Genomic DNA, 49,163 nt, shown 5'->3' on the forward strand with positions numbered 1-49,163 from the left:
GCGTGCTGCTCACCCCGCCCGCGCGCCTCGGCCTCTTGCCCGGCGTGCTGCGCGAACACCTCATCACCGGGGGCCGTGCGCGCGAGGCGAATCTCACCCTCGATGATCTCGAACGCGGCTTCTGGCTTGGCAATGCCCTGCGCGGGATGATGCGGGCGGAGCTGATATGACCATCCCGATCCTCTACGAAGACGGCGAGGCGCTGGTGATCGACAAGCCTGCCGGCTTGCCGGTCGATCGCCCACGCAAGGGCGGGCCGTGCCTCGATGATCATCTCGATCGGCTGAAACTCGGCTTCCAGCGTCGTCCGGTGGCGGTCCACCGGCTCGATACCGACACAAGCGGCTGCCTGCTGCTGGCGCGCAATCCCAAGGCGCTGGCCCGCTTCAACAAGGCGTTCGAGGAGCGGCTCGTGAGCAAGACCTATCTGGCGATTCTGGCGGGCCGCCCTCCGGGGACCGGGGGCACGATCGAATTGGCGCTCTCGAAGATCAGCTCGGCGGACAAGGGCTGGCGGATGATCGCGGCGAAAAAGGGCAAGCCGGCGGTGTCGCATTGGGAACTGGTGCAGGAATTGGGGCCGCACAGCCTGATCCGCTTCCGCCCAGAAACCGGCCGCACCCACCAGCTGCGCGTCCATGCGCTCAAGGGGCTGGGCGCGCCGCTGCTGGGCGATCCGGTCTATGGCGCCGGGCCGGTGGCGGGGGCGAAGCGCACCATGCTCCACGCCGAAAGCCTCACTGTCACCCGTCCTGGCAAGACGCCGATCGAGGCCTGTGCGCCCCTGCCGGCGGACTTCCTCGCCCTTGGGGCGAAGGATGGATGAGGACGCGCCCGAACCTCTGGTGAGCCGCGCGCTTAGGCTCGCCAGCGAGAGCTTTCTCGCCGGTTCCGGTCCGGGCGGGCAGAACGCCAACAAGGTCGCCACCGAAGTCGAGCTTAGGGTCAATATCTACGCCCTGCGCCTGCCGGTGCCGGTGTTCGCGCGGCTCAAGGCGCTGGCGGGCGGAAGACTCGCGGGCAATGGCGATCTGATCCTTACCTCCAAGGCCCACCGGACACAGGACGCCAACCGCCAAGACGCGCGCGCCAAGCTGGCGGCGCTGCTGGAAGAGGCCCAGCGCGCGCCCAAGAAGCGCGCCAAGTCGCGGATCAACCTGGTGGGCAAGACCGCGCGGCTCAAGGTCAAGAAGGCGCGCGGCGCGGTCAAAGCCAATCGCGCCAAACCCCGCGCCGGGGACTGGTAGCGCCCCCGCGAGCCGCCTTGACTTTTTCCCCTGAATCGCCCAATGGCCCGCGCATGTGCGGTGTGCCGGGCCATCCGGGCGCGCCGCGTTTGTTTTTTGACGCCCGCTTCGATCCGTCTTGTGGGCCAATCGTTTGACAGGAAACCGCCATGGCGAAGCCCACCACCGTCAAGATCCGCCTCGTCTCGAGCGAAGGCACCGGCTTCTTCTATGTGACCAAGAAGAACCCGCGCAACATCACCGAGAAGATGAGCTTCCGCAAGTATGATCCCGTCGCGCGCAAGCACGTCGAGTTCAAGGAAGCCAAGATCAAGTAAGCGCGGTATTGCCCGCCCTCCCCGCGGGCGGGTGCGATAATTCATCGACAGTTCAAGCCTTCGGCCCTAGGCGCTTGGGGATGATCAAGCACCCTATGTTCGCCCGTGCGCTGCTGCTCGGCCTTGGTTCCGGCACGCTGGCGCTCGGCCTCGTTCCCGCGCTTCCCGCCGCCATCGCCCCGGCGCCGCTTGCAGAGCAATCGGGCGACCAGCTCGACGCGGTCGTCACCGCCCTGCGCGCGATTACCACGATGCGCGCCGATTTCACCCAGACCGACCGGCAGGGCAATGTCATGACCGGGGTGATGACCTTGAAGCGCCCGGGCAAGATCCGCTTCGATTACGGCAAGGATTCCGACTTCCTCGTGGTGTCCAACGGCAAGTCGCTGTTCGTGGTCGATTACGAAGTCAACCAGGTCGAACGCTGGCCGATTGGCAATTCGCCGCTGGGCGCGCTGTTCGATCCCGAGCGTGACGTGAAGCGTTACGGCAAGCTGGTGCAGACCGGGAATCCCGACGTCATCAGCGTCGAGGTGCGCGATCCCAAGAAGCCCGAGTTCGGGATGATCAATCTGATCTTCGTGCGCCAGCCCCTGGCCCCTGGCGGGTGGCAGCTCACGCACTGGGTCGCACTCGATGCCCAGAACAACCGCACGCGGGTGCAGCTGTCGAATCAGCGCTACGGCGTGCCGGTGGCCGACAGCACTTTCACCTTCCGCGATCCGCGCCGTTCGGCCCGTCGCCCAGGGTGAACGGAGCTTCGACGAACGGTTGTATGAAGGCGACAGAATCTTATCGCCGTTCATGTGACGGAAAGCCTCTTTCGGCTAATCATTCTCAACAAGGCGCGGCTGAAGGGCGGTTTCCCCCCTGTTGCCCACCCTTCGCAAGTAGCCGGCGCCTTGTGCATAGCGTGACGAACGCTCCATGGAACCCTCGACCCACCGCCCCCGGGTCGAGGGTTTTTTGTTTGGGTCTTGGCATTGCCGGCTGGCTCAGCGAGAACCGCGTTATCCGTTTGCGCCCGCAAGCGCCGGGCGCGGGCCGTTCGTCCCGCTTGGCCTGCGCGCCAGCAGGCGCCACGTCCAGTCGGTTTCGCGGCGTGGCTTCGCCCGCCGATTGGCCCTGCTTGTATGCCTCGCCTCGTGGGGGACGACGCCAGCGTCGGCGCGAAACCTAATCTTCCCAGCCCAGGGCCTTGCGGATGATGGAATAGACTAGGTTCTGCTCGATCACCCCGTGCGCGCGCTCGGCGCCGGGGCCGGTGGCGAACAGGGCGACATCCTCGCCGCCGTGGGTCTCGATGCCGGTCGGCACCAGCGATTGCTGGCGGGCGGCAAGGCCGGTCTGCGGCACGGGCCGCTCGCCGCTCACCGCGCCCGGGCCATTGGCATAGCCCAAGGTGGTGTAGGGCTTCCCGTCGGCGGCCAGCACCGGGGTGATGCCGTCGCCGCCGTCCTCGCCGCTGCCTTCGTGGGCCACCACCAGCCCAAGGATGTCGTTCCCGCGCCTGGGATAGCCGGCGATGGTGAAGACATGGCTGTGATCGGCGGTGACGAGGATCAGCGTCTCGGCCGGATCGGTGTGATCGATTGCCCATTGCACCGCGCGAGCAAACTCGACCGTCTCCTCCAGCGCGTAGCCGGCCTGGCCAGCGTGGTGCGCATGATCGATCCGCCCGCCTTCGACCATCAGGTAGAACCCATCGGGATCAGCCGCGAGCCGCGCGATCGCCTGCGCTGTCATGTCGGTCAGGGTCGGTTCGGGGGAATCGGGCCGACGCTCGGCCATGAAGCCCATGTGGCTTGGGTTGAACAGCCCGAGCACCGGCTTGTCCATGGGCGCGGCGGCGAGTTCGGCGGCGGTCTTTACCACCACGCCGCCGTTCTTCGCGGCCCATGCGGCGGCGAGGTCGGCGGCCGCATCGCCGCGCCGTCCGCCCGCCTTTTTGCCGTAGAACATTGCCGAACCGCCGCCGAGCGCCACGTCGAAGCGCGCCTCTGACAGCTGGAGCGCGATGTCCTTGCAGCCCTGCCCCTGCTGATCGGCCGGGATGTTGGTATCGCTCTCCCAGTCGCGATCGGCACTGCGCGCATAGACGCTTGCCGGCGTGGCGTGGGTGATACGCGTGGTGGTGACGATCCCGAGCGCGAGGCCGCGCGCCTTCACTTCCTCACCCAGCAAGGGCAGCGGGTGCTCCAGCGCGTCCTTGCATACGCCCTTGACCGCTTCCGGCCCGATCCCCAGCACGCCGATGCGGGTCTTGCGGCCCGAATGTATCGCGGTTGCCGTGCCCGCAGAATCGGGCACCTGCGCGTTGGTGTTATAGGTCTTGACCAGCGCGACATTGGGGAAGGTCTCGAAGCTGAGCCGGTTTTCCTCGCCGGGTTCCCCGCGCTTTTGGGCCTCGTAGATGCGCGCCGCGGTGATGGTGGAGATGCCCATGCCGTCGCCGATGAACAGGATGACATTCTTGGCCCGCGGTTCGGCGGGCGCTTGCTCGGCCCATGCGGGCACGCAGGCGCTGGCGAGCAGCAGGGCGGCGAAGATGGTGCGGGTCATGCATGTCTCCGGGAAATCTGCCCCCTCATATCGCTGCGGAATGCGACAATAAAGTGAAGGCTGGAGAGAAGTCCTTGCCGCCCTACCGCTTCGCTGTTTGAGGGCATGCTTGTTGCCCTACCGCTTCGCTGTTTGAGGGCGTGCTTGTTGCCCTATCGCCTCGCTGTTTGAGGGCGTGCTTGGTCCCCTGCCGGTTCAGCCTTTGGGCTGTCCTTCGCATCCGCTACTTGAGAGCGGGGGCTTCGTCCCCTAAGTCCGCCGCGATGCTGTCTGTTGCCACCTGGAACATCAACTCGGCCCGCCTGCGCGTCGGCCTGATCGAGAAGCTGCTCGTCGAAGCCGCGCCCGACATCCTCTGCCTGCAGGAAATCAAGTGCGAAAGCCACCTGTTCCCGGCCGCGGCGCTGGCGGCGCTCGGCTACACCTATCAGGCGGTGAGCGGGCAGAAAGGCTATCACGGCGTGGCCACGGTCGCCCGCGTGCCGATCCGCGAAGTCGCCCGCCACGACTGGCAGGACAATGGCGAGGCGCGGCACATCGGGGTCGAGGTGCCGGGCAAGGATCTCGTGATCGAGAACGTCTATATCCCCGCCGGCGGCGATATTCCCGATCGGGAGGTGAACCCCAAGTTCGGCCAGAAGCTCGATTTCCTCGAACGGATGACCCGCTGGGCCGATAAGCTCGATCGTCCTACGCTGATCGTCGGGGATTTCAACATCGCGCCCTTGGAAAGCGACGTGTGGAGCCACAAGCAGCTCTTGAAGGTCGTCAGCCACACGCCGATCGAGGTCGAGACGCTGGGCCGGTTCCAGGACGCGCATGGCTGGGTTGATATCGGGCGCCAGCACATCCCCGCGCCGCAGCGCTACTATTCCTGGTGGAGCTACCGCAATCCCGGCTGGCAGGAGAACGACAAAGGCCGGCGGCTCGATCATATGTGGGCCTCGCCAGAAGTCGCCATGCAGGCGCGCGCGCACCGCGTGCTGGAAGATGCGCGCGGGTGGGAGCAGCCTTCCGATCATGTGCCGCTGATCACGGAGTTCGAACTCTGACGCCCGGACCATCCCCGCAACGCCGCGCCGCGCAGGCGGTCGACGCGCTGCGCCACGGGTGGCCGCTGGCGTTCGCGGGCGGGCCGGTGCTGCTGCCGGTCGAGACCGCGATTGCGAGCGGGGCAAGCGCGCCGCAGATGCTCATCTCTGCCGCGCGCGCCGTCACGCTCAAGCTCGCCAACCAGCGCGAGGCGGCTGTCCCGCACGCCCCCGTGCTGATCGCCGCGGCTGAAGATTTCACCTTGCGCGAGGCGCTGCCGATTGCCGATCCTGCGCTCGATCTCGGCAATCCGCTGAAAGGCCCGTTCAAGGCGGTCAGCCTCGCCTGGGGCGAGACCGCTGCCGCGGCGCTCGAGCTGGCGCGGATTGCCGGAATCCTGCCCGCCTTCCTGGTCGATCCGGTGAACGCGGGCGAGGCGGCGCCGGTCGCCGCGAGTGACCTTGCCGCCTATGCCGATGCTGGCGCCCTGCAAATCGTCACCCGCGCGCGCCTGCCCGTCTCTGCCTGTGAGGAGGCCGAGATCATCGCCTTCCGCTCGGCCGCCGACCTGCGCGAGCACGTCGCGCTCGTCATCGGCAAGCAATCGGGCGATCGTCTGCCGCTGGTACGGCTCCATTCAGAATGCCTCACCGGCGACATCCTCGGCAGCCTCAAATGCGATTGCGGCCCGCAGCTCGACGCTGCGCTCCACGCCATGGCGCACGAGGCGCGGGATAGCGGCGGCTGGGGCGTGCTGCTCTATATGCGGCAGGAGGGGCGCGGCATCGGCCTCGTCAACAAGCTGCGCGCCTATCGCTTGCAGGATCAGGGCTTCGACACGGTCGAGGCCAACCAGCGCCTCGGCCTGCCCGACGAAGCGCGCGATTTTCCGGTGGCGGCGAGGATGCTCGAATTGCTGGGGGCAACCACCATCCGGCTGCTCACCAACAACCCGGCCAAGGTCGCGGCGCTATCCGCCGCCGGGATCACGGTCAGCGAACGCGTGCCCCACCAGCTGCCTGCAAATCCCCACAATGCCCGCTATCTGGCGACCAAACGGGATCGCTCAGGGCATCTTCTGCCCTAGCGCCGTTCGTATTGCTTGATCCCGCTCGCCAGGCGGTTGCCCTGCATCACCACGCGCTCGCCCGTCCAGTCGGCAAGGAACACGCTCTGGCGCGAGAGGCCGGGGACGAAGCGCGCTTCGTTGTTCTCGATCCTCAAGCCAGCCGAGGGGTGGAGGATGTCCTCTGCCCCCAGAGCGATGAAGGCCGAGTAGTTCTCCTTGTCGCGCCCCTGCACGAACCAGTTGTTGGCTATCCGGCCGCGCGTTCCGGCGGGCAAGTCGATCATGTAGTTGGTGGCGTGCCCGGCGGCGTCGTCGAAGCTGTTGCCCTCGATCACCACCTCGGCAGCGCGCGCCTTGAGGTAATGGCCGCCGGTGCCGCGCTCGAACCGGCTCTCGCGCACGGTGAGCGAACCGATGTCGCCGATATAGATCGAATGGGCGCAGCCCGCATCGTTCTCGCAGGTGCCCAGTCCCGAGAAGGTCGAGCGGGTGATGAACACCCGGATTGCCGGATCGGCGGCGGTGAGGATGCCCTGCTGGCTGTTCTCGAATCGGGCATAGGCGATGTTGAGCGCGCCCTTTTCGAGCCTGATCCCTGCGCCGTTGCCGTCGGCGACCTTGATGCCGCTAAAGCTCAGCCCGCGGATCTCCGCGCCGGTGCCGCGCAGCACCAGCGCCGCCTTGCCCTCGCAAGCGCGGCCCGAAAGGGTGGCGGTGCCGGGGGTGGCGGCTTCATAGACGATCACGCCCTGCTCCTGCACCGCGCACTGGCGCCAGGTGCCCGGAGCGATGCGGATGGTGGCCCGCGCATTGCCGATCGCGTTGATCGCGTCCTGCAGGCTGGCATAGCTGCGCCCTGTTTCGACCACGGTGAAGGGCGCTGTGGTGCTCTGGCCGGCCACGGCGGCGAGCGGCAGGTTGAGAGCGGCCAGCATCAGGGCCGGGCAGAGGCGCAGCGAGGGGCGGTGGTGGATCATGCCGTGCAGTGTAGCGCATAATCGTTAAGGCGCCATTTGGCGCTTGGCCTTGCCCCCCCGGCTTGGCTAAACCTGCGCGCGTTGCCGCCGGACGATGCGCCGGCGCCGTCACGGGAATTGAGGAGAGACAGTGATGAACACCCGCGCCACTTTTGGCACCCTCGCCTTGGCCGCGCTGATGCTGGCCGCTTGCGGCAGCTCGGACGACGCTTCGACCGAGGCCACCGCCGACACCGTCGAAATGCCGGCTGACGAGGCGCTCGAGGCGATCACCGACGAACCCGCGGCCGACCCCGAAGCCACCGCCACCGACGCCCCCGAAACCGAGGCTGCTACCGAGGCCACTGCGGAACAGGCTGCCGAGGCGGCCGCAGATGTTGCCGCACAGGCTGCTGCTGCTGCCGAAGAGAAGAGCGAATAGGCGTCAGGCGGTGCCCCGCGCTCCGGTGGTGCTGCTGGCTCTCGCGCTGCTCCCGGCGCTCGTCGCCTGCGGCCGCGCGGGAGCGGACGCGCCGGGCGGCGTCAGCCCGGGCGAGGCCGAGGCGCTCGATGATGCCGCCGAAATGCTCGACCAGCGCCGCCTGCCGCGCGAGGCCCTCCCGCCCGAATCGGCCCCTGCCGAAATGACAGGCGACACCGGCGGCCCGACCCGCCAGTGACCGCGCTGCCCCTTTAACGATCCGTCAGCTTGGCCGAGCGCCAGCGCGCCGACGCAAGGATAGTGTCTGCCATGAATGCCCCCAGCACCATGTCCAGCCCCCGCAATCCCGGCATGGACGAGGAAACCTTTGAACAATTCGCCGCGCAGCTGACCCGTTACGTGCGCGAGCGGCTGATCCCGGCCGAGCCGGAGGTGATTGCCAAGGATCGCATCCCCGACGAGATCCTCGCGGAAATGCGCGAAATGGGCCTGTTCGGCCTGACCGTGCCCGAGGAGTACGGCGGCGCGGGGCTCAACATGACGCAATATGCCCGCGTGGTGAATATTATGGCCTATGCCGCCCCGGCCTATCGCTCGATCTTCTCGATCAACGTCGGGATGTTCGCGAGCGCGCTCAAGAACGGTGCCACGCAAGCCCAAAAGGCCGAGTGGTATCCGAAGATTGCCGAAGGCAAGATCGCCTGCTTCGGCCTGACCGAGCCGGGTTCGGGCAGCGATTCGGCCGCGATGGCCACCACCGCCGTTCCTGACCCCGACGGCAACGGCTGGATATTGAACGGCACCAAGCGCTACATCACCAACGCCCCCCACGCCGATGTCGCGCTGATCATGGCGCGCACGAGCAAGGAGGCGTTGCCGAAAAACGCCCATGTGTCCGCCTTCATCGTGCCGATGGACACGCCGGGCATCACGCGCGGCAGTCCCGACAGGAAGATGGGGCAGGCAGGCTCGCACATTTCCGACATCATCCTCGATGACGTGCGCGTGCCGGGTGACGCGCTGCTCGGCGGGGAAACCGGCAAGGGCTTCGTCTTCGCGATGAAGAGCCTCGATAATGGCCGCATCAGCGTGGGTGCCGCGGCAACCGGCTATGCTCGCCGCGCGCTGGACAGCGCCATGCGCTATGCCAATGAGCGCAAAGCCTTCGGCGAACCGATCGCCAATTTCCAGCTGATCCAGCAGATGCTGGCCGACAGCGAGATCGAGATCTACGCGGCCGAATGCATGATGAAGGACGTCACCGCGCGCGCTGACGCGGGCGAGAACATCCTCGTCAAGGCCGCCGCCTTCAAGGTCTTTGCCTCCGAGATGTGCGGCCGGGTGGTCGACCGCGTGGTCCAGATCTACGGCGGTGCCGGGTATCTGGCCGAATACGACGCCGAACGCTTCTTCCGCGATGCGCGCATCTATCGCATCTACGAAGGCACGACGCAGATCCTGCAACTCCAGATCGCCAAGCATATGCTGCGCGAATGGAGAGATTCTTGATTTTCCGCACACCCTCCGGCGCGCGAATTCCTCGCTCATGCGACCAGAAGGTCGCATCGCTGCGGGCGCGCGTTCCCGCCTACGGCTCGCAAGCGCGCCGGTTGCTGCGGCAAGCATGATAGGTTTCCAATTGGATGTACAACCTTCTCAATGATCTGAGCATCATCGAAGTCTCGAGCTTCGTCGCCTCGCCCACCGCCGGCCTTTATTGCGCGCAGCTGGGGGCGGAGGTGATCCGGGTCGATCACAAGGCGGGCGGGCTCGATTACAAGCGCTACATGCTCACCCGCGAGGGGCGGAGCCTGTCGTGGGAAAATCTCAACCGCGCCAAGAAGTCGGTCGCGCTCGATCTGCAATCTCCCGAGGGGCGCGAGCTGCTGGTCGAACTGGCGAGCGCGGTTGGCCAGTGCATCACCAACCTGCCCGAACAAAGCTTCCTCAGCCATGCGGCGATGGCCGCAAGGCGCGCGGACATGATTTCCCTGCGGATCATGGGCTGGCATGACGGGCGCCAGGCGATGGACTTCACCGTCAACGCCGCGGTCGGCTACCCGTTGATGTGCGGGCCTGAGGAGTGGGATCCGGCCACGGCTCCGCCGGTCAACCAGGTGCTGCCTGCGTGGGACTTCATCACCGGAGCCTATGGCGCCTTCGCCATGCTCGCCGCGCTTCACCACCGCAGCCGCACCGGCGAGGGCAGCGAGGTGCGCCTGCCGCTCGGCGATGTCGCGATCGGCACGCTCGCCAATTCGGGGACGATGGCGGAGATGCTCTATCGCGGGGCCGACCGTGAGCGGCTCGGCAATGCGATCTGGGGAGCGTTCGGGCGCGATTTCCGCGCGAAGGACGGCAAGCGCTTCATGGTCGCCGCGCTCACGCCCAAGCAGTGGAGCGGGCTGGTGAAAGCCTTTGGGATCGCCGCGCCCATGGCCGCATTGGAAGCCGAACTCGGCGTGCGTTTCGCCGATGGCGACACCCCGCGCTTCCAGCACCGCGCGCGGCTGTTCGCGCTGTTCCAGAGCGCGGCGGAGACGATGGATTATGCCACGCTCGAAGCGCGCATGACCGCCGAGGGCTGCACCTTCGAGCGCTATCGCACCGCCCATGAGGCCGCAACCGACCCGGCGCTGGTGGCGGAGAACCCGCTGTTCGGCCCCTCGCCCGCCAACCCTTCCGGCTTCGCCTATCCCGCCACCCGCAGCTTCGCCAACTTCCCGGGCCGCGAAGTCGGCGACCCCCGACCAGCCCCCTATCTCGGCGAGCATTCCGAGGAAGTGCTGGCCGACAAGCTCGGCCTGTCTTCCGGTGCGATCGGCAAGCTGGTCGATGCCGGAACGGTGGCGCTCTCTGACAAGGACAGGACATGACCAGACGCTCAGAATCCCGCAGGGTCGCGATCTGCACCCCGCTTCGCACCCCGGTGGGCAAGTTTCTCGGCGGGCTTTCCAGCCTCAACGCCGGACAACTCGGCGCGGTTATCCTCAAGGCGCTGATCGCGCGCAGCGGGATCGATCCGGCGCGGGTCGATGATGTCGTCTTCTCCCAAGGCTACGGCAATGGCGAAGCGCCCGCGATCGGCCACTGGAGCTGGCTGGCGGCGGGGCTGCCGATCGAGGTGCCCGGCTTCCAGCTCGACCGGCGCTGCGGTTCGGGCGTGCAGGCGGTGGCGACTGCGGCGATGATGGTCGAAACCGGGATGGCCGATGTCGTGGTCGCGGGCGGGGTGGAATCCATGTCGAACGTCGAGCACTACACCCTCGCCGCGCGCGGTGGTGTGCGCATGGGGGACATGGTGCTGCATGACCGCCTGTCGCGCGGGCGGGTGATGAGCCAGCCGGTCGAACGCTTCGGGGTGATCACCGGCATGATCGAGACCGCCGAAAATCTCGCCAAGGATTACGGCATCACCCGCGAGGAGGCCGATGCCTACGCGGTGCGATCGCACCAGAATGCAGCGCGGGCCTGGGCGGAAGGCAAGTTCGCCGAGCAGCTCGTCCCCGTCACGATTCCGAGCCGCAAGGGCGATTCGCAAGTTTTCGACCATGACGAGGGCTACCGCGCCGACGCTTCGATGGAGACGCTCGGCAAGCTCGTGCCCATCGACCTCAAGCGCGATCCGCAAGCCATCGTCACCGCCGGCAATGCCAGCCAGCAGAACGACGCGGCGGCCGCGTGCCTGGTGGTGGCCGAGGACAAGCTGGAGGAACTGGGCCTTGAGCCGATGCTATGGTTTGGTGGCTGGGCGGCGGCGGGATGCGATCCTTCGCGCATGGGGATCGGCCCGGTGCCTGCGGTCGAACGCCTGTTCGAGCGGCGCGGATATTCGTGGGACGATATCGGCCTCGTCGAGCTCAACGAGGCCTTCGCCCCGCAGGTGCTCGCGGTGCTCAAGGGATGGGGCTGGAGCGCGGACGACAGCCGCCGCGCAATTCTCAATGTCAACGGCTCCGGCATCAGCCTTGGCCACCCCATCGGCGCGACCGGCGGGCGCATTCTCGCCGACATGGCTTACGAGATGCATCGGCGCGACGTGCGCTATGGCCTTGAAACAATGTGCATCGGCGGCGGCCAAGGCATCGCCGCAGTGTTCGAGCTGGCCAAGTGACGAACAGCGCCATGGTTTACCAGGCCTGGATTGGCCGCGAGGCCCGCGCAAAGGACCGGCTCGACGAGGGGCTGGCGACGCGCTGGCTCGCCACGTTCGACCTGCCCCGCCCGCACCCGGCGATCATGCCACAGGGCATCCACTTCGCGCTCTGCACCCCCGAAGCCCCGACCGCCGCGCTGGGCGAGGATGGTCACCCGGCGCGCGATGACAGCCCCGACAGCTTCCTGCCGCCCTTCCCGATGCCGCGCCGGATGTGGGCTTCCTCGAAGATCGCCTTTTACGCCCCGATCACCATCGGAGCGGCGGTGGAGCGCACCAGCCGGGTCGCCTCGGTCAGCGAGAAGGAAGGCGGATCGGGTCGCCTCGCCTTCGTCGATGTCGAGCACGTGACCCACGCCAACGGCAGCGTTGCGGTGATCGAGACCCAGACGCTGGTTTACCGCGAGGCGGCCGCGCCCGATGCGCCGCTCAGCCCGCCACCGCCGGGTGAGAGCCGGTTTTCGCCCCAAGGCTGGGACGCGCACCGTGCGATCACGCCGGATACGCGGCTGCTGTTCCGCTACTCGGCTTTGACCTTCAACACCCACCGCATCCACTACGATGCGCCCTATGCAGGCGAGGTGGAGCGTTATCGCGGGCTGGTGGTGCATGGCCCGCTCACCGCGAGCCTGCTCTTGCAACTGGCGGCAAGCGAACTGGGCGAGAACCGGCTGCGCACGTTCCAGTTCCGGGGCCTTTCCCCCGCTATCGCGGGCGAGCCGCTGCATCTGGTGATGCGCAAGGGCGGGGCGGGCTACGAACTTGCAGCTTTTGCCGATGATGGCCGACAAGTGACTGCGGCGAGCGCGAGCGTTTAGCTCTCGGTCCAATCGGGGATCGGCTTTAGCACCTTGTACCTTTCCTTTGCAGGCTTGCGGCCCAGATCGGGGAAATCGATCTTGTCCGGCTCGGCGTGGGTATCGGGAATGCGGCTGAGCAGATCGCGCACCAGCGTCAGTCGGCCGCGCCGCTGGTCGTTGAAATCGACGATGGTCCAGGGCGCGTGCTGGGTGTGCGTGGCCTTGAGCATCGCTTCGCGCGCCTTGGTGTAATCGTCATATTTCGCGCGTGCGGCAAGATCGATCGGGGAAAGTTTCCAGCGCTTGAGCGGATCCTCCAGCCGTTCGCGCAGGCGTGCTTCCTGCTGTGCCTGATCGGCGGCAAGCCAGTATTTGAACAGCAGGATGCCGTCATCCACCAGCAGCTTCTCGAAGGTCGGCACGGCCTTCAGGAAAGCCTCGACCTGGCGTTCGCTCGCATAGCCCATCACCTTCTCGACACCCGCGCGGTTGTACCATGATCGGTCGAACAGCACGATTTCCCCGGCGGTCGGCAGGTGGGCAACGTAGCGCTGGAAATACCATTGCCCCATCTCCGCCTCGGTCGGCTTGGAGAGCGCCACGGTGCGGCATTGGCGCGGGTTGAGCTTCTCGCGCACCGCGCTTATCGCGCCGCCCTTGCCCGCGGTGTCGCGCCCTTCGAACAGCACCACGATCCGTGCCCCCGTGGCCTTGACCCAGCGCGCCATGCTGACCAGCTCCAGCGTCAGCGGCTTCAGCGCCTCCTCGTATGCCTCGCGCTTCATTCCCACCGGCATCTCCTGCATTTGTGCTGGCGGCGCGAAAGTAGTATCATCTGCAACGACATGGTCACGCTCGCAGACCCCCAGCCCGACTTCACCACCCTGCCAGAGATGACGGCGGATGTCTTTACCGCACCGCTGGTGCGCCCGGCACACGTAGGCGAGGACTGGCTGGAGCCGAAGCAGGCCGACTATTCGGCCGAGGAACATGCCATCTGGAACGATCTGTTTGCGCGTCAGATGGAGGTGTTGCCCGGGCGGGCGTGCTCTGCCTTCATGGCCGGGCTGGACAAGCTCGATCTGGGGCGCGGGGGCATTCCCGAATTCGGTGCTTTGTCGGAGGAACTCGGCGCGCTGACCGGCTGGAGCGTGGTGCCGGTGCCGATGCTGATCCCTGATCACGTGTTCTTCTGGCACTTGGCCAACCGGCGCTTTCCCGCGGGGAACTTCATCCGCACGCGCGAGAGCTTCGACTATATCGAGGAGCCAGACGTGTTCCACGATGTCTTCGGCCATGTGCCGATGCTGACCGATCCGGTCTATGCCGACTACATGCAGGAATATGGCCGCGCCGGGTGGAAAGCGATGCGCTACAACCGGCTCAAGGCGCTCGGCGCGCTCTACTGGTACACGGTCGAATTCGGGCTGATTGAGGAAGCCGGGGGCATCCGTGCCTATGGCGCGGGGATCCTTTCAGGTCCGACCGAAGCGCGCTTCGCGGTCGAGGCGCAGAGCCCCAACCGCATCATGCTCAATGTCGACCGGGTGATGCGCACCGACTATGTGATCAGCGATCTGCAACCAACCTATTTCGTCATCGAGAGCTTCGCCGACCTTTACCGCCAGACGGTGGAGCGCGATTTCGACCGACTTTACCGCAGCCTGCCGGCCGGCTTCACCTATGCCAATTCGGCGGTGATCGACGTCGACAATGTGTTGCACCGCGGCACGCAGGAATATCACCTGCGCGGCGGTCGCGGCAGCGGAGCGGTTCCGGTTTAGCCCGTCGATCCCGCAGGCCCCGCAAGTCCGAAAGGCCGCCCGAGCTTTTGCGCGCAAAGCCAAGGCGCAAAGATGTCAGCCTTCCGGCGCTCGTGGGCGCAGCCAAGCAGGTCTAGGCCCGCGCCTTGCGCCGGATGATGGCGTGGTAGAGCACCAGCGCGACGAGGCAGGATACCAGCGCAACGCCGAGGCCAAGGAACGACAGGCTGCCGATCATCGTCCCGCCATTGGCCAGCCCACCGGCAACCACCGAGACCGCAAGGCCCAGCGCGATCTGGCGCAAGATCGCACCCGGCGCTTCGGTCCGGGCGAGGATCGAGGCCAGCCAGCCCATGGTCGCCCCCAACACGATCAGCACCAGCATCGCCATTGTCTCTGCAATCTCCACGAAATACCGGCGCGCTAGAATCGGGCCGGTCCGACTCTCAAACCGGCCAGCTGCCGGGTGGTTCCGGCAAAAGCGCGCTCCTATTGCAGCCAGAGCCAGGCCAGGCCGCCGGCACCGATCACGATGCGGTACCAGGCGAAGGGGGCAAAGCCGATGCGGGTGATGATCGTCACGAACAGTTTGACCACCACCAGCGCGGTGACGAAGCTGATCGCCGAGCCGATCGCGATCAGCTCGAAATCGCGCCCGGTCAGATCGGAACCATATTTGGCCAACTGATAGACGGTTGCGCCGCTGAGCGTCGGAACCGCAAGGAAGAAGCTGAATTCAGCGGCCGTCTTGCGATCCACCCCGAAGGCCATCGCGCCCAGGATCGTCGCACCCGAACGGCTGACGCCCGGGATCATCGCGAGGCACTGGACTGCGCCGATCAGCGCCGCAGTGCGCAGCGGCACGCCCGCCACGCCCGGACCTTCGGCGGGCGGATTGGCCCAGCGTTCGACGGCCAGAATCGCCACCCCGCCGACAATCAGCGACCAACACACCAGCACCGCATTGCCGAGCATCGTCTCGATGATGTCGCCGAAAGCAAGGCCCAGCAGCACCGCCGGAAAGAACGCCACCAACAGGTTGCGCAGGAAGGCGAGCGCGCCCGTCTCGAAGCCGAGCAGGCCCTTGGCCACACCCCAGAAGGTGCGCCAGTAGAGCACCACGATAGCGAGGATCGCGGCCGGCTGGATGGCGATGTTGAACACTTCCCACTCGGCCTGGTTGAAGCCGAGGAATTCGGTGGCGAGGATCAGGTGTCCGGTCGAGGATACGGGCAGGAACTCGGTCAGCCCCTCGAGGATGCCGAGCAGGATCGCGGCTAAAGTGTCGGTCATGGGGGGACCGCTTCGACGAGCAAAGACGGCAAGTCAAACCAAAAGGTCCGCCAGGAACGCCTGCGGGCTTGTGGGGCCTATGCTGCATGGCGCCTCAGCGGACCGATCGCGCCGCAGGATGCGCGCCGCCGGCGCGCTTGGCCAAGCCAGCGAAAAGCACCGAAGTGCTGCTCGCGGACTGCGGGCAAGGCCAGCAAGAAATCTCACCAGATGCGCACGCGCTTTTCCGGGGGCAGGTACAACGCATCGCCGGGCTTCACGCCGAAGGCCTCGTACCATTCGTCGAGGTTCCGCACGACGCCGTTGACCCGGTATTCCTCCGGGCTGTGGCTGTCGGTGCGCAGGCGGGTGCGGTAGTTCGCCTCACGCTGGGTCGAACGCCATACCTGCGCCCAGGCAAGGAAGAAGCGCTGATCGCCCGTCAGCCCGTCGATCACCGGCACCTGCTTGCCCTTGGTCGCGAGCTTGTAGGCGCGGTAGGCCATCGACAGCCCGCCGACATCGCCGATGTTCTCGCCCAGGGTAAGGCGCCCGTTGACGCAGGTCTTGCCCTCGTCGAGCGGGCAGAAGGCGTCGTACTGCGCCACCAGCGCATCACCCAGCGCGTCGAAGGCCGCACGGTCGGCATCGGTCCACCAGTTGCGCAAGCGCCCGGTGGCGTCGGACTTCGAGCCCTGATCGTCGAACCCGTGACCGATCTCGTGGCCGATCACCCCGCCGATCGCACCATAGTTTACCGCTATGTCGTTGGTCAGCGCGAAGAACGGCTGCTGAAGGATCCCGGCGGGGAAGACGATCTCGTTCTTCACCGCGTTGTAATAGGCGTTCACCGTCTGCGGCAGCATGCCCCATTCGGTGCGGTCGATCGGCTGGCCGAGCTTGGCGACATTGTCGGCCCGCTGCCAAGCCGCAGCCGCCATGCGGTTGGCAATCGGATCGCCGCGGGTAATCGCCAGGCCTTCGTAGGTTTCGAGATTGGGACGATAGCCGATCTTGGGATCGAAACTCGCCAGCTTGGCGCGGGCCTCGGCCTTGGTTTGCTCGCCCATCCATGTGATCTCGTTGATCGATTCGGCCAGCGCGAGCCGGAGGTTGGCGACCAGTTCGTCCATCGCCGCCTTGTTCTCGGGCGGGAAGTAGCGCGCGACATATTCCTTGCCGACCAGCTCGCCCAGCAGCGCCTCGACCTCGTCGATCGCGCGCTTCCAGCGCGGGCGCTGTTCGGGCGTGCCGCGCAGGGTCTTGCCGTAGAACGCGAAACTCGCCGCGTCGAACCGCTTGGGCAGCACCGCCGCGTTGCCCGAAAGGAACTCCTTGATCATCCACGCCTTGAGCGTTTCGACCGGGGTTTGCTCAAGCAGCGAGAACATTCCCGGCAGGCCGCTGCCGATCTTGGCGAGGGTCGCCGCGTCGAGCTTGAGCGCGGCGATCTCCTCGGCGGTCGGCGGCATCTGGCGCACGATATAGGTCGGGCTCTTGTCGAGACCGATGGCGCTCAGCATGGCCAGCGCCGGCACCCGCCCTGCGATGCGCGCCATCTCTTCAGCCGACACCTGATTATAGGTCAGATCGCGGTTGCGGCTGACCGCGCGGTCCCACGCCACCTCGCGGGCGATGCGCTCTTCAAAGGCATAGACCTGAGCGGCCTGTGTTTCCGGGTCTTCGTAGCCGGCTTCGGTCAGCAGAAAGACGAGATAGGCCTTGTAGGCGTCCCGAATCGCCGCGCCCTTCTCGCTGGTGTCGAGGTAGTAGTCGCGATCCGGCATCCCGAGGCCGCCGAAGCCGACATAGGCGACATAGCGATCAGGCTGCTTGGCATCGACGTTGACTGCCCCCCCGATCGGGCTGGCAAAGCCGGGCTCGGCCCACAGCTTGGCCAGATCATCAAGCGAGCGCGCGCGCTTGATCGCATCGAGATAGGGCTGGGCCGGGGCAAGCCCCATGGCCTCTATCGTATCGGTATCGAGGAAGGCGCGGTAAGTATCGAGAATCCGCCGCTCGTCTTCCGAGAGGCTGGCGGGGTCCTTCGCCCCGAGCTCGTCCATGATCGCCTTCACATCCGCGGTGCTCTTTTCATCGAGCAGGGTAAAGGCGCCGATGCGGCTGAATTCGGCCGGCAGCGGGTTGGCGTCGATCCATTTCTTGTTGGCATAGGCGTTGAAGTCGTCGCCCGGCTTGATGTCGGTGGCGAGCAGCGTCGGATCGAAGCCCCAGGTGCCGAAGCTCATGGTGGGCAGGGGGGAACCTTCGGTCTCGCCCTCGGCCAGCAGCATTTCGCTGCCGTCCTCACTGATGTGGGCATCGTCATCGGCGAAGGCAGGCGCGGCGAGGACAAGCAGGCTGGCGCCGAGCAGGGCGGCGGTTCTGGTGATCATATCTGGTGTCCCCGAAAAGCTGTTGCAGGTGGACTGCGCTGCGCCACCCTAGCGCAGGATGTGCGAAAGGGTTGCGGTTCGTCCGCCGGGCGCGGCCATTTGTCGAAAAAACCGGGAGGGATTACGCCGCATCGGCGGCAAACTGGAGCCTGGCCAGACGCGCGTAGAGACCGCCGGCCTTGATCAGCGCATCATGGGTGCCCTGTTCGACGATCCGGCCCTCGTCGAGCACCACGATCCGGTCGGCCGCGCGCACCGTGGCAAGGCGGTGGGCGATCACCAGCGTGGTGCGGTCTTTCATCAGGGCTTCCAATGCCTGCTGGACGAGCTGCTCGCTCTCGGCATCCAGCGCGCTGGTGGCTTCATCGAGCAGCAGAATCGGTGCATCACGCAGCAATGCGCGGGCGATCGCGACGCGCTGCTGCTGCCCGCCGGAAAGCTGGGTGCCGCCCTCGCCGAGATGAGTATCAAGGCCGTTGGGCAGCGCGCGCAGGAAGGCTTCGGCATTGGCGGCGCGGGCGGCCTGCCAGATCTCCTCGTCGGTGGCGTCCCACTTGCCGTAGCGCAGGTTGTCACGGGCATTGGCGCTGAACAGCACCCCGTCCTGCGGCACCAGTGCGAGGCGGGCGCGGATCTCGGCGGGATCGGCGCTGGTGAGCGGCACTCCGTCCAAGCGGATGGTGCCAACCTGCGGATCGTAGAACCGCTCGACCAGCTGGAAGATGGTGCTCTTGCCCGCGCCCGAAGGCCCGACGATGGCAACGGTCTCGCCCGGCTCGATCTCGAGCGTGAAGTCCTTGAGCGCGGCGACTTCGGGGCGGGCCGGATAGCGGAAGGTGACGTTGCGGAAGCTGAGGCTGCCGCGCGGCGGCTGGGGCAGACGCTCGGGCCGCGCCGGGGGGGCGATCTCGGGCTTTGCCTCAAGCAGTTCGGCCAGCCGGCTTGCCGCGCCCGCGCCGCGCAGCAGATCGCCATAGACTTCGGTGAGCGCGCCCAACGCCCCTGCCACGAGGCCACCGGTGAGGACAAAGGCGGCGATGGTGCCGCCACTGATCTCGCCCGCAGCCACTGCCAGCGCGCCGCGCCACATCACCAGCACCACCCCGCCGAACACCAGCAGGATCACCACTGTCGTCATGCTCGCGCGCAGCAGGATGCGGCGGCGCGCGGTCTCAAAGGTGTTCTCGACCACGCGTGCGAAACGCTCGGCCTCGCGGCGCTCCTGCCCAAAGCTCTGGACGATCTTCATCGCCGAGAGCACCTCGGTGATATAGGCGCCGACATCGGCGATGCGATCCTGGCTGGAGCGCGATACCGCGCGGATCTTGCGCCCGAAATAGACGATCGGGACGACCACCAGCGGAATCCCGATCAGCAGGCCCAGCGTCAGCGAGGGCGCGAGGTAGAGCAGAAAGCCGATTCCGCCGATGCCCGTCAGCGTGTTCCTGAGCGCGACCGAGACCGTGGTGCCCACCACATTCTCGATGATCGCGGTGTCGCTCGTCATCCGGCTGGAGATTTCCTTGGGGCTGTTGACCTCGTAGAAACCGGGCGAGAGGCGCAGCAGGTTGGCCTGCACTTTCAAGCGGATGTCGGCCACCACCCGCTCGCCAAGCCAGCTGACGAAATAGAACCGCATCGCCGTGCCGATGCCGAGGATCACCACGATCATCAGCAGGTACTCGAAGGCGTGGGCGATGCCCTGTTCGGTGGCGTTGCCGGTGAAGGCTTCGTCGATGATCACCTTGAAGCGATAGGGAATTGCCAGCGTCGCCGCAGAGGTGATGACCAGCGCGATCAGCGCCAGGGCAATCTGGCGCGGGTATTGTATCGCCGTGCCGAACACCATCCGCAAGGGCGCGAGCGAGCGCGATCGGGGCTTGGGTTCGGCCGTGTCATCGGCCGAAGCGATAGCCTCGATCGCGGGGCTCGCTGCATCGGAGCGATTGCCGAGGGGCAGCGCCGCGTGCGCATTGTCAGGGGCTTCAGCGTGCATCGTGCCGCCGCTCTAGCCGCGGCGAACGCGAATTTCACGTGCAAAAAGCAGCAGACAAGCGTCAGACCGGGGCGGGGCGCGATATTGTGCATTGCACAAAGCTGCATGAAAGCGCATCTGTGAAGGTAAGGCGCCCGCGCGATGAGGTGCCGGAACGTTCGTCGCTTGAGGTATCTTGATGCTCTACCACGCCTACGAGCTGCAGCGCAGCTGGATGAACAGCGCCAGCGCACTCGCTTCGATCAGCGCCAATGTGCTGTCCAACCCTGCCAACCCGCTCGCGGCGTTCGGCATGGGCCCGCTCGCCGCCAGTGCGCTCGATGTCTTCGCCCATGCAACCGCGCATTACGGCAAGCCCGAATTCGGCATCACCAGCGTCGAGATCGATGGCCAGACACACGCGGTGGTGCAGGCGACCGTGATGAAACGCCCCTTCGGCGATCTCGTCCGCTTCCGCGTCGAAGGCGCCCCGGCGGATCGCCCGCGCCTGCTGATCGTCGCCCCGATGAGCGGGCACTACGCCACCCTGCTGCGCGGCACGGTGGCACGGATGCTGGAAAGTGCGGAGGTGTTCATCACCGACTGGGCCGATGCCAAGATGGTTCCGCTCAGCGCGGGCAAGTTCGATCTCGACGATTATATCGACTACCTGATCGACTTTGCCGAGCACGTCCACGGCGAAGCGAACGGCCAGCGCATCCACATGATGGCGGTGTGCCAGCCGAGCGTTCCGGCCTTCGCCGCGACCGCGCTGATGAATCTCCACAAATCGCCCGCCACCCCGGCTACCTTGACCATGATGGGCGGCCCTATCGACACCCGCGAATGCCCCACGGTCGTCAACAACATGGCGATGCAGCGCCCGATCGAATGGTTTCGCCAGAGCGTGATCGCCACCGTGCCGGACAAATATCCGGGGGCCGGCCGCCGGGTCTATCCGGGCTTCATGCAGCTTTCGGCATTCATGAGCATGAACCTCTCGAGCCACATGATGAGTCATTACGAGATGTTCAAGCACCTCACCGTCGGCGACGAGGCGAGTGCGCAGGCGACCAAGGCCTTCTACGACGAATATCGCGCGGTGTGCGACATGACGGCGGAGTTCTATCTCCAGACGGTGGAGGAGGTGTTCCAGAAGCACTCGATCCCCAAGGGCGAGTTCCGTCACAAGGGCGAGATCGTCGATCTTGCCGCGATCACCGACACCGCGCTGCTGGCGATCGAGGGCGAGCGCGATGACATTTCCGGTCTCGGCCAGACCCGCGCGGCGCTGAAGCTGACCCCGAATCTCCCGGAGACGATGAAGCGCTACTACATGGCCGAAGGCGCCGGGCATTACGGCATCTTCAATGGCAGCCGCTGGCGCACCAAGGTTGCGCCGGTGGTCGAGCAATGGATCGCCACCCACCCGGGGTGAGACCTGCCGCTACGGCGCGCTTGGGCTGACGTAACGGCACCTTCGCGCGCCGGTAAATATGCTGCAGATTTCGCAAGCCGCGCGCCGCAGATTGCCCCTTGCCGCTTGGGCTTTTGTCGTGACAAGAGGCTCGCCAAGAGACGCGCCAGGTGAGGAGAGCACAGCCATGAACCTCGATTTTACCCCTGAAGAACAGGCATTCCGCGACGAGGTGCGCGCTTTCATCGCCGAAAACCACCCGAAGGAGCTTGCCGACTTCGGCATGCGCGAGGACATGACCCGCGAGCAAATGGTCGCGTGGCACAAGATCCTGGGCAAGAAGGGCTGGTCGGTTCCGGCATGGCCCGTGGAATACGGCGGCACTGGCTGGACCCCGACCCAGCGCTACATCTGGTCGGAAGAAAACGCCCGCGCCAACACCTTCATGCCTTTGCCCTTCGGCGTGTCGATGGTCGGGCCGGTCATCTACACCTTCGGCTCGGAAGAGCAGAAGGCCAGGCACCTGCCCGGCATCCGCAGCGGCGAGGTGTGGTGGTGCCAGGGCTATTCCGAGCCGGGCGCGGGTTCGGACCTTGCCAACCTCAAGACCACCGCGGTGCGTGATGGCGATCACTACATCATCAACGGCCAGAAGACCTGGACGACGCTCGCCCAGCACGCCGACTGGGGCTTTTTCCTGTGCCGCACCGATCCCACCGCCAAGCCGCAAGAAGGCATCAGCTTCATCCTCATCGACATGAAGACGCCGGGCGTGGAAGTGAAGCCGATCAAGCTGCTCGATGGCAGCTATGAGGTCAACGAGACCTGGCTGACCGATGTGCGCGTGCCGGTCGAGAACCTCGTGGGCGAGGAGAACAAGGGCTGGACCTACGCCAAGTTCCTGCTCGCCCACGAACGCACCGGGATTGCCGGTGTCGCCCGTTCCAAGCGCGGCATCGAGAAGCTCAGGGCCATCGCCGCCAAGGAGATCGCCAATGGCGAGCCGCTGATCACGGACTTCGATTTCGCCCGCAAGATAAGCCAGCTCGAGATCGATCTTGCCGCGCTCGAAATCACCGAACTGCGCACCCTGGCGGGCGAGCAGGCGGGCAAGGGGCCGGGTCCGGAAAGCTCGATCCTCAAGATCAAGGGCACCGAAATCCAGCAACGCCTGACCGAACTGACGCTGGAGGCGGTCGGCCATTACGGCGCGCCGTATATGGGCGGCGTGTCGAACGACAACGGCGCGAACGCGCACCCAGTGGGCCCCGACTATGCCACCCACGCCGCAGCGACCTATTTCAACATGCGCAAGACCAGCATTTATGGTGGATCGAACGAGATCCAGCGCAACATCATCGCCAAGATGATCCTCGGCCTGTAAACCGCCGGGACGGGAGAGAACACGTGGACTTCAACTTCACCGAAGAACAGGACATGGTGCGCGATGGCCTCTCGCGGCTGGTGCGCGAGCAGTATGACTGGGAAACCCGGCGCAAGGCGATCGCGTCACCAGCCGGCTGGCGGCCCGAGATCTGGGCGCAGCTGGCCGAACTGGGCATCCTCGGGATGCCCTTCAGCGAAGCCGACGGCGGCTTTGGCGGCGGCGCGGTCGACGCGATGGTGATCATGGAGGAGTTCGGCAAGGGCCTGGTGGTCGAGCCTTTTGTCCCCACCGTGGTTTGCGCCGGCGGCTTCCTCAAGCACGCCGGCACCGCCGCGCAGAAGGAGGAACATATCGGCGCGATCGTTTCGGGCAGCGCGGTCTTCGCTTTCGCCTATGCCGAGCCTAAGGGCCGGTTCGACTATGCCGATCTTGAAACCACCGCGAAGAAGGACGGGGCAGGCTATGTCATCAATGGCCACAAGGCAGTCGTCATCGGCGCGCCCTGGGCCGGCCACCTCATCGTCACCGCCCGCACCGGCGGCGCGCGGCGGGATCGCGGCGGCGTGTCGGTGTTCGTTCTTGCCAAGGACACGCCCGGCGTCACCACCCGTGACTATGTGACGGTCGATGGCCGCCGTGCTTCGGAAGTCTATTTCGAGAACGTCGCGGTCGGCGCGGACGCGCTGATCGGGGCGGAAGGCGAAGGCCTGGCGCTGATCGAGTTGGTCACCGACGAGGCTATTGCCGCGCTGTGCGCCGAGGCCTGCGGGGCGATGAAGGTCGCCCACGCGATGACGGTGGAATACAGCCGTCAGCGCAAGCAGTTCGGCGTGCCGATCGGCAGCTTCCAGGTGATCCAGCATCGCTTGGTCGACATGTATACTGCCTACGAAACCGCGGTTTCGCTGACTTACCTTGCGACCTTGCGGCTCGGCGCCGACGAGCGCGAGCGCAAGCGCGCGGTCTCGGCGGCCAAGGTCGGCGTCGGCCAGTCGGCGCGGCTGATCGGTCAGGAGGCGGTGCAGATCCACGGCGGCAACGGTGTCACCGACGAATATGCCGTCGGCCATTACTTCAAGCGCCTGACGATCTTCGATTCGGAATTCGGCAACGTCGATCACCACCTCAAGCGCCACGTCGCGCTGGCATAGCCGGACTTGGGGGCGGGAGCATGTCGTTCCAGCACGCCGCGCGCAGTCTGGTGGTGGTCCTGGTGGCGAGCGCCCTTGGGCTTGCCTTCGCCTGGTTCGCCGGCAGCGGCTCGGTGCCGCTGGCGGGCCTGCCGGCGGTGTTCGCCTGTGCCTTGATCGCCTTCGGGGTCAACTGGCTTGCCTTCATTCCGGCGGCTGCCTTCCAGTCGGACCGCTTCTATGACACTACCGGGGCGATCACCTATCTTTCGGTGATCTTGGCGGCCTGCGCCGCAGCCCCTTCGCTCGATGCCCGTTCGCTCGCGGTCGCCGCGATGGTGGGTGTCTGGACCATTCGCCTCGGCGCCTTCCTGTTCTTGCGCATCCACGCGGCCGGTGGCAGCGATGTGCGGTTCGAGAAGATCAAGGTCAACCCGCCGCGCTTTCTGGTGGCGTGGACCTTGCAGGCCTGCTGGGTGATCTTCACCGCATCGGCGGCGCTGGTGATCATCACCGCGCCCGAACCACGGCCGCTCGATGTTTTCTTTTGGGCGGGCACGGCCCTGTGGGTGATCGGCTTTGCTTTCGAGGTGATCGCCGATGATCAGAAGCGCCGGTTCAAGGCCGATCCGGCCAATCACGGCAGGTTCATCACCACCGGCCTGTGGGCGTGGTCGCAGCATCCCAACTATTTCGGCGAGATTACGCTGTGGGCCGGCATTCTGGTGATCGCCCTGCCGCAGCTCGCGGGGCTGAACTGGCTGGTGCTGTTCTCGCCGGTCTTCGTCGCGCTGCTGCTGACCAAGGTGAGCGGCATCAATCTGCTCGATGCCATCGCGAAGAAGCGCTGGGGCGATGATCCGGCGTGGCAGGCCTATGTCGCCCGCACCCCGGTGCTCTTCCCCCGCCCGCCGCGCGCCTAGCTTTCCAGCCGCTTCGCGCGTTCAAACAGCGGCATGAACGGGAACAGCCACTGTTCCCTGATCGACAGCCGCCTGCGCTCGTCCTGGCCCACCACCGCGCTTTCGCCTTCCTTGTAGGTGCCGAACACGCGATCCCAGAAGATCACCGCGTTGCCATAGTTGCAGCGCGTGTCCTCATAGCTGAGCGCGGTATGGTGCAGGCTGTGGTTGCGGATGGTGGTGAGGAAGAAGCCATACCAGATGGGGGGATCGGCCCTGACGTTGGCATGGGCATAGGTGGTGATCACGAGGCCCGCGGTGATCGCGGCGAACAGCGCGTTCCTATCGACATCGAGCAGGGAAATCACCCCGATGCTGATCAGGAACAGCTCGATCGGATTGCCGATGAAGCCCTTCATCGCGTTCAATTGCGTCACGTGATGATGCGGCGCGTGGATCAGCCACAGCGGATACCAGTTATGCATCGCGCGGTGCATCCAGTACTGGCCGAATTCGAAGGTGAACAGCACCACCAGCACCTGCACCAGGAAGGGGCTGGCTTCGAGCCACGGCGTGGCGATGCCCCAGGCCTGCTTCAATTCGCCCAGCGGGCCGTCGATCAGCGTCTCGGTGAGGAAGCCGATCACGCCGTAACCGAAGGCGACGTAGAACACGTCGGTGGCAAGCTCGCGCCGGTTGATGCGCCAGTCCTCGTGGCGTTCGCATAGCAGCTCGAGCAGCTGCACGAAGGCAATCACCACAAGCCCGACGATCATGAGGGTCCACGGCGCTTCGATCCACGCCTGCGGCGCGAGGCCCCAGAAGGCGATCACCGCAGCCAGCGTGGCGGGGGGCAGCAGGTTGACGAGCGATTGTTTCACCGGATGTTCCTTCGCAAATGGCGCGGCCGGTTTTAGAAGTGCGATCGGCAAGCCAGAATACGCCATCTTGCGCAGTCCGCAGAAAGCGGTGCGCCTCGTTCAGCTTCCCGCCTGTAGGAGACACAGGAGATACTGTCCTGAAGCGAAAAACGCAAACCCGCCTCAGCACCGCCCGACGGGCTGGTTTTCACCGGACGAGCGCGCGGATCGCTCATGCCCGCACCCTGCCGCGACACGGCAAGGTAGGAAAGCGGCCTTGCGGCACATGAAAACGGCGCGGGAGGAAGCCCCCCGCGCCGTCTGATCTGGTTACCCGCCCCGGCCTCAAGTAGCGTCAGCGGTAGGCCGCAAAAGACTCATCAGAACACCTCGAACAGCCCCGCCGCGCCCATGCCGCCACCCACGCACATGGTGACGACGACATATTTCGCCCCGCGGCGCTTGCCTTCGATCAGCGCGTGGCCGGTGCAGCGCGCGCCGGTCATGCCGTAGGGGTGGCCGATCGAGATCGAGCCGCCGTTGACGTTGAGGATGTCGTTGGGAATGCCGAGTTTGTCGCGGCAATAAAGCACCTGCACCGCGAAGGCCTCGTTCAGCTCCCACAGCCCGATGTCGTCCATCTTGAGGCCGGTGGCCTTCAGCAGCTTGGGGATCGCGAAGACCGGGCCGATGCCCATTTCGTCAGGCTCGGTGCCAGCGACTGCCATGCCGACATAGCGGCCGAGCGGCTGAAGCCCGCGCCGTTCGGCGATCTTCGCTTCCATCAGCACCGCGGCCGAGGAACCGTCCGACAGCTGCGAGGCATTGCCGGCGGTGATGTTCATGCCCGGGCCCATCACCGGCTGGAGCGCCTGCAGGCCCTCCAGCGTGGTTTCGGGGCGGTTGCCTTCGTCCTTGGTGAGGGTCACCTCGACTTCGCTGACTTCGCCGGTTGCCTTGTCCTTGACCTGCATGGTGGCGGTGACGGGCACGATCTCGTCGTCGAACTTGCCGGCGGCCTGAGCGGCGGCGGTGCGCATCTGCGACTGGTAGGCGTATTCGTCCTGCGCCTCGCGGCTGATATTGTAGCGCTTGGCGACGGTCTCCGCCGTGGCCAGCATCGGCATGTAGATATCCTTGTGCATCGCGATCAGCGAGCGATCGGGCGCGACGCGCATTTCCGGCGTCTGCACCATCGAGATCGAATCCTGACCGCCGCCGACGACGATATCCATGTTGTCGACGATGATCTGCTTGGCCGCGGTGGCGATCGCCATCAGGCCCGAAGAGCACTGGCGGTCGATGGTCTGGGCCGAAACGCTCACCGGGCAGCCCGCGCGCAGCGCGACCTGCCGGCCGATATTGCCTGCCTGGGTGCCTTGGGTCAGCACCGCGCCCCACACCACGTCGTCGATCTCGCCGGCTTCGATGCCGGCGCGTTCGATCGCCGGAGCAAGACTCAGCGCGCCGAGCGTGGCGCCGGGGGTGGCGTTGAAGGCGCCCTTGTAAGCGCGCCCGATCGGCGTGCGGGCGGTGGAGACGATAACGGCGTCACGTGCCATGTTGGGGTATCCTTGATTCGATGCTTGCCTTGCCGGTGCAGCGCCGATGCGGCGCGGGCGAGAGCTATGGTGTCAGACGAAGAACAGCGTCATCCATTCGCAGATCAGGGCGGGCTTGTCCTCGCCCTCGATCTCGATCGTGATTTCGACGGTCTGTTGCCACTGGCCGGGGCGCTTTTCGACCATTTCGAGCAGCTTCCAATGGCCGCGGATGCGCTTGCCCGAGCGGACAGGGGCGATGAAGCGGGTCTTGTTCCCGCCATAGTTGACGGCCATCTTGATCCCGTCGAGGCGCGGCATGTCGCTGTTCGCGCTGAGGTAGGGGATCATCGACAGCGTCAGGAAGCCGTGGGCGATGGTCCCGCCGAACGGGGTCATCTTGGCCATCTCTGGGTTGACGTGGATGAACTGGTGGTCACCGGTCGCATCGGCGAACTGGTTGATGCGCTCCTGGCTCATCTCGACCCATTCGCTGGTGGCGAAATGCTCGCCGACCTTGGCGGCGATCTCTTGCGGACTCATGCGGCTCCTCCTCGTGCTGCGACGGCGAGATCCCGTGCCCGCCGCGCGCTTTGTGCGCTGGCGTCATGGCGCAACAACAGGGCCAGTGCAACACGCTCGGCTATGCCGCTACGGCACCGCGGAGCTTGTCGTCGACAGCCGCGCGCCGCGCCGCGCTGCGCCGGTGCAGCGCGCGGGCCGAATCGATCCGTGCACAATAGGTGGCCAGCCCGGTTTGCAGCCCCACCAGCATCAGCATCACCGGCTGGTAGCCGATCCCCTGGAAGGTCGCACCCACGAGATAGACCAGCGCGCCCATCTGCAGGGCTGCGGCAAAGGGCGCGATCCACGCCTCTGCCTCGGCCTCGACCCCCTTCCAGCGGCGATAGATGCGCTCCATCTGGATGAGGCCGAGTCCGTGCAGCACCAGCCAGATCGCCAGCCCCGGCCAGCCCTGTTCGCCCAGCAGCTCGAAGAAGGCGGAATGGAAGGCGCGGCCCCTGTCCTCGACCGGCTGGTAAGTGACCGTGGTGGTGTTTCCCGCGACCTGCTTGACCGGCATCACATAGGTGAAGCGGTTCGAGCGATAGGCGTCGAACCCGCCGCCGAAGGGCTTTGCGGCAACGTAATCGAGCGTCCATTTCCACACCGCCACGCGGGTCGAAGCGCTTTCGTCGCCCCCCGGTTCGGCCAGGGTTGCCATGCGCTCGTAATAGGACTGCGGCAGAAACGGCAGCGCCGACAGCCCCAGCACGCCCGCCCCGGCGAGGAACAGCAGGCGCCTTCTGGTATAGCGCAGCAGCAGGATGCCGAGCGCAGCGATGCACAACAGCCCGGTGCGCGCCTCGGTGCCGATAGGCACCAGCAGGCAGGCGAAGGTGAGCGCGATGGCGAAACCCGTCACCAGCCAGTGCGGGCGGAATACCGTGCCGTGGCGGGTGAACCACCAGATCAGCGGGATCAGCCCGATCGCCACCGTCGCGAGGGTCGAGCTTTCATAGATCCCGCTGTTGTCGTTCACGAAGAATTTGAGGTTCTGGTAGCCGCCGCCGCCGAAGATCGTCTTCATTCCCGTTCCGATCACAATGGTGGCGATGGTCAGCACCAGCATCAGCGCCAGCGCCTCGATCCGGACGCGGGTGGTGAGGGTGAAGGGCAGGAAGATCGCGAACAGCAGCGCCTTCCACACCCAATCCCATTTGGTCGCGGCATCGAGCGGGAAATCGGCGCGGCCGGTGGTCCACCAGCAATAGAGCAGCAGCGCCAGCATCAGCCCCTGCCGGACCGAGAATCGAACGCCCTCCTTGCGATCGAGCACCAGCCAACCGCCGAAGGCTGCGGCAAAGGCGATCAGCGAAACCGGCAGGCTGGTGATGAGCGAATAGCCGATCCGCTGCGGCGCGAGGATGTCGATATAGACATAGAGCAGCACCCATAGGAACGGCCGCTTCAATCCCAGCAGCAGGATATAGCCGATGAAGGCGAGGAAGGCGAGATCGCGCATCTTCGTCGCGCTACCGCGTCGGCCTGCGGCTGGCCCGCCTGTCCGCGCCGAGAACGCCAGGACTGACACCTGCCCCGCGTTCCGCCGCCTTCGCACGTGCGCGCCGTGCGGCGTTGCGCCCGGAAGTGCTGGCCGCCATGCGGTTGTCGGCGATGTCCTTCTTGAGTTGCCCGATCAGCGGATCGGCATCGAGATCGGCGCGCAGCACCAGACGCAGCAGCGCGATGGCCATCAGGCCATGGCCAAGCGCGAGCGCGAAATAGTCGATCATCCCATGCGCCTCCGGGGGTGGACGGTCAGGCAGCTTTACGCCTGTCGAGTTGACGCGGCGTTAAGCACACCCGCGCTAGGGCTTAGGGCCATGATCCGCGTGCTTCATGTTCTCGACCATTCGCTGCCGCTGCACTCCGGCTACACCTTCCGCACCCGCGCGATCATGAAGGCGCAGCAGGGCCACGGGCTGGACGTGCGCGGGATCACCGGCCAGCGGCACAATCGCCAAGCCGCGCCCGGCCAGTCGCCCGAGCACGCTGAAGGGCTCGACTTCCACCGCACCCCCGGCACTCCGGCAGGCCCGCCGCCCTTGCGCGAACTGGGCGAGATCGAGGCGCTCGACGCGGCGATCCATCGCGTCGCGCGGGACTGGCGGCCCGACATCATCCACGCCCATTCGCCCGCCCTTTGCGGCGTGGCGGCAAGCCGCGCGGCGCGCGCGCTGGGCATCCCCTTCGTCTATGAAATCCGCGCCTTCTGGGAAGACGCGGCGGTCGGCAACCTTTCGGGCACCGAGGGCAGCCTCAAATATCGCCTCACCCGCGCGCTGGAAACGCAGGTGGTGAAGCAGGCCGACGCGGTGTTCACCATCTGTCACGGGCTCAAGGCGGATCTGGTCGCACGCGGCATCCCGGCCGAGGCAATCGCGGTCATGCCCAACGGGGTCGATCTGGAGCTGTTCGGCGCGCCGGTGCGCCGGGACGAAAACCTGGCGCGCGATCTCGGTCTCACCGGCGGCGCGCCGGTGATCGGCTATATCGGCAGCTTTTACGCCTATGAAGGCGTCGATGATCTGATTGCCGCGATGCCGCGCTTGCGGAAAACGCACCCCGGCGCGCGGCTGCTGCTGGTGGGTGCCGGGCCGATGGACGCAGCCTGGCGCGCGGCGGCTGCCGCGCTGCCCGAGCCCGAGGCGGTGATTTTCGCCGGCCGCGTGCCGCACGCACAGGTCGAACGCTACTATTCGCTGATCGACGTGCTTGCCTATCCGCGCAAGGCCCAGCGCCTTACCGATCTGGTCACGCCCCTCAAGCCACTCGAAGCGATGGCGCAGCGCCGCCTGGTGGCCGCATCGAGCGTCGGCGGACACCGCGAGCTGATCACCGACGGTGAAACCGGCACGCTGTTCGCGCCAGACGATCCCGCCGCCTGCGCCGCCGCGCTCGCCCGGCTGATCGATGCACAGGATCAATGGGAGGCGATCAGGGACCGCGCCGTCGCGCACGTGCGCGCCCACCACGACTGGGCAGCAAATGCGCGTGATTATCTCTCTGTTTACCATCTCTTGCTAGCCCGCCAGCAACGACGCAAGGCAGGATGAGGCGGCGCATGGGACGTGGGCGAGGCAAACCGGCGAACAGCGCGGCAGGCAGCAAGCCGCTTCGCCGTCCTCTGGCGCTGCATCCGCTGTTCGGCGCGGTACTCGGCCTGTGGGGCGCCGCGCTCGGCGGTCTGGTGGTGCTGGTCTTGCCGCGCAATCTGCTGCTCGAAGCGGCCGCCCAGGCCCGACTGGCCGCGATCGGAGCCAAAGCGCCCTTGGCGCTCGCCGCGCTTGCCGCGCTGGTCCTAGGAGGGGCGATGCTGGCCATCGCCGGTCTGATCACCCGCCGCACATCGCGCCGGGTGAAGGACACGACCTCGCTCGCAGCGACGCCGCTGCACCGCGTGCAGACCATCGATCCGGCCAACGACCTCGGCAGCCGCTGTCTCGATGATCCGATCGAGGCCGTGCCCTTTTCCGAGCTGAAGCCTGCATTTGCAGCCGAAGCCGAGGCCGAAGCAGAAGCCGAAACCAGGGTGAGCGGGGAAATCCCGCCACCGCCGCTCGAGCTCGATCTCGCCGCATTCGCCGCCCTGCCGGGCCGCAACGCGGTGTGGGTGGAAGACCGCAGCGATCGCGAGGCTGGCCGCGCAGCTGTCGCTGCGCCGCAGGCCGGGGCTGAGGTGGCCGCTGCTGCCGACGTTCCGGAAGCGGTGGCCGGGCCGGACGCGCGCGCCGCGACACCCGCTCCGCACCCGCTCGGCGCGAGTGCGATCGCACGTCTGCGCGCGGTGCCGACCAGCGAATTGAGCCTCGTGCAGATGGTCGAGCGGTTTGCCGCCGCGCTCCAGGAACACCAGTCCATCGGGCCGGGCGCGAGCGACCACCGCGCCGATCAGGCCCGCCGCGATGCCGCGCTGGCCGAAGCGCTCAGGGCGCTCGCTGCCTTCGGGCCGGAGGCTGGCGCACCGGTGCATAGCGAGCCGCTGCGCGCGGCGCTGACGCGCCTGCGGGAACTGCGCGGGGCCGCCTGAGGCGGCACTGATTCCCGCAAATCCTGCAAGCCCTTGGCCGCGTATGATGCGGTGAGCGCAATCTATTGATAGTCTGAATAGGTCTGCGAGAAATAATACTTCACGCAAGGCCATTGCCAAAACCTCTTCCTGTCGGCATGAGGGGCCCGAAACCGGGGAAGGCAGGCCGCCTGCGCTGACCCTTGCCCGGAACAATCGTCGCCATGCGCCCGTTAGGCCCGCAACTGCCACAATGCGCCTGTCGGCATCTGACAGATCGGACTTTTGCCATGGGATACCCCGTCTCCCAGGGTCTTTATGACCCCCGTAACGAACACGATGCCTGCGGCGTCGGCATGGTCGCGCATATCAAGGGCGCCAAGAGCCACGCGATCATCACGCAGGCGCTGGAGATTCTCGAAAAGCTCGATCACCGCGGCGCGGTGGGGGCCGATCCGCTGCTGGGCGATGGCGCGGGGATTCTCATCCAGATTCCCGATCCGCTGATCCGTCGCTGGGCGCAGGGCAATGGCCATGACTTGCCGCCCCCGGGCGAATATGCCGTGGCGATGTGCTTCCTGCCGCAGGACGAGGCAGCGCGCGCCTTCGTCAAGGCGCGGATGGAGACCTTCACCGCCAAGGAAGGCCAGCGCTTCATCGGCTGGCGCGCGGTGCCGACCACCAAGGACGGGCTTGGCGCGGCGGTGATCGCTTCGATGCCGGTGATCGAGATGGCAGTGATCGCGCGCGGGGAAAACTGCGCCGATCAGGATGCCTTCGAACGCAAGATCCTCACCATCCGCAAGCAGGTGCAGAACCCGCTCGCGCAGTTGGCCGAAAGGCACGGCCTGCCCGGCGTGACCGAGACCTACATCCCCAGCTTTTCGACCCGCACGCTCGTGTACAAGGGCCTGCTGCTGGCGACGCAGGTGGGCAGCTTCTACGACGATCTGCGCGATCCCGAATGTGTTTCGGCCTTGGGCCTAGTGCACCAGCGTTTCTCGACCAACACCTTCCCCAGCTGGCGGCTTGCCCACCCTTTTCGCTTCATCGCCCACAATGGCGAGATCAACACGGTGCGCGGCAACGTCAACTGGATGAATGCGCGCCGCCGGACGATGGAAAGCGATCTGCTCGGCCCCGATCTCGACAAGATGTGGCCGATCATCCCGCATGGGCAATCGGACACCGCCTGCCTCGACAACGCGCTCGAATTGTTGATCGCGGGCGGATATTCGCTGGCCCATGCGATGATGATGCTGATCCCGGAAGCCTGGGCCGGCAACCCCTTGATGGACCCAGACCGCCGCGCCTTCTACGAATATCACGCCGCGCTGATGGAACCGTGGGACGGCCCGGCGGCGGTGTGCTTCACCGATGGCCGCCAGATCGGCGCGACGCTTGATCGCAACGGCTTGCGGCCCGCGCGTTTCTGCGTGACCAAGGACGACATCGTCTGCCTCGCTTCGGAAAGCGGCGTGCTGCCGTTTGCCGAGGATGACATCGTGCGCAAGTGGCGGCTCCAGCCTGGCAAGATGCTGCTGATCGACCTCGAACAGGGCCGCATCATCGAGGATGACGAGCTCAAGGCCGATCTCGCCAGGGCCGAACCCTATGCCGAATGGCTCAAGCAGGCGCAGTACAAGCTCACCGACATCACCGACGTGGTGCCCGAACTGGCCGCGATCCCCGCGGAAGAAGGCACGCTGCTCCAGCGCCAGCAGGCCTTCGGCTATACTCAGGAGGATATTTCCCGCTTCCTCGAACCGATGGCGCTGGAGGGCGACGATCCGGTCGGTTCGATGGGCACCGACACGCCGCTTGCGGTGCTGAGCAACCGCCCGCGGCTGCTTTATGATTATTTCAAGCAGAACTTCGCGCAGGTTACCAACCCGCCGATCGATCCGATCCGCGAAGAGCTGGTGATGAGCCTCACCTCGATGATCGGCCCGCGCCCCAACCTTCTGGGCCGCGATGCCGGGACGCACAAGCGGCTCGAAGTCGATCAGCCGATCCTCACCAACGAGGATCTCGCCAAGATTCGCTCGGTGGAAGAGGCGCTCGACGGCGCGTTCCGCTGCGCCACCATCGACATCACCTGGGACGCTTCGAGCGGGGCCGAGGGCATAGCCCTGGCGATCAAGGAAATGTGCTGGGCCGCCACCGAGGCGGTGCTGCAGGATCACAACATCCTGGTCCTGTCCGACCGTGGCCAGAGCGAGACCCGCGTCCCCATGCCGGCGCTGCTGGCGACCGCTGCCGTCCACCACCACCTCGTGCGGCAGGGCCTGCGGATGCAGACCGGCCTCGTGGTCGAAACCGGCGAGGCGCGCGAGGTGCATCACTTCTGTGTGCTCGCGGGTTACGGCGCGGAAGCGATCAACCCCTATCTCGCCTTCGAGACGATCGAGGCCCTGCGCGCCAAGCGCCACCCTGATCTCAGCCCCGCCAAGGTGCAGCAGAACTTCATCAAGGGCGTGGGCAAGGGCATCCGCAAGGTGATGTCCAAGATGGGCATCTCGACCTACCAGTCCTATTGCGGCGCGCAGATCTTCGACGCGGTCGGGCTATCGTCCGCCTTCGTCCAACAGTACTTCACGGGCACCGCCACCACCATCGAAGGCATCGGCCTGACCGAAGTCGCCGAGGAAGCGCTGCGCCGCCACCGCCAGGCCTACGGTGACAACCCGCTTTATGACGGGATGCTCGATGTCGGCGGTATCTATCAATTCCGCCTGCGCGGCGAGGAGCACGCTTGGACACCGCAGAACGTCGCCGCCTTGCAGCACGCGGTGCGCGGCAATGATCCCAAGAACTACGCGGAGTTCGCCAGGTCGATCAACGAGCAGTCGGAACGCTTGCTGACGATCCGCGGATTGCTCGAGTTCAAGAAGGCCGACAAGCCGATCCCGCTCGAGGAGGTCGAACCTGCGAGCGAGATCGTGAAGCGCTTCTCGACCGGCGCGATGAGCCTGGGGTCGATCAGTCACGAAGCCCATTCGACCATGGCGATCGCGATGAACCGCATCGGCGGGCGCTCGAACACGGGTGAGGGCGGGGAGGAGCCGTTCCGCTTCAAGCCGCTTCCCAATGGCGATTCGATGCGCAGCCGGATCAAGCAGGTCGCGAGCGGCAGGTTCGGGGTGACAACCGAATACCTTGTCAATGCGGACGACATCCAGATCAAGATGGCGCAGGGCGCCAAGCCGGGCGAGGGCGGGCAGCTGCCTGGGCACAAGGTCGACAAGCGGATCGGCGCGGTGCGCCATTCGACCCCCGGCGTTGGCCTCATCTCGCCGCCGCCGCACCACGACATCTATTCGATCGAGGATCTTGCGCAGCTGATCCACGACCTGAAGAACGTGAACCCCGAAGCGCGGATTTCGGTCAAGCTGGTGTCCGAAGTGGGTGTCGGCACGGTCGCCGCGGGGGTGTCAAAGGCGCGCGCAGACCATGTCACCATCGCTGGCTATGACGGCGGAACCGGCGCCTCGCCGCTGACCTCGCTGACCCATGCCGGCTCGCCGTGGGAGATCGGCCTTGCCGAAACCCAGCAGACCTTGCTGCTCAACGACCTGCGCGCGCGCATCGCGGTGCAGGTCGATGGCGGCCTGCGCACGGGCCGCGACGTGGCCATCGGTGCGCTGCTGGGCGCGGACGAATTCGGCTTTGCCACCGCGCCGCTGATTGCGGCCGGGTGCATCATGATGCGCAAGTGTCACCTCAACACCTGCCCGGTCGGTGTCGCCACGCAGGATCCGGTGCTGCGTGCGCGCTTCACCGGCCAACCCGAGCATGTCATCAACTACTTCTTCTTCGTCGCCGAGGAACTGCGCCAGATCATGGCCGAGATGGGCTTTCGCACCGTCGCCGAGATGGTTGGCCGGGTCGATCGGCTCGACAGCCGCCGGATGGAGCGCCACTGGAAGGCGCGCGGCGTCGATCTGTCGCGCATCCTCCACCAGGTGCCGCTCAAGGCGGGGGCATCGCTGCGCCAGACCAGCACGCAGGATCACGGGCTCGAAGCCGCGCTCGACAACCGGCTCATCGCCGATTGCCGCACCGCCATCGACACCCGGCAGCCGGTGCAGCTCGCCTACGAGATCCGCAACGTCAACCGCACGGTGGGCGCGATGCTCTCGGGCGAGATCGCCAGGATCTACGGCCATGAGGGGTTGCCGATCGACACCATCCGCATCAACTTCACCGGGGTTGCCGGCCAGAGCTTCGGTGCGTGGTTGGCCCATGGGGTGACGCTCGATCTGGTCGGCGATGCCAACGACTATGTCGGCAAGGGCCTGTCGGGCGGGCGGATCATTGTGCGCCAGCCGGAGTCCGCGCCGCGCGCCTCGAACGAGAACATCATCGTTGGCAACACCGTGCTTTACGGCGCGATTGCGGGCGAGGCCTATTTCAACGGCGTCGCCGGCGAGCGTTTCGCGGTGCGCAACTCGGGCGCGATCGCGGTGGTCGAGGGCACCGGGGATCACGGCTGCGAATACATGACTGGCGGCGTGGTGGTGGTGCTGGGCAAGACCGGGCGCAACTTCGCTGCCGGCATGAGCGGCGGGGTCGCCTATGTCTATGATCCCGAGGGGACGTTCAAGGACCTCGTCAATCATGCGCAGGTCGATCTGTTGCCGGTTTCCTCCACCCCGGATGCCGAGGAAGGAACGGGCCGCCCGGCTCAGCGCCCGCGCTCGGTCAATGATTTCGGCATGGGCGACATGCTGCGCCACGATGCCGAGCGGCTGCGCATCCTCGTCGAGCGGCACCAGCTCCACACCGGCAGCAAGCTCGCGGGCGCGCTGCTGGCCGACTGGGAGACGGCGCTGACCCGCTTCGTCAAGGTCATGCCGCGCGACTATGCCAGGGCGCTCAAGAAGCTCGAGACGGAACGCAACGAAGCCGCCAGCGTCGCCGCGGAATAGAGATTCAGGAACGAGACGACAGACATGGGCAAGGAAACCGGATTTCTCGAGCTGGACCGCCGCGAGCGGGACTATCTCGATCCCAAGGAACGCCTGAAGAATTATCGCGAATTCGTCATTCAACCGGATGATGCGACGCTGACGGGGCAAGCCTCGCGCTGCATGAATTGCGGTATTCCCTACTGCCACAACGGCTGTCCGGTGAACAACCTGATCCCGGACTGGAACCATCTCGTCTACGAGGCGGACTGGAAGCGTGCGCTCGACATGCTCCATTCCACCAACAACTTCCCGGAATTCACCGGCCGCATCTGTCCCGCCCCGTGCGAGGCAGCGTGCACGTTGAACATCATCGACCAGCCGGTCACCATCAAGTCGATCGAATGTGCGATTGTCGATCGCGGGTGGAAGGAAGGCTGGATCACGCCGAAGCTGCCCGAGAAGAAGACCGGCAAGTCAGTTGCCATCGTCGGCTCCGGCCCGGCGGGGCTGGCCTGCGCCCAGCAGCTGGCGCGTGCGGGCCATTCGGTCACCGTGTTCGAGAAGGCCGACCGTGTCGGCGGGCTGCTGCGCTACGGCATCCCCGACTTCAAGATGGAAAAGCACCTCATCAACCGCCGCTGCGTGCAGATGGAGGCGGAAGGGGTGACCTTCAAAACCTCCAAGGAAGTCGGGGTCGACATCTCCTTTGCATCGCTGCAGGAGAATTTCGACGCGGTGGTGCTGGCGGGCGGTGCGGAAGATGCGCGCCAGCTGCAGATCCCCGGGGCGGAGATGCCGGGGGTGCGGCTGGCGATGGAATTCCTCACCCAGCAGAACAAGCGGGTCGCCGGTGATGACGAATTGCGCGCCGCGCCGCGCGGGTCGCTGCTCGCCACCGGCAAGCACGTGGTGGTGATCGGCGGTGGGGACACCGGCAGCGATTGTGTCGGCACCGCGAACCGGCAGGGCGCCAAGAGCGTCACCCAGCTCGAGATCATGCCCAAACCGCCCGAGAAGGAAGACAAGGCGCTGACCTGGCCCGACTGGCCGCTGAAACTGCGCACCTCGTCGAGCCATGAGGAAGGCGTCGAGCGCGACTGGGCGGTGCTGGCCAAGCGCGTGCTCGGCGACGGCGAGACCGTGACCGGTCTCGAATGTGTCCGAGTCGCGTGGCAGGGCGGACAGATGCACGAAATCGCCGGCAGCGCGTTCACCCTTCCGGCCGATCTGATCCTGCTCGCGATGGGCTTTGTCGGGCCGAAGAAGGCCGGGCTGCTCGAACAGGCGGGCGTGGCGCTCGATGCGCGCGGCAACGTCGATGCCGACACGACGCGCTATGCCACCAGCGTGCCCGGCGTCTTCGCCTGCGGCGACATGCGGCGCGGGCAGAGCCTTGTCGTCTGGGCAATCCGCGAAGGCCGCCAATGCGCGCGCAGCGTGGATGAAGCGCTGATGGGGGTATCCGAACTTCCGCGCTGAGGGGAAGGTCTGCTTTTGCCCAAAGCTCGCGCGACGCGGGCCTTCGGCTCTCGAGCCACAAGCGGACCTTTATCAATTCATGAATGGTTCAAAATGAATCACTCGCCAGGAAAGATTACAACGATCTTGGTATCAGGACTGATTTCTGAGTATTGATCTTGATTGAACGCCCAAGTCCGAAGAAATTGAGTTACAGTCTTTCTAGCTTTCTCTCTAGCAAAATCTTTTGTTTTGCTACTATTGGCAATACGAGCCAACGCGGGACTGATCGATTTGAGAGCCTTTTGGCGGGTCCCCAAATCCGGAAAAAACCAACAACTTTCGCCAGCCCCCTCGGTTAAGCCTTTGGAATCTATCGCTACAGGAAGTGAAGGTTCTAGTTCGGGCACGCGTGCGATCAAGGTGCCATTACGATAACGAATAGGCCACCGCTCTCCCAATCGTAAGCGATAAGTGATCTTATAGGGAGCTATCCAACTTGCCTTCTCTCGACAATATGAAACTGATTTCCCAAGTATTTCAGGATCTTGAGATTTTGGGAAGACTTTTCTGCCGGTCACGTAAGCAACTTCAAGCATTCCGCCCTTAACCTCTACAGCTACAGGAAAGTCAACGTCAGCCGGTATTCCTTCCTCCGGAACATCCTCCTTTCCTAGAAGGCTTGGAAAATCTGGCTCTTTTAGGCGGAAAAGAAGAAACGCCAGTAAAATGGCAGCGATAGCGACTATAGCCCATTTTTTCATTGCCATATCTTCCCCCTGCCTAACCAAGGCAAGGTAATCCCTAACTCACCTGGCCTCAGCTGGGAAGGTGTATTAACCTAAAGAGTTAAGGCAGCCTGCCACCCACTTGCGCTCGTAGGCAGCGCATGCAGATCGCCGCCAGAAACGGAACGTCCGCTTCCGTTCCGGAGCTAGCTTCTGTCAAGTTCGACCGGCGCGCTTCGCGAACCGCAGACGCGCCTAGTCGTCCACCCGCTCGATATCCGCGCCGACCAGCTGGAGCTTCTCCTCCAGCCGCTCGTAACCGCGATCGAGGTGATAGAGCCGGCGCACGGTCGTTTCGCCCTCGGCCGCCAGCGCAGCGATGACGAGGCTCATCGAGGCGCGCAGGTCGGTCGCCATCACTTCGGCGCCGGTGAGGCGGTCAACACCCTTGACGATCGCGGTGCGGCCCTGAGTGGTGATGTCCGCGCCCATGCGCGCCAGTTCGGGCACGTGCATGAAGCGGTTCTCGAAGATCGTTTCTTTCAGCACGCTGGTGCCTTGCGCCCTGCACAGCAGCGCCATGAGCTGCGCCTGCATGTCGGTGGCGAGGCCGGGATAGGGCGCGGTGGTGAGGTTGGTGGCCTTGAGCGGGCCGCTCGCCCCGACGGTGACGCTCTTGGCATCCCATGACACGTCGCAGCCAATCGCCTGGAGCGCGTGGATCGTCGCCATCATCTCGTCGGCGCGCGCGCCTTCCAGCCGCACTTCGCCGGTGGTGATCGCTGCGGCACAGGCGTAGGAGCCGGCCTCGATCCGGTCGGGCATGACACGGTAGGTCGCGCCGTGCAGGCGCTTCACGCCGTGGATGGTGAGGTTGGACGTGCCGATGCCCTCGATCTCTGCGCCCATCGCCACCAGCATGTTGCACAGGTCGACGATCTCGGGCTCGCGCGCGGCATTGAACAGCCGGCTGGTGCCTTTCGCCAGCACCGCTGCCATCAGCGCGTTTTCGGTCGCCCCGACGCTCACCACCGGGAAGTCGAAATCGCCTCCGGGCAGTCCGCCATCGGGCTGGGTGGCCTTGACGTAGCCCGCCGCCAGCTCGATCCTTGCGCCGAAGGCTTCGAGCGCCTTCAGATGCAGATCGATCGGGCGGTTGCCGATCGCGCAGCCGCCGGGCATCGAAACCGTCGCCTCGCCCGCGCGGGCCAGCATGGGCCCAAGCACGAGAATGCTCGCCCGCATCTTGCGCACCAGATCATAGGGCGCGATGGTCGAGGTGATCCGGGGCGCCTCCAAGCTCATCACCCGGCCGAAATCCTCAGGGCGCGTGCCCTGAATCACCGTTGTCACCCCGAACTGGTTCATCAGGTGCTGGAAGCCGTCGATATCCGCCAGCCGCGGCAGGTTGCGCAGGGTCAGCGGCTCCTCGGTCAGCAGCGCGCAGGGTATCAGCGTGAGCGCGGCGTTCTTGGCGCCGGAAATCGGGATCGAGCCGGAAAGGCGGTTGCCGCCGCGGATGATGAGTTTGTCCATGGCTCACGCCTTAGCGAAAAGTGCCTTTCGCGCAACACGCAGCCGATAGAGCGCGATCAATGATTGACCTTGCCCTGCGCTCGCGGCACGGCGGCAAGCGAACCCGCGGTCGGTCGACGTTCTGATCTGAGCAAGCAAAGGCGCAAAATGTCTCCCAAGCCGATCCGTAAAGCCGTGTTTCCCGTTGCCGGGCTGGGCACCCGGTTTCTCCCGGCCACCAAGGTTGTCCCCAAGGAGCTGCTGCCGGTGGTTGATCGACCGCTGATCCAGTACGCGGTCGACGAGGCGCGCGAGGCGGGGATCGAGCAGATGATCTTCGTCACCGGGCGCGGCAAGACCGGGATCGTCGAGCATTTCGACATCGCCTTCGAGCTGGAAATGACCATGTCCGAGCGCGGCAAGGACCTGTCGGTGCTCGAATGCACCCGGGCGACCCCAGGCGATGTAATCGCGGTGCGCCAGCAGGTGCCGCTGGGCCTTGGCCATGCGATCTGGTGCGCCCGAGCGATCGTCGGTGACGAGCCTTTCGCGATCTTCCTGCCCGATGAGTTGATGGTTGCGCGCGAGGGCGGCACCGGCTGCATGAAGCAGATGGTGGAGGCCTACGCGCAAGTCGGCGGCAACCTCATCTCGGTGCTCGAGGTGCCGATGGAGCAGGTTTCGTCCTATGGCGTGATCGACCCGGGCGAGACGCGTGGGAACTTGATCGAGGTGAGGGGGCTGGTCGAGAAGCCGCCGGTTTGCTCAGCGCCATCGAACAAGATCATCTCGGGCCGCTACATCCTTCAGCCCGAGGTGATGCGGGTGCTGGAAAATCAGGGCCGGGGCGCGGGCGGCGAGATCCAGCTGACCGACGCGATGGCGCAGATGATCGGCACCCAGCCGTTCCACGCCGTCACCTTTGACGGCGCGCGCTACGACTGCGGCAGCAAGGTCGGCTTTGTCGAGGCAACGCTGGCGATCGCGCTGGCGCGCCCCGACATGGGCGCCGAGCTGCGCGCGATCATGCAGCGGATGCTGGATTAGGCGGATTGCGTCTGCGAGCGCGCCTGCCTTGGCAGTCAACTCGGCAGTCAACCGTGCCGGAGGCACATGCGGCACTGGCCCGAAACATGCAGGCCTGCCGCCGGGAAAGGTGCATCCTGAGAGCGGCAAAGCGGGCGAGCAGGGCGGATCACGCTTGCGATCCTGCCACCTCAGGCGCATCCGGGACAGCGGTCTTTCAAGCGCGTTTGGTCGCAGCCCCGCGCCAGCGTGGCCGAAGGTGGCCGCAAGCACCACGGGGGGCAAGTTAGGCCGCGCTGAACCGTCGGAGCACAAGGGGTGATTGCAATGAGGAAGCGGCCCGGCCTTACATGCCGCGCGGGACGGCGACCTTCGCGCAAGCCATCGGCATCATCCGGCCGACCGTCCACATCGCCTCCTCGCCCTTGTTCCAGAACTGGTGCGTGGCGCTGGTGTATTTCGCGCCCGAGGCGGACTTGTCGGCGGGGATGGTGACAGGCGGGTTGTCGTTCATCTGCACTATGACGCTGCCCGCATCGACATAGTCGACCTTGAGCCGCGTGCCATTGCCGCAATCGTAATAGGTGCTCGCACCCGGGCCGCCGACCTTCTGGTTACAGCCGGTCAGCGCGAGGACTGTCGCGGCCGCGACGATAAGACCGGATTTCATATCTTTTCCTCCCCCCGTTACGCTAGGCAGGATAGCCGATCGGGCCCGCGCGGGAAAGCCCGCTTCAGCCTGCCCGTCCATCCAGCCAGCGCGCAGTGCGCACGCCAAAGGTGATGAGCAGGGGCACCAGCACCACGCTGAGGAACACCTTGGCCAGCACCTGCCCGATCATCAGGTCGGTGATGTCGAACTCGCCGTAGAAGGCGAGGGTAATGAAGATCACCGAGTCCACCGCCTGACTGAGCGCCGAGGCAATCGCGCCGCGGATCATCAGGCCCAGCGTGCCTTCCCCTTCTCCTCTGCCGCGCAGCCGGTCGAAGATCCAGATATTGAGCAAGAGCGAGACGATGTAGGAGGCCGGGCCTGCCATCCACACCCGCCAGGTCGACTGGTGCACGCGTTCGAAGGCGGCGAGATCATCCGGGCGGAAGGCGATCATCTCCGGCGAGGCTGGCAGGGCCAGCACCAGCTGCATCAGCAGCGCCGAGAGGCCCAGCGGCAGGAAGCCCCACCACACGATCCGCTTGGCCGCCTCGCGCCCGTAGAGCTGCGACAGCGTACTTGAAATCACCACGAGGAGGAGGAAGGGGAAGATCCCGCTCTCCACCGCAAGGCTTGTCGGCCACAGCTGCACCTGCTTGAAGGCGAGCACCCCTGCCAGCACCGTCATTCCGCCATAAAGCAGCGTGTAGACGAACATCGCCAGCGGCATGGAAAGACCCCGCGGCGTGGTCACGGCGAAGGGAGCGGCGGCGGGCGGGGGATCGTTCATGCAGCAAGCTGCTACCCAGCGCGCGGGCAAATGAAAAGCGTCTGGCGCACGGCTGTCACCACAATGTCGCACAGGCCCTTTGCATGCCGACTTGCAACTCGCCGCGCAAACTGCCACCCCTCGGCACTGCACGCGGGGGCAGGTGCTCTGGTGGGCAACAAGGGTCACATCGCTTCCTCACAGTCGAAGGGCATCCGCTGCCGTGAACGAGAGTATCACGCCCATCCTGCTGAGCCTTGCAGGGGTCATCGCCATACTGGCCATCGCCTTCGCGCTGTCCTCCGCGAAGCGCCGGATCAATCTCAGGGTGGTCGGCTCGGCCTTTGCGCTGCAGGCCTTCACCGCGCTGGTGGTGCTGCGCACCGATATCGGCGTGGCGGTGATCGGCGGCCTGTCGGGCGGGGTGATCGCGCTGCTCGATTTCTCCAAGATCGGGATCACCGCGGTGTTCGGGCCGATGGAGAGCAATCCCTTCGCCAACACTTTCGTTATCGCCGCGCTGCCGGTGATCGTGTTCTTCGCCGCGATCGTCTCGATCCTCTATCACCTCGGCATCATGCAGCGGCTGGTGCGCTGGGTGGGCGGGGCGATCGGCTGGTTCACCGGCATCAGCAAGGTCGAGGCGCTGGGTGCAGCGGCCAACATCTTCGTCGGCCAGTCGGAAAGTCCGCTGGTGGTGCGGCCCTATCTCGCCGCGCTCCCGCCCGCGCGGCTGTTCACGCTGATGGCGGTGGGCATGGCCGGCGTGGCGGGAACGATTCTTGCCGCCTATGCCAGCTTCATCGGCGAACAGGCCGTGCCCTTCCTGCTGGCGGCGGCCTTCATGTCGGCGCCGGGCGGGATCCTGATGGCCAAGATCATCATGCCCGACGATGCCCCCTTGGCCGAAGGCCGCGATCTCGGCATCGCCACCGCCGCGGTGCAACGGGTGCGGGGCAAGGCCAATGCGCTGGCCGAAGCGACCCGGGTGGTGATGTATGACGAAAACGGGCAGGAGATCGAACTGCCACAGGCGCGCATCAGTGCGCTCGGCCCGGCCGCGCTCACCGAGACCGGCAAGGCCGAGGAAGTCACCGCGGCAGAAACCTTCGAGGCGGGCCAGCGCCCTGCCAACATCATCGAAGCCGCCGCGCAGGGCACCCAGACCGGGGTCAAGCTCGCGGTGGCGGTCGGGGCGATGGTGATGGTGTTCGTCGCGCTCGTCGCGCTGGCCAACGGGATGCTCGCCGGGATCGGCGGCGGGATCGTGAGCCTTGCCGACCAGATCGGCGCGCCGCTGCCGCCCGCGGCGGCGACCTGGCTGGCCGGGATCAGCTTCCAGAAGCTGCTCGGCTATGTGTTCGCGCCGGTCATGTTCCTGATCGGGATCGCCGACTGGGAGCAGGCGCAGATCGCCGGTGGGCTGTTCGGCACCAAGATCGTGCTCAACGAATTCGTCGCCTTCATCGATCTGGGCGCGATGACCGATGGCCAACTGACCGAGCGCAGCCGCGCGATCGTGACCTTCGCCCTTTGCGGCTTTGCGAATTTTTCCTCGATCGCGATCCAGATGGCGGTGACCGGCGGGCTTGCGCCCAACCAGCGTCCGGTGATCGCCAAGCTGGGTCTCAAGGCGCTTGCCGCCGGGAGCCTCGCCAACCTGATGAGCGCGGCGCTGGCGAGCCTGTTCCTGCCTCTCTAGAAGCGCTTGGCAGTCACGCGGGCACGGGTGTAAGGCCGCGCCCATGACTGACATTGCCTCCGTTTCGCTGGCCCAGCCGCTGGCGACCATCGCCGACGAGCTGGGTCGCAGCTTTGCCGAATACGGCTTTGCCGTGGTGCGCGATCACGGCATTCCGCAAGATCTGATCGACGAGGCGGAGGCTGTCTCCAAGGCCTTCTTCGCGCTGCCCGATGCGGTCAAGCGCCGCTACAGGATCGCAGGCGGCGGCGGCGCGCGCGGCTACACCCCCTTCGGCACCGAGAAAGCCAAGGATGCCGAGGTGTTCGATCTCAAGGAATTCTGGCACGTCGGCCGCGATCTGCCCGCCGGCCACCCGCTGGCCGCGTTCATGGCCCCCAACATCTGGCCCGAGGAGGTCGAGGGCTTCAAGGAAACCACCACCGCGCTGTTCGCCGCCTTCGAGCAGACCGGCGCGCGGGTGCTCGAAGCGATCGCGTTGCACCTCGGCCGGCCGCGCGATTTCTTTGCGGCCTCGGTCAAGGACGGCAATTCGGTGATGCGGCTGCTGCATTACCCGCCGCTCGCGGATGATGCCCCCGAAGGCGCGATCCGCGCTGCGGCGCATGGCGACATCAACACCATCACCCTGCTGCTGGGGGCCGAGGAAGCGGGGCTTGAGCTGCTGACCAAGCAGGGCGAGTGGCTGCCGATCCCGGCAACCAAGGGCGCGCTGGTGATCAATGTCGGCGACATGCTCGAACGCCAGACCAATGGCCGCCTGCGGTCCACCACGCATCGCGTCGTCAATCCGCGCGGCGAAGCGGCGAGGCGCTCGCGTTATTCCATGCCGTTTTTCCTGCATTTCCGGCCCGATTTCCTGATCGAGCCCTTGCCGGAATGCGTTTCAGCCGACGACGCGAATCCGCCGCCGCCGCCGATCACCGCGCACGATTTCCTGATGCAGCGCCTGCGCGAGATCAATCTCGCCTGATTCGACCCGCGTCGGGCCGTCGATTAGCCCGGCTGCACGACCGGTTTCGTTGCGCGGATGCAACACCTTGCTCAAGAACCGCCTTAAATCCGGCGGATTTTGTGTGCGTCAGGTCACGCCTGCCGAGGAAAGGCGCTATCGGCCCGCCCGGTTTCATCAATATGTCACACAACAGTCGCTTTTCCGCAGTCACGCGGGTCTAACCTAACCCGGCACATAGCTCTCTCTCCATCGTCTCCAGGGGCTAGTTCCATGAAGCTTAGGTATCTTCTTGCTGCAAGCGTCGTCAGCCTTGCCGCCACCACCACCTTCGTCGCCACCCCGGCCTTCGCGCAGGAAACCACTTCCTCGGTGCGCGGCGATGTCGTCGATCAGGATGGCAACCCGATCGCGGGCGCGACCGTCGTTGTCACCCACGTGCCTTCGGGCACGACCTCGACCCAGACGACCGATTCGGCGGGCGGCTTCAACGCCTCGGGCCTGCGCTTGGGCGGCCCGTTCACCGTCAGGGTGACCGCGGAAGGCTACGAAAGCGCCGAGCAGGAAATCGGCTTCCTGACTGCTGGCCAGGCCCAGCGTATGAGCGTCTCGCTGGCCGATATCGGCAAGACCATCGTCGTCTCCGGCGCGCGCACCCGCTCGGCGATCACGCTCGGCACCGGCGCGGCCACCGTGCTGACCGCCCGCGACATCGCCGGCGTCGCCAATATCAACCGCGACATCCGCAACCTTGCGGCGCGCGATCCGCTCGTCACCCTTGACGCAACCAATGGCGGGGCGATCAGCATTGCCGGGCAGAACAATCGCTTCAACCGCTTCACGGTTGACGGTGTCGCCTTTGGTGATCCCTTCGGTCTCGAATCCGGCGGCCTCGTCTCCTCGCGCGGCCCGGTGCCGATCGACGCGATCGGCGAATTCTCGGTCGAAACCGCGCCGGTCGATATCCAGCAGGGTTTCTTCCAGGGCGGTGCGATCAACACCCAGCTCAAGTCGGGCGGCAACAACTTCACCTTCCTCGGTGCGGCCTATTATCAGAACGACGATCTGCGCGGCGATCAGGCGCGTGAACTGCAGCGCATCGGCGCGTTCGATTCGCAGGTCTATGTCGCGCAGGTCACCGGCCCGATCATCAAGGACAAGCTGTTCTTCGCGGTCACCTATGAACGCACCCGCGACACCGTCCCGGCCGACATCGATCCGAGCCAGCTTGGCATCACCCAGGCGGACATCGATCTGGTCAGCACCATTGCCAAGAACACCTACAACTTCGACACGCTGGGCGTGGCCAAGGACATCGTCGAAAGCGACGACAAGCTGGTAACCAAGCTCGACTGGAACGTCGCTGACGGCCACCGCCTGTCCGCGACCTACATCTGGAACGAAAACACGGCGCTTGCCGGCCAGACCGGCGTCAATCAGATCAACGCGATCGGCAACGGCAACCCGACCTTCAATCTGCTGTCGAACAACTACACGCAGGGCGCGAAGAACCACTTCGGGATCATCCAGTCGAACAATCAGTGGACCGATTTCTTCTCGACCCAGCTGCGCGTGTCCTATGCCGATTACACCCGCCTGCAGGTGCCGGTGGGTGGCAACCGCGACTTCGGCCAGTTCCTCGTCTGCCTTGATCCCACCAATCCGACCACGGGCACGGGTGCCTCTCCGGCGGTCTGTTCGCCCGGTCAGGAGCGTATCCAGTTCGGTCCGGACATCAGCCGTCAGGCCAACGAGCTGGAAAGCCAGTCGCTGGCGATCGAATTCCAGGCGACCCTCAAGCTCAACAACCACACCGTTAAGCTGATCGCCGAGCGTCGTCGTCAGGATGTGCGCAACCTCTTCGCTCAGCGCGTGTCGGGTGCGTGGCTGTTCGACAGCCTCGCCGACTACCAGGCCCAGCGCGCCAACGAACTCGACATCGCGATCCCGCTGCGCGGCGGAATCGACACCGTGACCGCCGACTTCCAGAATAATAGCTGGACCTTCGGCATCATGGACACGATCGACGTGACCGACACCCTGACCGTGGTTGCCGGCATGCGTTACGACCTGTTCGACACGCCGGATCGCCCGTTCTTCAACCAGTTCTTCCTCGAGCGCTTCGGTTTCCCGAACACCGGGACTCTCAACGGCCGCGACCTGTTCCAGCCGCGCTTCGGCCTGAACTGGAAGCCGACCGATCGGCTGCAGATCCGCGGTTCGGCCGGTCTGTTCGGCGGCGGCAACCCGCTGGTGTGGATCTCGAACAACTATTCCAACCCCGGGCCGACGCTGCAGCGCGTCCGGATCCGCCGCAACGCCAACGGCACCTTCTCCTCGCCCGAGCAGGCGGTGCTGGGCCTGACCACGGCCCAGTTGCAGGCCATTGGCGCGGCCACGCTCAACAACGTCACCGGCGGCACCGGCGTGCCGCAGAGCCTGATCGACGCGGTGCGGCAGGCGGGCTTTGCCGGTTCCCCGACCAATGCGCTCGATCCGAACTTCAAGGTGCCCTCGCAGTGGCGCTTCTCGGGTTCGGTCGATTACGAGGCCAACCTGGGCCCTCTCGGTGACGGCTGGAACCTCGGCGCCGACGTGATTTACTCGAACGTCAAGAACGCGCTCGAGTGGACCGATCTGCGTTCGGTCGCGCAGACCGGCACTCTGCCGGATGGCCGTCCGCGCTACAACGTGCTGACTGGCTCTGCGGGTGAAAACACCGACATGCTGCTCACCAATACCAGCTTTGGTGAAAGCTGGAACCTGGTGGCGCGCTTCAGCAAGGTCTGGGACGCGGGCTTCTTCCTGAATGGTTCCTACACCTTCCAGGATGTGACCGATCAGAACCCCGGCACTTCCTCGGTGGCGTTCTCGAACTACACCAACACCGCCTTTACCGATCCGAACTTCGCGGCGCAGGGCACCGCAAATTATCAGCGGGATCACCAGTTCCGCCTGGTCGCAGGCTATGATGCCGAGCTGTTCGGTGACAACAACACCCGTGTCGAGCTGTTCTACAACGTCCGTTCGGGGCAGCGTTACAGCTACACCTTCAACGATCCGACCAATGGCCGTTCAGCGGTGTTCGGGGTCAATGGCCGCGGAAACCGCGGGCTGATCTACGTCCCCGATGTAAGCAGCATCACCGCCGACCCGCGTGTCACCTGGACACCTCGAAGAACCTGCTGTTTTCGGCCTGATGAGGGCGCGGATGGTCTGATCGCGGTCTTTTGTGCGTGAAGGCTGGCCTTTTCGGCCTGGTTTCCGCGGTTTTCGGGGCCTGAGTGCCGCTCAGCAGTCCGTTTTCGCGCTATGCAGGCGCACCTTGCCCCTCGAGCCAGGCGAGGCGCTGGAAGTTATAGGCAAGGTTGGCCATGCCGATCTTGATCCGGGCTCTGGCGATGCCGATGGTGCGGATGAACAGCCCCATGCGGTGCTTCTGACATGCGAACACGTGCTCGACCGCCGAGCGCACAGCGGAGCGCTTGGCATTGGCTCTGGCGATGTGTTTGGGCAGCGGCCGACGCGGCGTGCGCTTCTGGTGGATGTGGCTCTTGAACATGCCCCGCTCGAGGAACGCCTCGTTCTTCTTCGAGCGATAAGCGGTGTCCGCCCATACGCCCGAACCGGTATTCTGCTTGCTGATGAGGT

Annotated in this window: 43 protein-coding genes (1 of these 43 cut by a window edge); 26 read left to right on the forward strand and 17 right to left on the reverse strand. The window is 65.6% G+C overall.

Features of this window, described 5'->3' with window-relative positions; translation table 11 throughout:
- The 5 genes from pabB to BZF61_RS11220 all read left to right on the forward strand — a co-directional run.
- A protein-coding gene (gene pabB, locus BZF61_RS11200) for an aminodeoxychorismate synthase component I (protein WP_086619366.1) crosses the window boundary here: on the forward strand, window positions 1-170 show its 3' portion. 1,645 nt of this gene lie to the left of the window's left edge; the window shows 170 of its 1,815 coding nt (coding positions 1,646-1,815); its start codon lies off the left edge, out of view; it ends in the stop codon at window positions 168-170.
- Window positions 167-826, forward strand: coding sequence for an RluA family pseudouridine synthase (locus tag BZF61_RS11205; RefSeq protein WP_086619306.1), 660 nt, complete (start codon window positions 167-169; stop codon window positions 824-826). The genes pabB and BZF61_RS11205 overlap by 4 nt, the downstream gene beginning before the upstream one ends.
- Entirely contained in the window at window positions 819-1,247 is a 429-nt protein-coding gene (gene arfB, locus BZF61_RS11210) for an alternative ribosome rescue aminoacyl-tRNA hydrolase ArfB (RefSeq protein WP_086619308.1), read from the forward strand. The genes BZF61_RS11205 and arfB overlap by 8 nt, the downstream gene beginning before the upstream one ends.
- Window positions 1,248-1,396: 149 nt before the next feature.
- The gene (gene rpmG / locus BZF61_RS11215; RefSeq protein WP_017664380.1) at window positions 1,397-1,564 is read left to right on the forward strand and encodes a 50S ribosomal protein L33; all 168 of its coding nucleotides are present in this window, start codon (window positions 1,397-1,399) and stop codon (window positions 1,562-1,564) included.
- A gap of 80 nt (window positions 1,565-1,644) precedes the next feature.
- Complete coding sequence (locus BZF61_RS11220; protein ID WP_245804597.1) at window positions 1,645-2,316, forward strand: LolA family protein; 672 nt, start codon at window positions 1,645-1,647, stop codon at window positions 2,314-2,316.
- A gap of 424 nt (window positions 2,317-2,740) precedes the next feature.
- Here BZF61_RS11220 and BZF61_RS11225 read toward each other — a convergent pair whose 3' ends face one another.
- Complete coding sequence (locus tag BZF61_RS11225) at window positions 2,741-4,126, reverse strand: alkaline phosphatase (protein ID WP_086619309.1); 1,386 nt, start codon at window positions 4,124-4,126, stop codon at window positions 2,741-2,743.
- A 263-nt stretch (window positions 4,127-4,389) separates the two neighbouring features.
- Here BZF61_RS11225 and BZF61_RS11230 point away from each other — a divergent pair, with 263 nt between their 5' ends.
- Both BZF61_RS11230 and ribA read left to right on the forward strand, forming a co-directional pair.
- Window positions 4,390-5,178 carry an exodeoxyribonuclease III gene (locus tag BZF61_RS11230; protein WP_086619369.1) on the forward strand — a complete coding sequence of 263 codons (789 nt, stop codon included), beginning with the start codon at window positions 4,390-4,392 and terminating at the stop codon, window positions 5,176-5,178.
- Window positions 5,175-6,245, forward strand: a complete 1,071-nt coding sequence (ribA, locus tag BZF61_RS11235; protein WP_245804605.1) for a GTP cyclohydrolase II — start codon at window positions 5,175-5,177, stop codon at window positions 6,243-6,245. The genes BZF61_RS11230 and ribA overlap by 4 nt, the downstream gene beginning before the upstream one ends.
- Here the strand turns inward: ribA and BZF61_RS11240 are convergent.
- Complete coding sequence (locus tag BZF61_RS11240) at window positions 6,242-7,204, reverse strand: right-handed parallel beta-helix repeat-containing protein (protein ID WP_169711959.1); 963 nt, start codon at window positions 7,202-7,204, stop codon at window positions 6,242-6,244. The genes ribA and BZF61_RS11240 overlap by 4 nt on opposite strands.
- A gap of 133 nt (window positions 7,205-7,337) precedes the next feature.
- Between BZF61_RS11240 and BZF61_RS11245 the strand changes: the two genes are divergently transcribed.
- From BZF61_RS11245 to BZF61_RS11270, 6 genes are all read left to right on the forward strand, one after another.
- Window positions 7,338-7,625, forward strand: a complete 288-nt coding sequence (locus BZF61_RS11245; protein WP_086619312.1) for a hypothetical protein — start codon at window positions 7,338-7,340, stop codon at window positions 7,623-7,625.
- Between the two features lie 10 nt (window positions 7,626-7,635).
- The gene (locus tag BZF61_RS11250; RefSeq protein WP_245804598.1) at window positions 7,636-7,863 is read left to right on the forward strand and encodes a hypothetical protein; all 228 of its coding nucleotides are present in this window, start codon (window positions 7,636-7,638) and stop codon (window positions 7,861-7,863) included.
- A 71-nt stretch (window positions 7,864-7,934) separates the two neighbouring features.
- The gene (locus tag BZF61_RS11255; protein WP_086619315.1) at window positions 7,935-9,134 is read left to right on the forward strand and encodes an acyl-CoA dehydrogenase family protein; all 1,200 of its coding nucleotides are present in this window, start codon (window positions 7,935-7,937) and stop codon (window positions 9,132-9,134) included.
- A 134-nt stretch (window positions 9,135-9,268) separates the two neighbouring features.
- Window positions 9,269-10,501, forward strand: coding sequence for a CoA transferase (locus BZF61_RS11260; protein ID WP_086619317.1), 1,233 nt, complete (start codon window positions 9,269-9,271; stop codon window positions 10,499-10,501).
- A complete protein-coding gene (locus BZF61_RS11265; RefSeq protein WP_086619318.1) occupies window positions 10,498-11,739 on the forward strand; it encodes an acetyl-CoA C-acetyltransferase in 1,242 nt (413 codons plus the stop codon). Before BZF61_RS11260 ends, BZF61_RS11265 begins: the two co-directional genes overlap by 4 nt.
- A gap of 11 nt (window positions 11,740-11,750) precedes the next feature.
- Window positions 11,751-12,599 carry an HTD2 family dehydratase gene (locus BZF61_RS11270; RefSeq protein ID WP_086619372.1) on the forward strand — a complete coding sequence of 283 codons (849 nt, stop codon included), beginning with the start codon at window positions 11,751-11,753 and terminating at the stop codon, window positions 12,597-12,599.
- Here the strand turns inward: BZF61_RS11270 and ppk2 are convergent.
- Window positions 12,596-13,366 carry a polyphosphate kinase 2 gene (gene ppk2 / locus BZF61_RS11275; protein WP_245804599.1) on the reverse strand — a complete coding sequence of 257 codons (771 nt, stop codon included), beginning with the start codon at window positions 13,364-13,366 and terminating at the stop codon, window positions 12,596-12,598. The two genes, BZF61_RS11270 and ppk2, sit on opposite strands and share 4 nt — an antisense overlap.
- Before the next feature lie 108 nt (window positions 13,367-13,474).
- Here ppk2 and phhA point away from each other — a divergent pair, with 108 nt between their 5' ends.
- Window positions 13,475-14,365 carry a phenylalanine 4-monooxygenase gene (gene phhA / locus BZF61_RS11280; protein WP_086619374.1) on the forward strand — a complete coding sequence of 297 codons (891 nt, stop codon included), beginning with the start codon at window positions 13,475-13,477 and terminating at the stop codon, window positions 14,363-14,365.
- Between the two features lie 112 nt (window positions 14,366-14,477).
- On the opposite strand, the gene BZF61_RS11285 is transcribed toward phhA, so the two are convergent.
- The 4 genes from BZF61_RS11285 to BZF61_RS11300 form a co-directional block, all read right to left on the reverse strand.
- Complete coding sequence (locus tag BZF61_RS11285; RefSeq protein ID WP_245804600.1) at window positions 14,478-14,753, reverse strand: hypothetical protein; 276 nt, start codon at window positions 14,751-14,753, stop codon at window positions 14,478-14,480.
- Window positions 14,754-14,833: 80 nt separating this feature from the next.
- Window positions 14,834-15,637 carry an undecaprenyl-diphosphate phosphatase gene (locus BZF61_RS11290; protein WP_086619322.1) on the reverse strand — a complete coding sequence of 268 codons (804 nt, stop codon included), beginning with the start codon at window positions 15,635-15,637 and terminating at the stop codon, window positions 14,834-14,836.
- A gap of 203 nt (window positions 15,638-15,840) precedes the next feature.
- A complete protein-coding gene (locus BZF61_RS11295) occupies window positions 15,841-18,012 on the reverse strand; it encodes a M13 family metallopeptidase (protein WP_086619324.1) in 2,172 nt (723 codons plus the stop codon).
- 121 nt (window positions 18,013-18,133) lie between these two features.
- The gene (locus BZF61_RS11300) at window positions 18,134-20,008 is read right to left on the reverse strand and encodes an ABC transporter transmembrane domain-containing protein (protein ID WP_281251531.1); all 1,875 of its coding nucleotides are present in this window, start codon (window positions 20,006-20,008) and stop codon (window positions 18,134-18,136) included.
- Between the two features lie 178 nt (window positions 20,009-20,186).
- Here BZF61_RS11300 and BZF61_RS11305 point away from each other — a divergent pair, with 178 nt between their 5' ends.
- The 4 genes from BZF61_RS11305 (at window position 20,187) to BZF61_RS11320 (ending at window position 24,844) form a co-directional block, all read left to right on the forward strand.
- Complete coding sequence (locus BZF61_RS11305; protein ID WP_086619326.1) at window positions 20,187-21,425, forward strand: polyhydroxyalkanoate depolymerase; 1,239 nt, start codon at window positions 20,187-20,189, stop codon at window positions 21,423-21,425.
- A 166-nt stretch (window positions 21,426-21,591) separates the two neighbouring features.
- Window positions 21,592-22,788: an acyl-CoA dehydrogenase family protein gene (locus tag BZF61_RS11310; protein ID WP_086619327.1), complete on the forward strand. Its 1,197-nt coding sequence runs from the start codon at window positions 21,592-21,594 to the stop codon at window positions 22,786-22,788.
- Between the two features lie 23 nt (window positions 22,789-22,811).
- Window positions 22,812-23,942, forward strand: a complete 1,131-nt coding sequence (locus BZF61_RS11315) for an acyl-CoA dehydrogenase family protein (protein WP_086619329.1) — start codon at window positions 22,812-22,814, stop codon at window positions 23,940-23,942.
- Between the two features lie 20 nt (window positions 23,943-23,962).
- Window positions 23,963-24,844: a DUF1295 domain-containing protein gene (locus BZF61_RS11320; protein ID WP_086619330.1), complete on the forward strand. Its 882-nt coding sequence runs from the start codon at window positions 23,963-23,965 to the stop codon at window positions 24,842-24,844.
- Here BZF61_RS11320 and BZF61_RS11325 read toward each other — a convergent pair.
- The 5 genes from BZF61_RS11325 to BZF61_RS11345 form a co-directional block, all read right to left on the reverse strand.
- Complete coding sequence (locus tag BZF61_RS11325; RefSeq protein ID WP_086619377.1) at window positions 24,841-25,704, reverse strand: sterol desaturase family protein; 864 nt, start codon at window positions 25,702-25,704, stop codon at window positions 24,841-24,843. The genes BZF61_RS11320 and BZF61_RS11325 overlap by 4 nt on opposite strands.
- A gap of 359 nt (window positions 25,705-26,063) precedes the next feature.
- Window positions 26,064-27,245 carry an acetyl-CoA C-acyltransferase gene (locus BZF61_RS11330; protein ID WP_086619332.1) on the reverse strand — a complete coding sequence of 394 codons (1,182 nt, stop codon included), beginning with the start codon at window positions 27,243-27,245 and terminating at the stop codon, window positions 26,064-26,066.
- Between the two features lie 72 nt (window positions 27,246-27,317).
- Complete coding sequence (locus BZF61_RS11335) at window positions 27,318-27,767, reverse strand: MaoC family dehydratase (RefSeq protein WP_086619333.1); 450 nt, start codon at window positions 27,765-27,767, stop codon at window positions 27,318-27,320.
- Window positions 27,768-27,867: 100 nt separating this feature from the next.
- On the reverse strand, window positions 27,868-29,250 hold the full coding sequence (locus BZF61_RS11340) for a DUF5935 domain-containing protein (RefSeq protein ID WP_086619335.1): 1,383 nt from the start codon (window positions 29,248-29,250) through the stop codon (window positions 27,868-27,870).
- Between the two features lie 10 nt (window positions 29,251-29,260).
- Window positions 29,261-29,521, reverse strand: a complete 261-nt coding sequence (locus tag BZF61_RS11345) for a hypothetical protein (RefSeq protein ID WP_086619337.1) — start codon at window positions 29,519-29,521, stop codon at window positions 29,261-29,263.
- Between the two features lie 90 nt (window positions 29,522-29,611).
- Here BZF61_RS11345 and BZF61_RS11350 point away from each other — a divergent pair, with 90 nt between their 5' ends.
- From BZF61_RS11350 to BZF61_RS11365, 4 genes are all read left to right on the forward strand, one after another.
- Complete coding sequence (locus BZF61_RS11350) at window positions 29,612-30,844, forward strand: TIGR04063 family PEP-CTERM/XrtA system glycosyltransferase (RefSeq protein WP_086619338.1); 1,233 nt, start codon at window positions 29,612-29,614, stop codon at window positions 30,842-30,844.
- An 8-nt stretch (window positions 30,845-30,852) separates the two neighbouring features.
- On the forward strand, window positions 30,853-31,818 hold the full coding sequence (locus BZF61_RS11355; protein WP_143737024.1) for a hypothetical protein: 966 nt from the start codon (window positions 30,853-30,855) through the stop codon (window positions 31,816-31,818).
- A gap of 269 nt (window positions 31,819-32,087) precedes the next feature.
- Window positions 32,088-36,728, forward strand: a complete 4,641-nt coding sequence (gltB, locus tag BZF61_RS11360) for a glutamate synthase large subunit (RefSeq protein WP_086619341.1) — start codon at window positions 32,088-32,090, stop codon at window positions 36,726-36,728.
- A 24-nt stretch (window positions 36,729-36,752) separates the two neighbouring features.
- On the forward strand, window positions 36,753-38,189 hold the full coding sequence (locus BZF61_RS11365) for a glutamate synthase subunit beta (protein WP_086619343.1): 1,437 nt from the start codon (window positions 36,753-36,755) through the stop codon (window positions 38,187-38,189).
- A gap of 98 nt (window positions 38,190-38,287) precedes the next feature.
- Here the strand turns inward: BZF61_RS11365 and BZF61_RS15620 are convergent, their stop codons facing one another.
- Together BZF61_RS15620 and murA are read right to left on the reverse strand one after the other, a co-directional pair.
- A complete protein-coding gene (locus tag BZF61_RS15620; RefSeq protein WP_143737026.1) occupies window positions 38,288-38,932 on the reverse strand; it encodes a hypothetical protein in 645 nt (214 codons plus the stop codon).
- A 219-nt stretch (window positions 38,933-39,151) separates the two neighbouring features.
- A complete protein-coding gene (gene murA / locus BZF61_RS11370) occupies window positions 39,152-40,432 on the reverse strand; it encodes a UDP-N-acetylglucosamine 1-carboxyvinyltransferase (RefSeq protein ID WP_086619345.1) in 1,281 nt (426 codons plus the stop codon).
- A 147-nt stretch (window positions 40,433-40,579) separates the two neighbouring features.
- Here murA and BZF61_RS11375 point away from each other — a divergent pair, with 147 nt between their 5' ends.
- Window positions 40,580-41,458 (forward strand): UTP--glucose-1-phosphate uridylyltransferase, encoded by an 879-nt coding sequence (locus tag BZF61_RS11375; protein ID WP_086619379.1) that lies wholly within the window; start codon window positions 40,580-40,582, stop codon window positions 41,456-41,458.
- A 325-nt stretch (window positions 41,459-41,783) separates the two neighbouring features.
- On the opposite strand, the gene BZF61_RS11380 is transcribed toward BZF61_RS11375, so the two are convergent.
- Window positions 41,784-42,107 (reverse strand): MliC family protein, encoded by a 324-nt coding sequence (locus tag BZF61_RS11380; protein WP_158094097.1) that lies wholly within the window; start codon window positions 42,105-42,107, stop codon window positions 41,784-41,786.
- 64 nt (window positions 42,108-42,171) lie between these two features.
- Window positions 42,172-42,879, reverse strand: a complete 708-nt coding sequence (locus BZF61_RS11385; protein WP_086619348.1) for a queuosine precursor transporter — start codon at window positions 42,877-42,879, stop codon at window positions 42,172-42,174.
- Window positions 42,880-43,081: 202 nt separating this feature from the next.
- On the opposite strand from BZF61_RS11385, the gene BZF61_RS11390 reads away from it, so the two are divergent.
- From BZF61_RS11390 to BZF61_RS11400, 3 genes are all read left to right on the forward strand, one after another.
- Window positions 43,082-44,560: a NupC/NupG family nucleoside CNT transporter gene (locus BZF61_RS11390; protein ID WP_245804601.1), complete on the forward strand. Its 1,479-nt coding sequence runs from the start codon at window positions 43,082-43,084 to the stop codon at window positions 44,558-44,560.
- A gap of 43 nt (window positions 44,561-44,603) precedes the next feature.
- Window positions 44,604-45,533 carry an isopenicillin N synthase family dioxygenase gene (locus BZF61_RS11395; protein ID WP_086619350.1) on the forward strand — a complete coding sequence of 310 codons (930 nt, stop codon included), beginning with the start codon at window positions 44,604-44,606 and terminating at the stop codon, window positions 45,531-45,533.
- Window positions 45,534-45,785: 252 nt separating this feature from the next.
- Window positions 45,786-48,752, forward strand: coding sequence for a TonB-dependent receptor (locus BZF61_RS11400; protein ID WP_086619351.1), 2,967 nt, complete (start codon window positions 45,786-45,788; stop codon window positions 48,750-48,752).
- 70 nt (window positions 48,753-48,822) lie between these two features.
- On the opposite strand, the gene BZF61_RS11405 is transcribed toward BZF61_RS11400, so the two are convergent.
- Window positions 48,823-49,163 (reverse strand): transposase (locus tag BZF61_RS11405; protein ID WP_143736936.1); only part of this gene is annotated, 341 nt, incomplete at its 5' end.

The sequence above is a fragment of the Erythrobacter tepidarius genome (assembly GCF_002155695.1).
Taxonomy (GTDB): Bacteria; Pseudomonadota; Alphaproteobacteria; order Sphingomonadales; family Sphingomonadaceae; genus Erythrobacter; species Erythrobacter tepidarius.

Coding starts and splice junctions, on each gene's coding strand:
- BZF61_RS11350 (WP_086619338.1), top strand. CDS start 29,612: ATGATCCGCGTGCTTCATGTTCTCGACCATTCGCTGCCGCTGCACTCC.
- BZF61_RS11310 (WP_086619327.1), top strand. CDS start 21,592: ATGAACCTCGATTTTACCCCTGAAGAACAGGCATTCCGCGACGAGGTG.
- murA (WP_086619345.1), bottom strand. CDS start 40,432: ATGGACAAACTCATCATCCGCGGCGGCAACCGCCTTTCCGGCTCGATC.
- BZF61_RS11345 (WP_086619337.1), bottom strand. CDS start 29,521: ATGATCGACTATTTCGCGCTCGCGCTTGGCCATGGCCTGATGGCCATC.
- rpmG (WP_017664380.1), top strand. CDS start 1,397: ATGGCGAAGCCCACCACCGTCAAGATCCGCCTCGTCTCGAGCGAAGGC.
- BZF61_RS11255 (WP_086619315.1), top strand. CDS start 7,935: ATGAATGCCCCCAGCACCATGTCCAGCCCCCGCAATCCCGGCATGGAC.
- ppk2 (WP_245804599.1), bottom strand. CDS start 13,366: ATGAAGCGCGAGGCATACGAGGAGGCGCTGAAGCCGCTGACGCTGGAG.
- BZF61_RS11240 (WP_169711959.1), bottom strand. CDS start 7,204: ATGATCCACCACCGCCCCTCGCTGCGCCTCTGCCCGGCCCTGATGCTG.
- BZF61_RS11220 (WP_245804597.1), top strand. CDS start 1,645: ATGATCAAGCACCCTATGTTCGCCCGTGCGCTGCTGCTCGGCCTTGGT.
- BZF61_RS11305 (WP_086619326.1), top strand. CDS start 20,187: ATGCTCTACCACGCCTACGAGCTGCAGCGCAGCTGGATGAACAGCGCC.
- BZF61_RS15620 (WP_143737026.1), bottom strand. CDS start 38,932: ATGAAAAAATGGGCTATAGTCGCTATCGCTGCCATTTTACTGGCGTTT.
- BZF61_RS11330 (WP_086619332.1), bottom strand. CDS start 27,245: ATGGCACGTGACGCCGTTATCGTCTCCACCGCCCGCACGCCGATCGGG.
- BZF61_RS11335 (WP_086619333.1), bottom strand. CDS start 27,767: ATGAGTCCGCAAGAGATCGCCGCCAAGGTCGGCGAGCATTTCGCCACC.
- BZF61_RS11300 (WP_281251531.1), bottom strand. CDS start 20,008: ATGCACGCTGAAGCCCCTGACAATGCGCACGCGGCGCTGCCCCTCGGC.
- BZF61_RS11395 (WP_086619350.1), top strand. CDS start 44,604: ATGACTGACATTGCCTCCGTTTCGCTGGCCCAGCCGCTGGCGACCATC.
- BZF61_RS11265 (WP_086619318.1), top strand. CDS start 10,498: ATGACCAGACGCTCAGAATCCCGCAGGGTCGCGATCTGCACCCCGCTT.
- BZF61_RS11340 (WP_086619335.1), bottom strand. CDS start 29,250: ATGCGCGATCTCGCCTTCCTCGCCTTCATCGGCTATATCCTGCTGCTG.
- BZF61_RS11400 (WP_086619351.1), top strand. CDS start 45,786: ATGAAGCTTAGGTATCTTCTTGCTGCAAGCGTCGTCAGCCTTGCCGCC.
- BZF61_RS11230 (WP_086619369.1), top strand. CDS start 4,390: ATGCTGTCTGTTGCCACCTGGAACATCAACTCGGCCCGCCTGCGCGTC.
- BZF61_RS11375 (WP_086619379.1), top strand. CDS start 40,580: ATGTCTCCCAAGCCGATCCGTAAAGCCGTGTTTCCCGTTGCCGGGCTG.
- arfB (WP_086619308.1), top strand. CDS start 819: ATGGATGAGGACGCGCCCGAACCTCTGGTGAGCCGCGCGCTTAGGCTC.
- phhA (WP_086619374.1), top strand. CDS start 13,475: ATGACGGCGGATGTCTTTACCGCACCGCTGGTGCGCCCGGCACACGTA.
- gltB (WP_086619341.1), top strand. CDS start 32,088: ATGGGATACCCCGTCTCCCAGGGTCTTTATGACCCCCGTAACGAACAC.
- BZF61_RS11290 (WP_086619322.1), bottom strand. CDS start 15,637: ATGACCGACACTTTAGCCGCGATCCTGCTCGGCATCCTCGAGGGGCTG.
- BZF61_RS11355 (WP_143737024.1), top strand. CDS start 30,853: ATGGGACGTGGGCGAGGCAAACCGGCGAACAGCGCGGCAGGCAGCAAG.
- BZF61_RS11260 (WP_086619317.1), top strand. CDS start 9,269: ATGTACAACCTTCTCAATGATCTGAGCATCATCGAAGTCTCGAGCTTC.
- BZF61_RS11270 (WP_086619372.1), top strand. CDS start 11,751: ATGGTTTACCAGGCCTGGATTGGCCGCGAGGCCCGCGCAAAGGACCGG.
- BZF61_RS11295 (WP_086619324.1), bottom strand. CDS start 18,012: ATGATCACCAGAACCGCCGCCCTGCTCGGCGCCAGCCTGCTTGTCCTC.
- BZF61_RS11385 (WP_086619348.1), bottom strand. CDS start 42,879: ATGAACGATCCCCCGCCCGCCGCCGCTCCCTTCGCCGTGACCACGCCG.
- BZF61_RS11245 (WP_086619312.1), top strand. CDS start 7,338: ATGAACACCCGCGCCACTTTTGGCACCCTCGCCTTGGCCGCGCTGATG.
- BZF61_RS11320 (WP_086619330.1), top strand. CDS start 23,963: ATGTCGTTCCAGCACGCCGCGCGCAGTCTGGTGGTGGTCCTGGTGGCG.
- BZF61_RS11365 (WP_086619343.1), top strand. CDS start 36,753: ATGGGCAAGGAAACCGGATTTCTCGAGCTGGACCGCCGCGAGCGGGAC.
- BZF61_RS11380 (WP_158094097.1), bottom strand. CDS start 42,107: ATGAAATCCGGTCTTATCGTCGCGGCCGCGACAGTCCTCGCGCTGACC.
- BZF61_RS11225 (WP_086619309.1), bottom strand. CDS start 4,126: ATGACCCGCACCATCTTCGCCGCCCTGCTGCTCGCCAGCGCCTGCGTG.
- BZF61_RS11205 (WP_086619306.1), top strand. CDS start 167: ATGACCATCCCGATCCTCTACGAAGACGGCGAGGCGCTGGTGATCGAC.